Below are 57,161 nucleotides of genomic sequence, written 5' to 3'. Positions count from 1 at the left end.
CCCGCGCAATGCGAGATAGCTGATGACGGGAATGTTTTCCCACGCGCGCAGCACATGCTTGCAATGCGGGCATGCACTGCGCGGCACCGCGAGATTGAAGCGTTCGGGGTGCGAATCGGCGGCGGCGCGTTTGCCGGATTCGGGAGCTTCAGGAATCGTCGCGTCGACTTCGGCGCGCCATGCGCGCTCGAGCATGACCGGCAGGCGATGCACGACGACGGTGAGAAAACTGCCGATCACGAGACCGAACACGACAGCGAACCCGTACTGCATGGCGACGGGGAGCGCGGCGAACGCCGCCAGATAGCGGCTTGCGAAATGCGCGGCGGACGGATCGAACGAAGGCTGCATGATGGACGAACGGTTGCTTTGGCCCGCGATGCTACACCACGTTGCCGAGCTGAATGATAGGAAGATACATCGCGATGACGAGTCCACCCACGAGCGCGCCCAGCAGCGCGATGACGATCGGCTCGCACAGGCTCGCGAACGCGCCGATGCGCTCGTCCACCTGACGGTCCGCCAGCGTGGCGAGATCGAGGAGCATCGCGTCGAGCGAGCCCGATTCTTCGGCGACCGCGATCGGCTGCACGACATCTTGCGGAAAGCAGCCGGCGGCGCCCATGGCGACCGCGAGGCGCTCGCCATTGCGCAGGCGCGCGGCGATGTTGACCGTGGCGGCGTCGAATACGCGATTGCCCGTGGCGTGCGTGAGCGAGTCGAAAGCATCCGACAGCGGCGTGCCCGCCGAGAGCAGCGTCCCGAGCGCGCGGCTCCATCGGGCGACTGCAAGGGAGCGCAGCAACCTGCCTGCGAGCGGCAGGCGCAGCGCCGCGCGATCGACGGTTTCGCGCGCATCCGGCGAACGCTTCATCCAGCGCGACACCACAACCGCCGCGCATACGCACGCGAGGACGAACGGCACGCCAGCATGCGCGACGCCGTCCGACAGTGCGAGCACGAAACGCGTCGGCGCGGGCAGCGCGGCGCCGAAGCCGTCGAAGATCGTCTTGAATGTCGGCACGACGCCGACCAGCAAACCTGCGGTGATCGCGAGCGAAAGCAGCAGCACCATGACCGGATAGGTGAGGGCGGCGCGCAGTCTGGCGCGTTGCGATGCGGCGCGCTCGCGATCGTCGGCAAGCCGGGCGAGCACGGACGGCAGCGCGCCTGCCACTTCGCCAACCGACACCAACTGGCAGTACAGCGGGCCGAACGCCGCGGGATGCGCGGCGAGTGCAGCTGAGAACGGCACGCCACGCGTGATGTCGCGAGTCAATGCGCGCACGATGCGCGGCAGTCCGCCGCCCGTCGCACTGCCGGCCAGCAATTCGAGCGCCCCAGCGAGCGGCAGGCCTGCGCGCAGCAGGCCGGCGAGCTGCCGTGTGAAAACGGTCACCTCCGTCGTCTTCGCTTTGGGCGGCGGCGCGGCACCGAGCATGTCGAGTCCGGTGACGATCACGCCTTCCCGACGCAGCGAGCTGCGGGCCGAGAGCGCGTCGGCGGCAATGATCTTTCCCTGCTTTGGCCGGCCTTCGCTATCCATGCCACGCCAGGCGAAACGCAATTCGGGCGCGTGACTCATTATTCGGTCTCCGTCGCTTCGGCTGGTTCGGCGACGCTCGTCGCGCCTTCGCGGACGCGGGCGAAGGCTGCGTCGCGTAGCGAGGGCATGCCTTGCGCCTGCGCCGCGCGCGCGATTGCATGTGTTGCCGCGCGTGAGACGATCAGTTCCCGTAGTTCATCCGATACTGGCATCACCTGATGCACGCCCACCCGCCCGCGATAACCGATGCCATGACACGCCGGACAGCCGCGCGCTTCGAACGGATGAAATCCGTCCGTGAGGGGCAGCGCCGATGGCGTGCGGCAGGATTCGCACAGCTTGCGCACGAGCCGTTGCGCGGTGACGAGCCTGAGCGCGGACGCGAGGTTGTAGGGCGCCACGCCGATATCGATGAGCCGCGCGATCGCGGCCGGTGCATCGTTGGTATGCAGGGTCGAGAGCACGAGGTGTCCCGTCTGCGCGGCCTTCACCGCGACATCCGCGGTTTCTGCGTCGCGAATTTCGCCGACCATGATCACGTCCGGATCCTGACGCATGAACGCGCGCAGCGCCACGGCGAAGGTCAGCCCCGCCTATTCGCGCACGCTCACCTGATTGATGCCCGCGAGCTGGATCTCGACGGGATCTTCGACGGAGCACACGTTGCGCGCTTCGGCGTTGAGCATTTGAAGGAAGCAGTAGAGCGAGAGGGTCTTGCCGCTGCCGGTCGGGCCGGTCACGAGGATGAGACCGTGCGGAGCGCGAATCGCCGATTCGACCGTGCCGCTTTGCGCATCATCGAGGCCGAGCGCGGCGAGCGACAGATCGGGCGGCAGCGCGTCGAGGCGCCGCAGCACGAGCTTCTCGCCGAAGAGTGTCGGCAGCGAGTTGACGCGATAGTCGCCGATCCGCCCGCCCGGAAGAGTCAGACGCAGCCGACCGTCCTGCGGCATGCGCCGCTCGGCGATGTCCATGCGCGCCAGCACCTTGATGCGCGTGACAAACGCGTCGCGCAGGTGCGGCGGCGGACGCTTCAACACATGCAGCGCACCATCGACGCGCAGCCTGATGCGCCAGTCGTGCTCCGATGGCTCGACATGGATGTCGGATGCGCCGCGCTCGGCGGCCTCGCGCAGGGTCTCGGTGAGCAGCGAGACGGCGGGCGTTTCGTGATCGGATGCGCTATCGCGGGCCGCCTCGGACGTGCGGGCCTGGCGCGCGAACGTGTCGAAAGCGTCGCGGGAAGGGGAAGTCATGGGCGTCGGGACGTCGGAGTCGAGATGGTCCGATCATCCCGCCCGGCATCGCCCCCGCCCAGTCGTCCGAATGGCTAACGCAGCGCGCGTTTCTCGGGCCCGAGCGGACGGAAAATCTTGACGGTGCGGATCGCCTGATCGTCGCTGCGCATGACTTCGAAGGTCACACCCGCGATGCGCACCGACACGTCGCCGTCCGGGATGTCTTCGAGCGTTTCGAGGATTAGGCCGTTGAGCGTCTTCGGGCCGTCCGTCGGCAGCGTCAGATGCAGCCAGCGGTTCAGTTCGCGCAGCGGCATGCTGCCCGCGACGATGCATTCGCCATTCTCGTCCCAGCCGCCGCGCGAGCCGGTGCCGCGCGGGATCGTCGTCGTGAACTCGCCGATCAGCTCCTCGATGATGTCCTCGGGCGTTAAGAGCCCCTGCAATTCACCGTATTCGTCGACCACGATCGCGATACGGTGACCGCTTTCCTGGAAGAACTGCAGTTGCTGGAACACCGGAGTGCCCGCCGGCACGAAGTAAGGCTCGGTGAGCAGCTCGCGCAGCGTTTCGCGTTCGAGCTCCTGGTTATGCAGCGCGGAGAGCGTCTTGCGTACATGCAGGATGCCGAGCACCCGGTCGATATCGCCCTGGAAGACGACCAGCTTGTTGTGATAGCACGTCTCGAGCTGATGCAGGATCTGTTCGAAGGGCGCGTCGAAGTCGAGCGCTTCGATGCGCCGGCGCGGGATCATCACGTCGTCAACGGTGATGTTCTCCAGATCGAACAGATTGAGCAGGATGCTGCGGTGCTTGGTCGGCATGAAGCTGCCGGTTTCGAGCACGATGGTGCGCAGTTCTTCCGGCGAAATCCGCTGATCGCGCTTGTTTTTCGTGTTGATGTGGAGCGCGGCGAGAATCGCATTGGCGAACAGGTTGACGAACCAGATCAGCGGCCGCGCGATGCGCATGAGCGGCGCGAGCACGAGGCTTGCGGGAAGCGCGACTTTCTCGGGATACGTCGCGCCGACGATCTTCGGCGCGATTTCCGCGAACACGATGATCAGGAACGCGATGACGCCCGTCGTGATCGACAGGACGAGGTTGTTATGACCGAAGGTGCGCAGCGCGATCGATGTCGTGAGCACGGGGATGATCGTGTTGATCAGGTTGTTCCCGATCAGGATCACGGAGAGAAGCTGGTCAGTCTTGGCGAGCAGCCCTTGCGTCGTGCGGGCGCGTAGCGACCCCTGGCTCGCCAGATATTTCAGGCGATGGCGATTGAGCGCCATCATCGACGTTTCGGAAATCGAGAAGAAGCCGGAAAGGAAGAGAAGCAGAAAGATGGCGCAAATTTGCGCCCATAAGGGAAGGTTGTCCACGCGGTGATCGAGTAGGGGCGGAGATGGGAGGCAATATAGCAGACGGGGCAGGAAAGCCAGCCCTGGCCGTTTGGCAAGCGTACGCGGTTTTCTTTGCCGGAAATAAAAAACCCGCATGGCGAACCATGCGGGTTTTTGCAATTCTGGTCGGGGTGAGAGGATTCGAACCTCCGGCCTCTACGTCCCGAACGTAGCGCTCTACCAGGCTAAGCTACACCCCGAATTCGACCAACTTGGACTCTTACGCCGTCTCAGTCTCGTTTAAGACTGTCTCGACGTCGAGTAAGAACATAATTCTAGCAGGCTCTCTTTGTAGATGGAAGAGGGAAATGAAGAAATCGCTTTCGCCGCTGCTTCTGCTTCCTTGCGCGCGCATTCGAGCGTGTGATCGAGTGCGCCGGACGTGGTGATCGCGTCGAAGATCGTCTCGAAACGATCCGTGCCGCCTTGCTCGATCGCTTCGCGCGCGAGCGCCGCCTGCTCCGGCGTGCCGTGTTCCATGAGATAGATGAGCGGCAACGTAGGCTTGCCTTCGCGCAGGTCGTCGCCGGCGTTCTTGCCCATCGATTCCGGCGTGCCCGTGTAATCGAGCCAGTCGTCCATGATCTGGAACGCGGTGCCGATGCGCCGGCCGTACTCCGCCGCCGCCGCTTCGGTGCGCGCATCCGCGCCCGAGAGCACCGCGCCGAGTTGCGCGGCCGCTTCGAACAGCTTCGCCGTCTTGTAGCGAATCACTTGCATGTAGCGCGCTTCGTCCACGTCCGGGTCGTGCATGTTGAGCAGCTGCAGGACTTCTCCCTCGGAAATGATGTTGGTCGCGACGGAGAGAATTTCCATCACGCGCATCTTGCCGACGCTCACCATCATTTCGAACGAGCGCGAGTACAGGAAGTCACCGACCAGCACGCTCGCCGCGTTGCCGAACAGCGCATTGGCAGTCTTGCGGCCGCGCCGCAGATCGGATTCGTCGACGACGTCGTCGTGCAGCAGCGTTGCCGTATGGATGAACTCCACCACGGCGGCCAGTTCGTGGCGATGCCCGGTCGTGTCGCCCAGCGCGCCGGAGACGAGGAGCAACAGCGCCGGACGCAGCCGCTTGCCGCCCGCCCCGATGATGTACTCCGAGATCTGGTTGATCAGCATCACTTCTGATGCCAGGCGCTGCCGGATGACGCGATTGACGTGCTGCATGTCCTCGGCGATCGGGGCGAGCAGCGCGGCGGCGTTGGGGAAGGAAGTGGCGGTGGACGACATGATCGGCAGTAAAGGTAATCCGGCGGATTATAAGGCGAATCCGACAGACGACGGGACTTGGCTGCGTCGATTCGCGCGACGTCGGCGAAATTCAGACATGATTCGCTCCATTTTCGCCGAGGTTGGGGGCCGGATCGCGTGCCGTGCCGCGCGCGCGGGAGACGTCACGACACTTTGACGTCGAGCGTAACCCTATGTATAATCGCGTGTTTTCCCCGCGTGGTGCGTGGAAAAAGAATTTTGAGTGAGGTTCTCAATGTACGCGGTCATAAAAACCGGCGGCAAGCAGTACAAGGTTGCCGTTGGCGAAAAATTGAAAGTAGAACAGATACCGGCAGACATTGACGCTGAAATCACGCTCGACCAGGTTCTCGCAGTAGGCGAAGGCGAATCGATTAAGTTCGGTACGCCGCTGGTGGGTGGGGCTTCCGTCAAGGCTACCGTCGTGTCGCAAGGTCGTCACAAGAAAGTGACCATCTTCAAGATGCGTCGCCGGAAGCACTATCAAAAGCACGCTGGCCACCGCCAGAACTACACCGAACTGCGCATCGACGCGATCAACGCCTAAGGCGCGATCGTTCCGCACAGATATCGGTTAAGGAGCTAATGAAATGGCACACAAAAAAGCAGGCGGGTCTTCCCGCAACGGCCGCGACTCAGAGTCGAAACGCCTCGGCGTGAAGGTGTACGGCGGCCAGGCAATCAACGCGGGCGGCATCATCGTTCGCCAGCGCGGCACGCGCATGCATCCGGGTGAGAATGTCGGCATCGGCAAGGATCACACCCTGTTTGCGCTGGCTGACGGTCACGTCAAGTTCGTGACCAAGGGCGCCGCGAAGAAGCACACGGTCGTCGTCGTCCCGGCAGCGTAAATTTTACGCACGGGCTTCAGGACCGAAAAAAGGCCCCGCGAAGTTCGCGGGGCCTTTTTCATTTGATGCGTACAAACGGCGCATTGGATGAATTCAAGGATATCGGTGACCGGCAACGTCAGGTCACGGCAAAATAGCTGCAAGTACACGGGACGGAGCAACGCATGAAGTTCATTGACGAAGCGAGGATCGAAGTCATCGCCGGCGACGGAGGAGATGGCAGCGCGTCGATGCGCCGCGAAAAGTTCGTCCCGTTCGGCGGGCCGGACGGCGGCGACGGCGGCCGCGGCGGCAGCGTCTACGCAGTCGCCGATCGCAATATCAATACGCTGATCGACTATCGGTTTTCCAAGAAGCATCAGGCGCGCAACGGCGAAAACGGCCGCGGCTCGGATTGCTACGGCAAGGGCGGCGACGACATCACGCTGCGCATGCCGGTCGGCACCATCATTTCGGATCAGGAAACAGGCGAGATCATCGCCGATCTGACCGAGCATAACCAGCAAGTGTTGATCGCGCAGGGCGGTGCGGGCGGACTCGGCAACCTGCATTTCAAGTCGAGCACCAACCGCGCGCCGCGTCAGAAGACCGACGGCAAGCCGGGCGAGCGCCGCATGCTCAAGCTCGAGCTGAAGGTGCTGGCTGACGTGGGTCTGCTCGGCATGCCGAACGCGGGGAAATCGACGTTCATTTCGTCGGTGTCGAACGCGCGGCCGAAGATCGCGGATTATCCGTTCACGACGCTCGCGCCGAATCTCGGCGTGGTGCGCGTCGGGCCGAGCAAGAGCTTCGTGATCGCCGACATTCCCGGCCTGATCGAAGGCGCGGCGGAAGGCGCGGGGCTCGGGCATCGCTTCCTGCGTCACCTGCAGCGCACCGGCGTGCTGCTGCATCTCGTCGACATGGCCCCGTTCGATGAAAACGTGGATCCCGTCGCCGAAGCGAAGGCCATCGTCAACGAACTGCGCAAGTACGACGAGTCGCTCTACGAGAAACCGCGCTGGCTCGTGCTGAACAAGCTCGACATGGTGCCCGAGGACGAGCGCGAAGCGCGCATTGCCGATTTCGTCGGCCGCTTCGAGTGGGACGGCCCGGTTTTCGAAATTTCGGCGCTGACGGGCCAGGGCTGCGAGGCGCTCACCTACGCCATCTACGACTACATTTCGCAGCATTCGGACGCGTCGCGCGCGGCGGAAGCGGAAGATCTCGCCGCCGACGTGCGCTTTCGCGACGACGCAGCGAAGGATTAAACGCTACCACGAGGAGAAAGCGCACGATGCATTCGGTCATCGCCGCTGCGAAGCGAATCGTAGTGAAAGTTGGGTCCAGCCTCGTCACCAACGACGGGCGCGGGCTCGACCACGCGGCAATCTCGCGCTGGGCGTCGCAGATCGCGGCGCTGCGGGAGCAGGGCAAGGAAGTCGTGCTCGTGAGTTCGGGCGCGATTGCGGAAGGCATTCACCGGCTCGGCTGGACCAAGCGGCCGCGTGAAATCGACGAACTGCAGGCGGCCGCCGCCGTTGGACAGATGGGCCTCGCGCAGGTCTACGAAAGCAGTTTCGGCGCGCACGGCATCCGCACCGCGCAGATTCTGCTCACGCATGCCGATCTCGCCGACCGCGAACGCTATCTGAACGCGCGCTCGACGCTGCTCACGTTGCTGCGCCTCGGCGCGGTGCCGATCATCAACGAGAACGACACGGTCATCACCGACGAAATCAAGTTCGGCGACAACGACACGCTCGGCGCACTCGTCGCGAACCTGATCGAAGGCGATGCGCTCGTCATTCTCACCGATCAACGCGGTCTCTTCACCGCCGATCCGCGCAAGGACCCGAACGCGACGCTCGTCGAGCAAGCCGATGCCGGCACGCCCGAGCTCGAGCAGATGGCCGGCGGCGCGGGCTCGAGTCTCGGACGCGGCGGCATGCTGACCAAGATCCTCGCGGCGAAGCGCGCGGCGCACAGCGGCGCGAACACGGTGATCGCGAGCGGCCGCGAAGCCGATGTGCTGACGCGCCTCGCGTCGGGCGAGTTGATCGGCACGCAGCTCATCGCGCGCACGGCCCGCATCGCGGCGCGCAAGCAGTGGATGGCGGATCACTTGCAGGTGCGCGGCCACGTCGTGATCGACGGCGGCGCGGTGCAAAAGCTCACCGCTGACGGCAAGAGCCTTTTGCCGATCGGCGTGATCGACGTGAAAGGCGCGTTCGATCGCGGCGAGGTGATCGCCTGCGTCAACGATCAAGGGCAGGAGGTCGCACGCGGCATCACGAATTACAGCAGTTCGGAGGCGCGGCTGATTCATCGGCGGCCGAGCGGCGAAATCGAAACGGTGCTCGGTTACATGCTGGAGCCCGAGTTGATCCATCGCGACAACCTGGTGCTCGTGTGATACGAAAAAGCCCGCTGATCCAGCGGGCTTTTTGCACTTTGGCGCACCGTGAAATCAGCGCAGATTGATCGAGCTCTGCGTGCGCTTGTACTGCATGTTGTTGACGATCTGCTTCGCCGTACCGACCGGCAGCTTGCTCGCGCAGAAGTAGTCCTGATACAGCGCCGCCTGATACGCGTTCAGCTCGCCGTTCTCGATACGCTTGAAGTCGAACGCGGAACCCTGATCCCAGCCGTTCTGATCGTCGTTGATGCTCGCGTAGCGGCGCCATTCGTAGGTGTCGCAACGAATGCCTTCATAGTTGACGTTTCGCGCGCCCGCCGGGCTCGTCGCGACGATCACATAACGCACGACGCCATCCTGACCGACCGTAAGCGTCGTCTTGTCGACGGAAAACGTGAGCGGCGTGTTCTGCGATACGGTGAACGCGATCAGATTCGACGCCTGCGGCAGAGGCGGCATGGTGTCGATCTTCTCCTCGGCCCAGGTCGATTTGCGATCGAGCAGATAAGTGAAGACGCCGTCGTCCTGCGTGGACGGGCCTTTGTTGCTGGAGCAGCCGGCGAGCACGGCAAGCACTGCCGCGGATGCCGCGATTACCGCGAGTGAGGCATTCACTTTCAATTGAGTTTTCCCGGAAACATGCGCGCGGGACACGAAGCGCCCGCCCGGCGGAACAAAGCGAAATGGCACGGCGAGAAGTTCGCCGTGCCATCGATCGAAGTCGTGTCGAGTGTCAAAGTGTGCGAGGAACCGCTGCGATCAGTCGCACGCCCGGGTTCACGATGAGCGCTGCACGATCACATGCACTTCTTCGCTGACCGTGCATTCTGCCTGAACCGCCGCGCCGGAGGCAGTAACGGCAGGCGCTTCGATCGTCATTGTCTGGAGCACGCGTGGATAGCGCGGCCCATGATGCGCGGCTCGCTCGCCGCGTTCGCCGCGGGAGTTGGTTCGCCGCAGGAAGCGGGACAGCTCGGTGAGAGCCATTTGATAAACGTCGCGCTTGAACTCGATGACCGCATCCAGCGGTACCCAATACTCGTTCCAGCGCCAGGCATCGAACTCCGGATGGTCCGTCGCACGCAGGCAGATGTCGCAATCACGTCCCACCATGCGCAGCAGAAACCAGATCTGTTTCTGACCGCGATAATGTCCGCGCACCTCGCGCTTGATGAACTTGTCCGGCACCTCGTAACGCAGCCAGTCGCGCGTGCGACCAACAACTTTCACATGCTCCGGTAGCAGGCCGGTTTCTTCGTGTAACTCCCGATACATCGCTTGCACAGGGGTCTCACCGTATTTGATGCCCCCTTGCGGAAACTGCCAGGAATGTTCACGCAGCCGCTTGCCCCAAAACACTTCGTTGCGCGCGTTCAAGAGGATGATGCCGACGTTCGGGCGAAAGCCTTCACGATCCAGCATACAGCCACCTTCAAATCCTTTAAAATTGCTTTGATTATAAACAGTTAACGGACCCCGCGCACCGGCACGAACCCGAATTCGGGGCACGTTTCCCGAGCAGGGTGCAAGGCGCTTTGCCAGGCCACGCGGAAGACGGCAAAATCTTCTTCCTTGCAATGCCGTCGACCGTTTCCGTCGTTCACCCTCGTTTCGCTTGCTCCGGCGCCGCAACGGCTCCGAAGCGCGCGCCGCTTTTGGAAAATTTGAATGAAAGCATCCCGTTTCTTCATCGGCACCCTGAAAGAAGCTCCCGCCGACGCCGAGATCGTCAGCCACAAGCTCATGATGCGCGCCGGCATGATCCGTCGTGTCGCGGGCGGCATCTACGATTACATGCCGATCGGCCTGCGCTCGGTGCGCAAGGTCGAAGCCATCGTGCGTGAAGAGATGAACCGCGCGGGCGCGCTGGAGTTGCTGATGCCCGCCGTGCAGCCCGCCGAACTGTGGCAGGAGTCGGGCCGCTGGGAGCAATACGGTCCCGAACTGCTGCGCTTCAAGGATCGCCACGAGCGGGACTTCGTAATGGGACCGACGCACGAGGAAGTCGTCACGGACATCGCGCGCCGCGAGATCAAGAGCTATCGCCAGTTGCCGGTGAACTTCTACCAGGTTCAAACGAAATTCCGCGACGAGATCCGCCCGCGCTTCGGCGTGATGCGCGGCCGCGAATTCATCATGAAGGACGCCTATTCCTTCGATAAGGATCTCGACGGTCTCGCCGAGTCGTATCGCAAGATGTACGAAGCCTATGTGCGCATCTTCACGCGCATCGGGCTGGAGTTCCGGGCGGTCGCGGCGGACAACGGCTCGATCGGCGGCAGCGGCTCGCATGAATTCCATGTGATCGCGGACACGGGCGAGGACGACATCGCCTATTGCCCGAGCTCGGACTTCGCAGCGAACGTCGAAGCCGCGGATGCCTTGCCGCTCATCGCGCAACGCGCCGCACCCACGGAAGAACTGAAGAAGACGCCGACGCCGGGCGCAGCGAAGTGCGAAGCGGTCGCGCAGCTTTTGAACATTCCGCTCGAACGCACGATCAAGTCGATCGTTCTCGCGACGGACAACGAAGGCGCCGAGCCCACGATCTGGCTGCTGATGCTGCGCGGCGATCATTCGCTCAACGACATCAAGACTGGCAAGCTGCCTGGCCTGAAGGGTTATCGCTTCGCCACGGAAGCCGAGATCATCGAATGGTTCGGCACGCCGCCGGGCTATCTCGGCCCGATCGGCACGAAGAAGCCGGTGCGCGTGATCGCGGATCGCACGGTCGCGAACATGAGCGACTTCGTTGTCGGCACGAACGAGGTCGATTACCACACGACCGGCGTGAACTGGGGCCGCGATCTGCCCGAGCCGGAAGTGGCGGACATCCGCAATGTCGTCGCGGGCGATCCCTCGCCGGATGGCAAAGGTACGCTCGAAATCTGCCGTGGCATCGAAGTGGGCCACGTGTTCCAGCTCGGCACGAAGTACTCCGATTCGATGGGCGCGACCTTCCTCGACGAAAACGGCAAACCCGCGCCGATGCAGATGGGCTGCTACGGCATCGGCGTGACGCGCGTGCTGGGCGCCGCGATCGAGCAGAACTTCGACGACAAGGGCATCATCTGGCCGGAAGCCATCGCACCGTTCGAAGTCGTGATCTGCCCGATGGGCTACGACCGCAGCGACGCCGTGCGCGAGCAGGCTGACAAGCTCTACGCGACGCTGCAGCAAGCGGGCATCGACGTGATCCTGGACGATCGCGGGGAGCGTCCGGGCGTGATGTTCGCGGACTGGGAACTGATCGGCGTGCCGCATCGCATCGTGATCGGCGATCGCGGGCTGAAGGAAGGCAAGCTCGAGTATCAGGGCCGTCGCGATACAGAGGCCACGCTGCTGCCGGTCGATGAAGCGGCGGACGTCGTCACGGCAAAGGTGCGAGCCGCGCTCGGGAAGTAATGCAGTACAACTTCCTGTCGGCGACGATCCTGCTGCTGCTGATCACCGATCCGCTCGGCAACATTCCGATCTTCATCAACGCGCTGCGCGGTGTCGCCAAGGAGCGGCGCCGCGTCGTGATCCTGCGGGAAGTCGCGATCGCGTTCGTCATCCTGCTGATTTTCATGCTGGCTGGCGATCGGTTTCTGCGCGCGATGAACCTCACGGATCTGTCGTTGCGCATCGGCGGCGGGATCGTGCTGTTTCTCATCGCGCTGCGGATGATCTTCCCGCATCCGGACGGCCCCATGGGCGGCGATTCGCGCGGCGGCGAGCCGCTGATCGTGCCCCTCGCCATTCCCGCGCTGGCGGGCCCTTCCGCGCTCGCGACGGTGATGCTGCTGACTTCGCAGGCGCCCGGCAAGATGCTCGAATGGATCGGCGCGCTGTCGGTGACGATGATCGTCTGCGCGATCGTGCTGGTCCTCGCGGAAAAGATCCAGCAGTGGCTCGGTGAGCGGGCGGTCACGGCGTTCGAGCGTTTGATGGGGCTCGTGCTCGTGGCGATTTCCGTCGAGATGATGCTTACGGGTATACGCACTTTCGTGCATCAGCTATAAAAAAAGCGGCCTCGGCCGCTTTTTTTACGTCGTTTCGAAGAGCGGTTACGCGCCTTCGGTCAGTGCCCGAATCGTCGGCAAATTCCGCCAGTAGCCCTTCGCATCCATCCCGCATCCGAAGACGTAACGATCCGGCACCTCGAATCCACAAAAATCCGGACGCAGCGGCTTCGCCTTCGGAATGATCTTCTCGCACAACACGGCGGACAGGAACGTCTTCGCGCCCATTGCCATGATGCGGTCGCGGATCGCGGCCATCGTTTCGCCTTCGTCGAGGATGTCATCGAGCACGAGCACGACGCGATCCTTCACCGATTCCGCCGGCGCCACGCGCCATTGCATTTCGCTGCCGCCCTTGATGGCGTTGCGATAGCGCGTCAGGTGGATGTAATCGAATTCGAGCGGGAAGTCGAGATGCGGCAGCAGCATGCCGGTGAACACGGCCGCGCCCCCCATGACCGAGAGCACGAGCGGGAAGTCGTCTTGCGTCGCCGTCTTGATGGCCGCAGCCATCTTGCCGATCGATGCGTTGACTTCGTCAGCCGTCACGATCTCTTCGGAGTGGCTGAAAATATGGAGGGCTTCTTCGCGATTCATAGGGAAAGCGGGGGAGAGGCTGACTTCTTAGTGTGGAAAAAAACGGCGGCGTGCGCCATATGATAAACCCGCGCTCTGCGCCACGTCGGGCGAAAGAGCGCGGGCTCGGTGAGGGCGTTTCAGCGCATGCCGGGCAGCATGCCTTTCATGCCGCGCATCATCTTCTGCAGATTGCCGCCTTTCAGCTTCTTCATCATGCCGCGCATCTGTTCGTACTGATTGAGCATGCGGTTCACTTCCTGAACGTGCACGCCCGCGCCGGCGGCGATGCGGCGCTTGCGCGCGGCCTTGATGAGCTCGGGCTTCGCGCGCTCCTGCAGCGTCATCGAATTGATGATGCCTTCCATGCGGCGCATCTGCTTTTCCGCGTTGTTCATGTCCGCGCCTTGCGCGGCCTGCTGGAACTGCGCGGGTAATTTGTCCATGAGCGACGAGAGGCCACCCATCTTCTTCATCTGCGACAGTTGTGCCTTGAAGTCGTTCAGGTCGAAGTCGCCGCCTTTCTTGACCTTGTCGGCGAGCTTCTGCGCCGCTTGCTGATCGACGCCGCGTTGCGCTTCCTCGACGAGCGCGAGAATGTCGCCCATGCCGAGAATCCGGTTCGCCATGCGATCCGGATGGAAGACTTCGAGCCCGTCGAGTTTTTCCGCGACGCCGACGAACTTGATCGGCTTGCCGGTGACGTGCCGCACGGAGAGCGCCGCGCCGCCGCGCGAATCGCCGTCGAGCTTCGTGAGCACGACGCCGGTGAGCGGCAGCGCGTCGTTGAACGCCTTCGCGGTGTTGACCGCGTCCTGACCGAGCATGGCATCGACGACGAAGAGCGTTTCGGCGGGCTTGAGCAGCGCGTGCAGCTCGCTGATCTCGTTCATCATCGCTTCGTCGATACCGAGGCGACCGGCCGTATCGACGATCACGACGTCGTGATAGTGGCGCTTCGCCCAATCGATCGCCGCGCGCGCGATGTCGGCAGGCTTCTGATTCGCTTCCGACGGGAAAAAGTCCGCGCCGACCTGCTCGGTCACGGTCTGCAACTGGCGGATCGCGGCGGGGCGATACACGTCGACGGACACGGTGAGCACCTTCTTCTTGCTCTTCTCGCGCAGAAGCTTGGCGAGTTTGCCCGTCGTAGTCGTCTTGCCCGCGCCCTGCAAGCCTGCCATCAGGATGACGGCGGGCGGCGCGACGGCGAGATTCAGCTCGGCGGCCTTGCCTTCGTAATCGCCGCCGATCACCGCCGTCAGTTCCTTCTGAACGACGCCGACAAGCGCCTGACCCGGCGAGAGACTCGACACGACTTCTTCGCCGAGCGCCTTTTCCTTCACCTTCGCGATGAACTCGCGCACGACCGGCAGCGCCACGTCCGCTTCGAGCAGCGCGAGCCGCACCTCGCGCAGCATCTCCTGCGTGTTGGCCTCGGTGAGCCGGGCCTCGCCGCGTAGCGTCTTGACGACGCGCGCCATCCGTTGAGTGAGGTTATCGAGCATGGGGAAAAGGTAGAGAATGCGGCCCTTTTTCAGCGCGGGACGACTCGGCGCCCTGCGTTGCCGCAAGGGGGAAAACGTCGCGATTCAAGGGCCTAGTGTAAACTTCGAACATGGATATTGTACTGTATGCCCTCACTGCGCTTCTCTACGGCGGACTTGCCGTAGCGGGCTGGCGCGCGCATCGCCACACGGCCGTCGAGCCGGCGCTGGCCGGCGTGCCTGCGGGCATGGCGCCAACGGCGGCGCCGAAGATGTCGGCGGGCATGGGCGGATTGGGGCGCGCTCTATTATTAATAGCGTTGCTGGTCCACGGCCTCTTGCTGCACACGACCATCTTCCCCCAGAACGCAATGGTCTTCGGCTTCGCGTTCGCGCTCTCCGCGATGTTCTGGCTCGGTGCCGGCATCTACTGGATCGAAAGTTTCTTCTTTCCGCTCGACGGCCTGCGCCTGCTCGTGCTACCGCTTGCGTGCGTCGCGTCGCTGCTGCCGCTCATCTTCGGCGGCGTGCGCGTGCTGCCGTACTCCGCGGCGCCGATGTTCAAGCTGCACTTCCTGATCGCGAACATCGCATACGGACTCTTCGCGATCGCCGCGCTGCACGCCGTCCTCATGCTGATGCTCGAACGCCGTCTGCAGCGCATGCGCGGCATGGCGACGCGTCATACGGGCAACGGCTGGCTCGCGAGCTGGCTCGACACGCTGCCGCCGCTTCTGACGCTCGAAAAGCTGCTGTTCCGTCTGATCGCGGCGGGCTTCGTGCTGCTCACGCTCACGCTCGTGTCGGGTATCGCGTTCAACGAGCAACTGGTCGATCGCGCGCTGCGCTTCGATCACAAAACCGTGTTCGCCTTCGTCTCCTGGCTGATGTTCGGCGCATTGCTCACCGCGCGCCGCGTCTCGGGCTGGCGCGGACGCGCCGCATTGCGCTGGGTGCTGGCCTCGTTCGCCGCGCTGTTGCTCGCGTATGTGGGCAGCCGCTTCGTGTTCGAAGTGCTGCTGCATCGCGCGGTCGTCTGAACGCGTGAAGGCCCGAACGGGCGCACTCCTTACCGGCATTGAATCGATGCGAAATTTCCTCTTTCTGATCCTCCTCTTCTTTGTGAGCCAGTGGCTCCTGAAGAAGCTGCGCCGCGCGAACGAGCGCGCGCAGCAGGGCGAGGCCCAGGCAGGCGGTGCGGCCGCCGGCGGCGCCAACGGTGCGCATCGTGCGCGCAATGGCAGTGGCAACGGCGCCGCGGGTAGCACGCCGCAACTCGCCGATCCGCTGATCCGTTGCGCGCAATGCGGCGTGCACACGCCGCGCAGCGAGTCGATCGTCGCCGCGGGCGAGCGCTTTTGTTGCGCCGATCACGCACGCCATTACGCGAGCCGCCCGACCGGCCGCGACGCGCGATGACCATGCATGTCGCCAGGCAAGGCGATCCGCACATCGACGCGCAGGGCTGGCTGAGCACCGCGACGCGCCTGCCGTCGCCAAACTTCGAGGCGCGTCCCGGCGACGCCGTGCCGACGCTCATCGTCGTGCACAACATCAGCCTGCCGCCGGACGATTTCACGACGAACTCGATCGCCGACTTTTTCCTCAACAAGCTCGATCACGATGCGCATCCGTACTTCGATCATCTGCGCGGCATGCGCGTGTCGGCGCACTTCGTGATTCGTCGCGACGGCGCGATCGAACAGTTCGTTTCCTGCGATGAACGCGCGTGGCACGCGGGCGTTTCGTCGTTCTGTGGACGCGAGCGCTGCAATGATTTTTCGATCGGCGTCGAACTCGAAGGCAGCGATCGCGTGCCGTTCGAAGACGCGCAGTACCGCGCGCTCGTCGCGCTCGTGCGCGTCGTCGTGAAGCGCTATCCGATCGACGCGGTGGCCGGGCATTCCGACATCGCGCCCGGCCGCAAGACGGATCCCGGCCCGCACTTCGACTGGCCGCGCCTGCGTCACGACAGCGCGCTGCCGCCTTCATTCTTTCCGTTTCAGTCCAACATCTGAGTGCTGCGTAAGGTCTGTCTCGTTGCGGCGCAGCAGGGTCGCGCGCGAGGCCTTGCCGTGCTTTGCGATAGCAAAAGTCAACCCCGCAACGGCGGACTCAGGGCAAATAAAACTTTTTGAGACTCGGCGGATGTCCACTATACTTGGTGCCGAAAGACGTACTTTGCACTAGATCTTGTGTTGTTGAGGCGGCGCCCGCTCCGATGAGCCGGCGCCGCCAGCTTTCCGGCGTAGAGAAGTTGGGCTGGCCCGGGGCGATGCGCGAGACCGCTTCTTCTTGCGAGGAGAGAGGCGTCGGGCGCATCGGGCGCCAGCGAGCAGCACCGTGAAGAAGGCATGCAAGCAAGCGCGAATTGCGTCGACCGACACCGCGCGCCAACGCGGGCACCGCATAGACGCCAAGAACAATGCGGGCCGTGAGCGCCGCGATTCGTGTTTCCAGCCTGCTGTATTCACAGCCTGGCTTTACCGTCAAAACACCGCGCGACTTTCATGACGATCTCATGACGCGCGCGGCATAAGTGATAAATCCGCGGATCATCCGCACCATTCGAACACCAGGAGTTTTGCACATGCAAACCACCGACAACGCCACGACTTCATTCGAAGGCGCATCCGCACAGCCGATGGCAGGTGCGCAGGCCACGGGCGCAGCACAAGCGCTCGCGCCGAACACGACGTTCGCCGACTACAAGGTCATCCGTCGCAACGGAAGCGTGGTGTCGTTCGAGCCGACGAAAATCGCGATCGCCGTGACGAAGGCGTTCATCGCCGTGAACGGCGGCCAAGGCGCGGCTTCGGCGCGCGTGCGCGAACTCGTCGAGCAACTGACGCAAGCCGTCGTGCGCGCCCTCGTGCGCAGCCGTCCGCATGGCGGCACGTTCCATATCGAAGACATTCAGGATCAGGTCGAGCTCGCGCTGATGCGCGGCGGCGAGCACAACGTTGCGCGCGCGTACGTGCTGTATCGCGAGAAGCGCACCCAGCAGCGCTCGCAAGAGCGCGCGCAGACGCAGGACACGCAGTCGCCCGAAGGCGCGATCAACGTGACGGACAACGGCGTCACGCGCCCGCTCGATCTCGACGCGCTGAAGGCGCTGATCGTGTCGGCGTGCGCGAACCTCGGAGACGCGGTGTCCGCCGAGCCGATCGTCGCTGAAACGGTGAAGAACCTGTACGACGGCGTGCCGATGAGCCAGGTCTACGACTCGGCCATCCTCGCCGCGCGCACGATGATCGAAAAGGACCCGGCGTACAGCCAGGTCACCGCACGCATCCTGCTGCACACGATCCGCCGCGAAATTCTCGTAGACGAAGTGACGCAAGCCGAAATGGGCGAGCGTTACGCCGAATACTTCCCGCTGTTCATCAAGCGCGGCGTCGAAGCCGGCCTGCTCGACGACAAGCTCCAGCAATTCGATCTGAAACGCCTCGGCGCCGCACTCGACGCGAACCGCGATCTGCAATTCGGCTATCTCGGCCTGCAGACGCTCTATGACCGCTACTTCCTGCACGTCGAAGGCACGCGCATCGAACTGCCGCAGGCATTCTTCATGCGTGTCGCGATGGGCCTGTCGCTGAACGAAATCGACCGCGAAGCGCGTGCGATCGAGTTTTACAACGTGCTCTCGTCGTTCGATTTCATGTCGTCGACGCCGACGCTCTTCAACTCGGGCACGCATCGCTCGCAATTGTCGTCGTGCTATCTGACGACCGTCGCCGACGATCTGGACGGCATCTACGAAGCGTTGAAGGAAAACGCGCTGCTCTCGAAGTTCGCGGGCGGTCTCGGCAACGACTGGACGCGCGTGCGCGCGCTCGGCTCGCATATCAAGGGCACGAACGGCAAGTCGCAAGGCGTCGTGCCGTTCCTGAAGGTGGTGAACGACACGGCCGTCGCGGTGAATCAGGGCGGCAAGCGCAAGGGCGCGGTGTGCGCGTATCTGGAGTCGTGGCACCTCGACATCGAAGAATTCCTGGAGCTGCGCAAGAACACGGGCGATGACCGTCGCCGCACGCACGACATGAACACGGCGAACTGGATTCCCGATCTGTTCATGAAGCGCGTCGTCGAAGGCGGCGATTGGACGCTGTTCTCGCCGTCGACCTGCCCGGACCTGCACGACCTGTTCGGCGCGGACTTCGAGAAGGCCTACGTCGCTTACGAAGAGAAAGCCGCGCGCGGCGAGATCAAGCTGTTCAAGAAGCTGCCGGCGGCGCAACTGTGGCGCAAGATGCTCGGCATGCTGTTCGAGACGGGCCATCCGTGGATCACGTTCAAGGATCCGTGCAACGTGCGCTCGCCGCAACAGCACGTCGGCGTCGTGCATTCGTCGAACCTGTGCACGGAAATCACGCTGAACACGAGCGAAACGGAAATCGCCGTCTGCAACTTGGGCTCCGTGAACCTCGTCGCGCACATGGTTAAGCAGGCCGACGGCAGCTACGCGCTGGATCACGCGAAGTTGAAGCGCACCATCAGCGTCGCGATGCGCATGCTCGACAACGTCATCGACATCAACTACTACGCGGTGCCGAAGGCGCGCAACTCGAACCTGAAGCATCGTCCGGTCGGCATGGGCATCATGGGCTTCCAGGACTGCCTGCATCTGCTGCGCACGCCGTATGCGTCGGGCGAAGCGGTCGAGTTCGCGGATCGTTCGATGGAAGCCGTGTGCTACTACGCGTACTACGCATCGACGGAACTCGCGGAAGAGCGCGGCCGTTACGCGACGTATCGCGGCTCGCTGTGGGATCGCGGCATTCTTCCGCAGGATTCGCTGAAGCTGCTGGAGCAAGCGCGCGGCGGCTACGTCGAAGTCGATACGTCGGAAACGATGGACTGGGCGCAACTGCGCTCGCGCATCTCGACGCACGGCATGCGCAACTCGAACTGCGTGGCGATTGCGCCGACGGCAACGATCTCGAACATCATCGGCGTGTCGGCGTGCATCGAGCCGACGTTCCAGAACCTGTACGTGAAGTCGAATCTGTCGGGCGAATTCACGGTTGTGAACGACTACCTCGTGCGTGACCTGAAGGCGCGCGGCCTGTGGGACGAAGTGATGGTGTCGGACCTGAAGTATTTCGACGGCACGCTCTCGCGCATCGACCGCATTCCGGCGGATCTCCGCGCGATCTACGCGACCGCGTTCGAAGTCGATCCGAAGTGGCTGGTCGAGGCGGCATCGCGCCGTCAGAAGTGGATCGATCAGGCGCAGTCGCTGAACATCTACATGGCGGGCGCGTCGGGCAAGAAGCTCGACGAGGTCTACAAGCTCGCGTGGATTCGCGGCCTCAAGACCACGTACTACCTCCGCACGATGGCCGCGACGCACGTCGAGAAGTCGACGGTCGCGCACGGCGCGCTGAACGCGGTGCCGTCGGGCGATGGTGGCTCGGGCGCATCAGGTGCGCAAGGCGGGTTCGGTGGCGTGTCGGGTGGTGCGTCGTCGGGCGTGGGCGGTTTCAATGCCGCGGCAGCGAGCGCGCCGGCAGTGGAAGCCGCGCCGGAAGCCGACGGCCCCGTCTGCATGATGCGTCCCGGCGATCCGGGCTTCGACGAGTGCGAGGCTTGCCAGTAAGCGTCGATTGAGCCGGTCGGGCGGGCCGGCATCGGAGCGGTGTAATGCTCCGGTGCTGGTCCGTTTTTTTTTTTGCTTTCGGCGGGTCCGTTTTCTTGTTGGTCTATTGAGGCGGTTGCTGAACAAACAGCGCGGTGACGGAAGAACCAACGCCGTACAAAGAACTCACCCCCGCGTGCCACGCGAAATCTCCGACCCGGCATCGTGCGCGAGCCGCGCGGTGATCGGCATCGAAAGAAAAGAGAACAGTCCAACGACGACGAACGCGGGCCAGAAGTCGGACCATTGCACGCTCGAATGACCGTTCAGATACTGCGATAGCTCGAGCGTAATGCCCGCAACCGTTACACCGAGACCGAGCGACACCTGCTGCACGAAGCTCGCGAGGCTGGTCGCGCGGCCGACGTCGCGCGTTTCGATCTCCGCGTACGCGAGCGAGTTGAGACTCGTGAACTGCAAGGCGGGGAAGAAGCCGCCGAGCAGCACGACTGCCCAGATCACCCAGGTCGGCGTGCCGGGGAAGAACGAGCCGCACGCCGCGATGGCGATGCCCGACAGCGCCGCGTTATAGAAGAGCGTCTGACGGAAGCCGAAGCGATGCAGCACGCGCGACGCAAGCGAGCGCATGAACATGCCACCGAACGCGGACGCGCAGGTGATCGCGCCGGACTTGAACGCAGTCATGCCGAGCCCTTCCTGCAGCGCGAGCGGCAGAAGAAACGGCACGGCGCCGAGCCCGATGCGAAACATCGAACCGCCGAGGACGCTTGCCTGAAACGTCGGCACGCGGAAGAAGCGCAGATCGAGCAGCGGCTTCTCCGAGCGGCGCGCGTGGATGCAGTACAGCACGACCATCAGCGCGCCCGCTGCGCACATCGCAAAAGCGGTGCGTTGCTGGATCAGTTCGCCGCCGACGAGGGAGAGGCCGAGCAGCAGCAACACGCCAGCGCTCGCGGAGAGGAAGAAGCCGAACCAGTCGAGCCGTCCCGGATGATCTTCGTGCGAATTGGCGATGTAGCGGTTGGTCAGATAGATGCCGGCGATGCCGATCGGAATGTTGATGAAGAAGATCAGACGCCAGTGCAGGTAGGTCGTGATGAAGCCGCCGAGCAACGGACCGACTGCGGGTCCGAGCATTGCGGGCACGGAGAGGTAGTTCATCGCGCGAATGAACTCCGAGCGGCGCACCGAGCGAAAGATGATGATGCGGCCGACGGGCACCATCATCGCGCCGCCGACGCCCTGGATGAAGCGCGCGACGGTGAAGGGGCCGAGCGAAGTGGAGGCCGCGCACAGCAGCGAGCCGGCGACGAACACGCCGATGGCCGCGCGGAACACGGCGCGTGCGCCGAAGCGGTCAGCCACCCAGCCGCAGATCGGTATGAAGACGCCGAGCCCGAGCACGTAGCTCGTGACGGCGACCTTCAACGTGACTGGATCGCGTCCGAAGGCGCGCGCCATTTCGGGAATCGCGGTGACGATGACGTTGGCGTCGACGCTTTCCATGAACATCGCGCACGCGACGATGAGAGGGGCAATGAAAGCTTTGACGGCAAGCGGCATGGCGAATCGCGATCAACTCTCGGCGGCAAGAGCGGCGATTATGGCACCGATATGGAGCAGTCGCTGAGCGATCGAAGCGCGTTGCGTGGTGCGATGAACATTGAAACGAGGAGTGAAGAAACGATGGACCCGCAGGACCTGCAACGTCTCGTGACGCAGACGATGCCCTATGGCAAGTACAAGGATCGGCTCATCGCGGATCTGCCAGGACACTACCTCGCGTGGTTCGCGCGTGAGGGTTTTCCAGAGGGCAAGCTCGGCAAGCTGCTCGCGTTGATGCATGAGATCGACCACAACAACCTGCGCTCGCTGCTCGATCCGTTGAGAGGGCGATGAGTGTTTTTGCTGAGACGGGTTGTCGCGTAAACACGCTATAGGTTGTATTAGCTTGTTTTGCAAGCACAATATATTGTGGAAATACGAGACGTCAAATGCTAAACTTCGGCAACGAATTCGAAGCATGCGGCAGGCAATGACGAGCGGTTCAGCACACCTGCGCGAGTGTCTTCGAGTGGCGTGCGGCGTGTGTTCAATGACGAGCATCGAAGCTCATCGAAGAGGTGAGTGAAGGTAGCAAACCGCTCGCTTCTCGACACATGTTTTGCATCGCATCGAGTGTCGTCGAGAGACATCGATCGATGATCGAAGCGCGTCACGCTTCCATGCGTTCGAGACCGCACTTACGACATTGAGTCGATGCATGAAGCGAAACGCGATGTGCTTCGCTTCATGCATCGCGCCTCGGCCGCAAAGCACCGTGGGGCAAGGCTTTCAAGGCATCGATGAAACCGCTCGCAAGCACGCTGCGATGCCTCCGAAGTCACTCGATCAGGACCGCTTCACACACGATTCAAGAGATGTCGCATCGAGCTTCACAGCTACGGCCGCGAGCCAAGTGTTGTATGCAGGTAGCAACGTCGAATCTAAATCGCATGAAAACGAGAATTTTCATGAGCAAACTCTTTTATCGCTCATGAAAAGATGGTACAAACCGATCTAAATTGATGGTGAGAATTTATGCTCAACTGGGATGACGAGACCACTGCCGTAGCTCCCTCGAGCGCTTCGCAACAGAACACGTTGCGCAACGCTCAAGGTACGGCGCAATTCGCGCAAGCTCATCAAGCTACCCATCAGACTGCTCAGGCGAACACGACGAACATCTTCTCCGATGGCTTCGTTCCGCCCGCAGCCGCTACACCGTCCGCCGGCGCAATCGCCGCGCAGAGCGAAGCGCGCGTCAATGTCGCCGACAAGCGCATCATCAACGGCAAGACCGACGTCAATCAGCTCGTGCCGTTCAAGTACAAGTGGGCGTGGGAGAAGTACCTCGCCGGCTGTGCGAACCACTGGATGCCGCAGGAAGTGAACATGTCGCGCGACATCGCCCTGTGGAAAGACCCGAACGGTCTCTCGGACGACGAGCGCCGCATCGTCAAGCGCAACCTCGGCTTCTTCGTCACGGCGGACTCGCTCGCCGCGAACAACATCGTGCTCGGCACGTATCGTCACATCACCGCCCCGGAGTGCCGCCAGTTTCTGCTGCGCCAGGCGTTCGAAGAGGCGATCCACACGCACGCGTACCAGTACATCGTCGAATCGCTGGGTCTTGATGAAAGCGAGATCTTCAACGCGTACCACGAAGTCAAGTCGATTCGCGACAAGGACGAGTTCCTCATTCCGTTCATCCAGACGTTGACCGACCCGGCCTTCACCACGGGCACGCTGGAAGCGGACCAGAAATTGCTGAAGTCGTTGATCGTGTTTGCCTGCATCATGGAAGGCCTGTTCTTCTATGTCGGCTTCACGCAGATTCTGGCGCTGGGTCGCCAGAACAAGATGACGGGCGCGGCGGAGCAGTATCAGTACATCCTCCGCGATGAATCGATGCACTGCAACTTCGGCATCGACCTCATCAACCAGATCAAGCTGGAAGAGCCGCAACTGTGGACCGCCGACTTCAAGGCCGAGATCCGCGAGCTCTTCAAGGAAGCGGTGGAGCTCGAATATCGCTACGCTGAAGACACCATGCCGCGCGGGGTGCTCGGCCTGAACGCGTCGATGTTCAAGAGCTACTTGCGCTTCATCTGCAACCGGCGTTGCCAGCAGATCGGGCTTGACCCGCTCTTCCCGAACGAGGAAAACCCGTTCCCGTGGATGAGCGAAATGATCGACTTGAAGAAGGAACGCAACTTCTTCGAGACACGCGTGATTGAGTATCAAACCGGCGGCGCGCTGACCTGGGAATAATAAAAATCCAGGACGTGTTGCAGACGAAATCGATGGGACGGTCAGGCAGCAGCGTGTCGCTCACGCGCGCCTGATCGACAAGGTTTAGGAGAACGGTCGCCTGATGCAAAGTGCGCCTACTGACTTGGCGAGCCGACTATCGGCACGAATGGAAGACAGGCGTTTTGCGATCCCTTCAATGGGATGGGCAAACTTCCCCCCGGAAAATGCCAGCGGCATGCTCGCTGGCTCGATCAAGCGATGGCCGGCGCCGCGAAGATGCGGTGCTGACTTAATTTGGCGCGCGGTGCCTCGGGGCACGGCGCGCCTTGCCGTATTCATTAGCGTAAGCAGGTGGGATCAGCGTACGCCGATGAATAATCCGCTTCGTAGCGTGCGCTGTGAGAGGCGACGCGTGGGAAGCGGGTTTTGACGAAGGGTGTTGTTTGAACTGACTCTCATCTTAAAACCTGAAGGAGAAAAACCATGGCAGTTGCCAAGAAAAAACCCGCCGCCAAGAAGGCTGCAGCAAAGAAAGTCACCGCCAAGAAGGCCGCTCCGGCGAAGAAGGTTGCCGCCAAGAAGGTCGCTGTGAAGAAAGTTGCAGCGAAGAAAGTAGCGGCGAAGAAGGTCGCGGCGAAGAAGGTTGCAGCAAAGAAAGTGGCAACCAAGAAAGTCGCAACGAAGAAAGTAGCGGCGAAGAAGGTTGCAGCGAAGAAGGTCGCGGCGAAGAAGGTCGCGGCGAAGAAGGCGCCCGCGAAGAAAGCCGCTGCGAAAAAAATCGCGACCAAGAAGGTAGCCGCGAAGAAGGTTGCAGCCAAGAAGGCGCCTGCGAAGAAGGCCGCAGCGAAGAAGGCACCTGCGAAGAAGGCCGCAGCGAAGAAGGCTGCTGCGAAAAAGGCTCCTGCGAAAAAGGCTGCTGCGAAGACCGCAGCCGCTGCGCCTGCGCCCGCTCCTGCTGCGAAGAAGGCCCCCGCGAAAAAAGCTCCGGCCAAGAAGGCCGCTGCTGCGAAGAAGACCACGGCTGCTGCTCCCGCAACGACGGCAACGACCGTATCGGCGCCTGCTCCGGCTCCGGCCGCTGCGGTCAAGACGGCGTTGAACCCGGCAGCGGCATGGCCGTTCCCGACGGGAAGCCGTCCGTAAGCTCTCGCAGTACGCGACACCCAGGCACAGTGCGCTGTGCCCCTAGTCCGGGTAAGCCTACCCGGCCTGAACCCGTCGCCGGGAATCGGCGGCGGGTTTTTCGTTTCGGCGAAAGAAGTTCATCGCGCTTGCCGCTCGGTTCGAGCGCACAAAGAAAAAGCGCATGCATCTTTCGATACATGCGCTCGTGCCGGACGAATTGCTCGCCTTGCGGCGTCTATTCCTCCGCCGAATACGTCAGTGCGTGACGCGCGTGACTCCGCCGCTCGACAGCAGACGCACCCGCTCGCCCGCCTGGAAGACTTCGCCGTTCGCCGTCTGCGTGATCGCGCGCAGGTCGCCGTTGTCGAGGCGCACGGTGATCTCCAGACCGTTCTTCATTGCAACGCTATTCTCGACCGCGTTACCCGCGACGGCGCCAGCCAGGCCGCCGATAATGCCCGCGATGATCGATCCATTGCCGCCACCGATCGCGCTTGCCGCCGCGACGCCGCCGAGCGCGCCGCCGCCGATCGTGCCGAGGCCGGTCGGCTGCCCGTTGTTCGAACTGATCTTCACGCCGCGCACGCTTTCGATGGTTGCCATGCGTACTGTTTCCTCGCGCTGCGCCTGCGACGCGGTGTAAACGTCGGAAGAACTGCTGTTGTAGGCGCAGCCCGTCAGTGCGACCGAGCCGACGAGCGCCATTGCCAGCGCGATACGACTTACCGTTTTCATTCCTTCACTCCAATCACTCAGAACAGGCTGCTTCCAAAGGCCTGTTTGAAACGCTCTTCGATTTCGGCACGCGTCGGCGCGTAGGTTTGCGGCCCCTGATGTTCGATTTTCAGCGAACCCATCAGACTCGCAAGACGACCCGTTTTCTCCCAGCCAAGTTTGTTCTCGATACCGTACAGGAGGCCGCCGCGGAATGCGTCTCCGCAACCGGTTGGATCGACCACCTGATGCGCCTTCACGGAGGGAACGTCGAGCACGCCATCGTCATGGTAGATCTGAGCGCCGTGTTCGCCACGTGTGACCACGAGGGCGTCGACGCGGCGCTTGATGTCTTCGATCGACCAGCCGGTCTTGTTGCTCAGTAACTTGGCTTCGTAATCGTTGACCGCCACGTAGGTGGCGAGTTCAATCATGCGACAAAGTTCAACACCTTCGAGAATAGGCAATCCCTGGCCCGGATCGAACACGAACGGCACCCCGGCCCGCGCCAATCCTTCGGCGTGTTCGCGCATGCCTCGCGCGCCGTCGGGCGCGACGATGCCGAGCGAGATGCCTTGCGCTTCATCGGCGCGGTTCAGGTGCGACTCCATCATCGCGCCGGGGTGGAAGGCGGTGATCTGATTGTTCGCGAGATCGGTGGTGATGAAGCACTGCGCCGAATGCTGATCGGGCAGCACGCGCACATATTCCGTCGACAAGCCGAGCGAGTCGAGCCGGTCGACGTAGAGCTGCGAGTCCGCCGCGCCGAGCGTCGCCATGATCTTCGGATCGCCGCCCAGCAGCTTCAGCGCATAGGCGATGTTGCCCGCGCAGCCGCCGAAGTTGCGCCGCATCGTCGGCACCAGGAAGCTGATGTTCAGCATGTGAACCTGGTCCGGCAGGATATGGTCGCCGAAGCGGCCCTGGAAGGTCATGATGTTGTCGTAGGCGAGCGAGCCGCAGATGAGCGTAGCCAAGGCGAACGTCCTTTTTATGAATAGGGGCCGAGGAGAAAGATGCGCATACGACGCGCGGCGAGCGTTTCACCGCGCCTCGTATGCGCGGACCGCTTTCGTCGAAAAGCGGTCCGCCAGAAAAATTACTTCAGTGCGGCAAGCGCTGCGTCGTAGTTCGGCTCCTGCTTGATTTCAGGCACGAGCTCCGAGTGCAGCACCTTGTTGTTCTCGTCCAGAACGACCACCGCGCGGGCCGTCAGGCCCTTGAGCGGGCCGCTCGTTACATCGACACCGTAGGCTTGCGCGAACTCGTGGCCACGGAACGTCGAAGCCGTCACGACATTGGCGATGCCTTCGGTCGTGCAGAAACGCTTCGCCGCGAACGGCAGGTCGCCCGAAACGACGACGACCACCGTGTTGTTCAGGCCTGCGGCCGCTTCGTTGAACTTGCGTGTCGAGGTGGCACAGGTCGGCGTGTCGAGACTCGGCACGATGTTCAGCACCTTGCGCTTGCCCGCGAAGTTCGCGAGCTTGACGTCGCCGAGATCCGCGCCGACGAGCGTGAATTCGGACGCCTGCTGGCCCGCGCTCGGAAACGTGCCGCTGACGTCGATGGGATTGCCGCCGAGGGTAACTTGACTCATGTTGCGCTCCAGAGAATTGTCAGATGCTGACAGGAAAATCGCGCGTACCGGGCCGTGAGGGCAGGGACGCGCGTCGTGTGCACTGGGTCGGGCCGCCTTGCGCGTGACGAACGGCGCAAGGCCGCGATCACGGATAGAAGACCTGAACCCGGTAGTTCGCGGCGACCGCGTCGCCCGTATCCAGCCGGACGACGACGGGCTGCGCGCTTTGCGGCGGAAGGCCGATGGCGAATATCGTACCCGGTCGCGCGTAATCCTGCGGCCAGAGCACGCGACGGATCGCGACGTTGTTCTTGTCGTCGAGGAGTGTCAGTTCGAGCGCCGGATACGCCAGTGCGACATCCAGCCGATTGCGCAGCGACAGCTTCAGTTCGAGCTTGTGCGGGCCGTCGACCTGACGAAGGCCCGAGCTCTCGATCTGCAATCCGTCGATGTTGCGCGGCGGCGAGATCGTGCAGCCGAGCTGATCGCACACGTCCGAATAAATTACGTGGGAGCCGGGCACGAGGACCATCACGGATTCGCGTTGCCACCACGCGAGCTGCACGAGCAGCAGCAGCGCCAGCAGCACGGCGACGATGATGCCCACGATGCGCATGCCTTTCCTCGGGGCGACGCGCGCCGGCGCCCGCGACTCTCGCGATTCGCGGATAACGGGAAACGCTTCGTTCGCGCTGAGACGGCGCGCGGGGGCCGGCGGCTTCTTGCCGCCGAAGCCGGGCTCCGCATCGTCGCGCCATGCCGGTGCGACGGGTGGCTCCGGCACAGGTTGCACGGGCTGCACGTCCGGCTCATGAACCGGTCCGATGAACGGCTCCGCGCGATCGTCGACCGGATCGAACGGCGCAACGGGCGGCTCGCCGAGCGGCGCATCGGCGCCGGCTTGGGCGGAGTTCGCGGCATCGGCATGCGGCGCGCCCACGCGGATGAACTGCTTCGGGCGCCCCGCTTCCCCGGGCAGCGCCGACGGCTCGTTCGCGGCATCGGCTGGCGCCGGCTCGGTGCGCGGCGGCGGAGGGCGATTCTGTCCCGCGGCCCCCGCGAACGCGGGAGCATCGCCGTAGACCGTGCGTTCGCTATCCGCGCCGGATCTGGAACCTGCCGGCAGAGACGGCGCATCGGCGTGGTTTGCCGGCCCAGTTGCTCCGAGTTCGAGGTTGCGCGGTGCGAATGGCCGCGGCTTCAGGGGGGCGTCGGGCAGGGCGGTAACCTGCACCGGCACATCGGGAGCAGGGCCGCCGCCGGAACTGGTCGTCGGGCCGACGGCGACATCGTCGTCGATGATCGCGGCATGCTGGGCGACAGCTGCCGCAGCCGGCTCATCGGGAAGCTCAAAGCGATGATGCGCGGCATCGAAAACTTCCTGGCAGTGTCCGCAGCGCACGCGGCCGTCGTGCGGCGCGAGCAGGTGCGGGTCCAGCTTGAACACGGTTTCGCAGTGAGGGCAGCGGGTTGCCAGCGCCATATAGAAAGTGCCGTTGGCCTGACGGCCTGATCGTGGAGGATGGCGCTATTCTAAAGGCTTTCGCGCCGCGTTCCCGCGAGGCATACCCAGCCTTCGTGCTCACGCCAGACGCCAATGTCGATCCATTTGGCATAGACCGCCGCCACTTCGTCGGCCTGTCGCGCGAGCACGCCCGACAGCGCGATTCTGCCGCCCGGCTTCACTTTCGCGGCGAGCATCGACGCCATCAGTTTGAGCGGATTCGAGAGGATGTTCGCGACGACGATATCGAAATCGCCGGCGGGGCACGCGTCGGGCAAACCGTAGGTCACGTCCGCGCGATTGCGCTCGCTGTTCTGACGCGCCGACTCGACCGCCTGAGGATCGATGTCGATGCCGACGACCGGGTCGGCACCACACTTCTTCGCGAGGATCGCGAGGATGCCGGAGCCGCAGCCGTAATCGAGCAGCGATTGCCCCGGCTGCACGGACTGCTCCAGCCATTCCATGCACAGCCGCGTGGTCGGATGGCTGCCGGTGCCGAACGCGAGGCCCGGATCGAGTTCGAGCACGAGCGCGTTCGGATCGGGCGCGTCGTGCCACGAGGGCACGACCCAGATGCGTTCGCCGATGGAAATCGGATCGAATTGCGCCTGCGTGAGACGCACCCAATCCTGCTCCTCGACGTCGCGCACAGTGAAAGACGGCGCCGCCGCGAGGCCGATCTCGTTCGCCGCCGCGGCGAGCAGCACGTCGGGATCGGCGTCCTCGGCGAGCAGCGCGACGACGCGCGAGCGGTTCCACGCACTCTTCTCGGGCACGAGTCCCGGCTCGCCGAAGAGCGGCTGCTCGTCGGGCGTGTCGGCGTCGGCATCCTCGACGGACACCGACAGCGCGCCGACTTCAAGCAGCGCGTCGGACAGCGCTTCCGCGTGCTCGCGATCCAGCTCGGCGATCAATTCCCGGTAACTCATGCTCGTGTCTCTCAGGACTCTTCGGCGACTGCCGCCTGACGCGCGGCCAGCTTGTTCTCGAGATAGTGGATGCTCGTGCCGCCTTCGACGAACTTGGCGTCGATCATCAGCTCGCGATGCAGCGGGATGTTGGTCGAGATGCCCTCCACGACCATTTCCGACAGCGCGATGCGCATGCGGTTGATCGCCTGCTCGCGCGTCGCGCCGTACGCGATCAGCTTGCCGATCATCGAATCGTAGTTCGGCGGAACGAAGTAGTTGGCGTACGCGTGCGAATCGACGCGGATGCCCGGGCCGCCCGGCGTATGCCACGACGTGATGCGTCCCGGCGACGGCGTGAACTTGAACGGATCTTCCGCGTTGATGCGGCATTCGATCGCGTGGCCGCGGAACTGAATGTCCTTCTGGCGGATCGACAGCTTTTCGCCCGCGGCGATGCGGATCTGTTCCTGCACGATATCGACGCCCGTGATGAGTTCCGTCACCGGGTGCTCGACCTGAACGCGCGTGTTCATCTCGATGAAGTAGAACTCGTTGTTCTCGTAAAGGAACTCGAAGGTGCCAGCGCCGAGATAGCCCATCTTCTTGCAGGCGTCGGAGCAGCGGTCGCCGATGCGCTCGATCAGACGCCGCGCGATGCCCGGCGCCGGCGCCTCCTCGATCACCTTCTGGTGACGGCGCTGCATCGAGCAATCACGCTCGCCGAGCCAGATCGAGTTACGGAAGGAATCCGACAGCACCTGAATCTCGATGTGCCGCGGGTTCTCGAGGAACTTCTCCATGTAGACCTGCGGGTTGCCGAAGGCGCGGCCCGCTTCCTCGCGCGTCATGTTGACCGCGTTGACGAGCGCCGCTTCCGTGTGCACCACGCGCATCCCGCGCCCGCCGCCGCCGCCCGCCGCCTTGATGATGACAGGGTAGCCGATCGTGCGCGCAATCTTCACGATCTCGCGCGGATCGTCCGGCAACGCGCCTTCGGAACCCGGCACGCACGGCACGCCGGTCTTGATCATCGTTTGCTTCGCGGTGACCTTGTCACCCATCAGGCGAATGGTCTCGGGACGCGGACCGATGAATGTGAAGCCCGATTGCTCGACGCGCTCGGCGAAATCGGCGTTTTCGGAGAGAAAGCCATAGCCGGGGTGGATGGCTTCGGCGTCGGTGACTTCAGCCGCGCTGATGAGCGCCGGCATATTCAGATAGGAGAGATTGGAAGGCGCTGGCCCGATGCACACGGCTTCGTCGGCCAGCTTGACGTACTTCGCTTCCTTGTCGGCCTCCGAGTAGACGACGACTGTCTTGACGCCCAGCTCGCGGCACGCGCGCTGGATGCGAAGCGCGATTTCGCCGCGGTTCGCAATGAGAATTTTTTCAAACATAGTGGGTCGGCTCATCAACGGGCTCGCGCGAGCGGCCCTCGGGGATCCAATCGGCGAAGCGCTTCTCGACGGATCGATGTCGCTTAAGCGCCGGCGCGGTAAGCCGGGGGGCCGATGCAATTCGCATCCGCCGCCTGGCCCGATGCGCCTTTAGTCGCCGATCACGAAGAGCGGCTGGCCGTATTCGACCGCCTGTCCGTTTTCGACGAGGATTTCCTTCACGACGCCGGCCTTATCCGATTCGATTTCGTTCAAGAGCTTCATCGCTTCGATGATGCAGAGCGTCTGGCCTTCCTTCACCGTATCGCCGACCTGAATGAACGGGTCCGCGCCCGGCGACGGCGCGCGGTAGAACGAGCCGACCATCGGCGAGGTCACGATATGACCTTGCGGCGCGGCTGCGGCTGGCGCTGCTGCTGCCGGCGCGCCTGCTTCGCCCGCGCCGGCGAATTGCGGCGCGGCCGGCGCCTGCACCTGCGGCGCGTACTGTTGCGGCGCCTGCATGTAAACGGGCGCGGCGTTCTTGACGATGCGAACCTTGCCTTCGCCTTCCGTCACTTCCAGTTCCGAGATGCCGGATTCCGAGACGAGGTCGATCAGCGTTTTCAGTTTACGAAGGTCCATCGAAAAATCCCCTTTCAATACTTGGAGACCGGGGTTGCCCGGTGCTTGACTTGATTTGTGGGTGTTCTGACTGCTCAGCCGCGCGTTGGCGCGGCCGGCAGGCCGACGCGCACGCGCACGTTGCGCACGCCGGCGGCGGAATCGGTCGGCACACCGACGGCGTGCGTGTCGAACGCGCCGGCGTGGTCGCTTTGAAGCGCGCGCCCGAACCGGCTGCGCATGAGGACTGCGGATGCGCCGCCGAAGCCGTCATCGTTTTCACAGATGTCGGACACGGCAGCGAGGTGGCCACGTGGCACCGGCAGAGTTGTCATAGTCGCTTCGAGTTGTGCGGAATTCGGCGCACTTTAGCGCCGTTTAGAGAATTTTGTCTAGTTTTACCGTGCAGACCACTTCGAAACTACGGGACAAATTACCGCTCCGCGCTGCGCGATATGCCGAATTTCATGCAATATCGCCGTACTGTACCTTAACTCGCAGCTTACTTAGCGCAAGCCGCTGCTTACGAACGGGGAATTTTTACAGGCTGTCGAGCGTGTGCTTCAATTCTGCAACGTCGACTTCGCCCAATTTTGTCGAGCGGACCTGTCCCTTGGCGTCGATCACGACGGTGAACGGCAAGCCACCCGCGCTGTTGCCGAAGCTACGCGCAAGATCCGCGCCGCCGAAGCCGGTGACATACACAGGGTAGCCAACGGGAACCTTCTGAAGGAAATCGTTGACATTCTTTTCGCTATCGACGCCAAGTCCGATGAACGTGACGCCTTTCTCCGCATAGTCGCGCTGCAGGGCGGACAGTGTCGGCATTTCCTTCACGCAGGGTCCGCACCAGGACGCCCAGAAATTGACGACGACCGGCTTGCCCTTGAACGAGGCGAGCGGCGCGGCGGTGCCCGACGCACCCGGCGGCGTCGCCTTCCATAGCTGGTCGACGGCGTTGCCGTTCGGCTGGGGCGCGGCGACGGTATCGCCGCCGGTGAACATGTGACCGGCGTAAAAGCCGCCGACGGTCGCGGCGACCGCGACCACGAGGGCCGCCAGAATGCGTGTGCTTTTCATGAGTGTCCAGAAGAAAGATCAGCCGCCGATTTCCAGCGGCGGGACATCGGGGTGATCGAGCAGTGTGCGCACGGCGGCCGAGTTCGCGCGGGCGAGGCGACCGCGACCATCCGCGCGCACGGCGCCGCGGAGATCATCGGCGCCGTAAAGCGCGATGTGAACGCCGATCGGCTCCTCATTGCGCACCCGATGCAGAAAACTCAGCGTCTCGACATAGCCGCGCCCGGCGAAGTGCCGCGTCTCCGAGACGTCGTATTGCACGTTCGCATTCAGCAGATAGATCGCGACTTCTTTCGGATTGTCGCAAAAGCATTGCAGATGGACATCCGAATGCTCGCCCGCCGTGCCGTTGAGCACCGCGCCCGTCAGATACGGATCGAAGGGCTTCAGGCGTTCCATCCATTCGAGCGCGACTTCGCGCATGCGCCGCAGCACGAGCGGTTGACTGTCGCTTTGGAAAATCGCCTGATATTCGCGGATTTCCTCTTCGATCTGATCGTTATCGGGCAGAAATTCCCCGCCGATCTTCGCCTCGCCGACGACCTGCCGCGCGGCCTTGCGCTTGGCGGTGGAGTAGTCGAGGCCGTCTTCGGCGATCATTCTCGCGGCGGCAATCGCGATTTCCTCGCGTACCCGCTGCGGATCGAAATGTGATTTGCGAATCATGCCGGAATGATACTAGATAAGCTAAAACAGCCCTTTTGCGCCCACCGTGCGAGACACGTGCGCCAGCGAAAGAGCGCCTGGCGTGCTCGGTTACAATATGCGCCTTCAGGCGCCTTTCTGCACGGGTTTGCCCCCCGGATTCACACGTACGGCGCCGTTCCTGTTTTTTTGCATCTCAATCGCCCGCGCGGCGCGACACGGTTTATGCACATCCACATCCTCGGCATCTGCGGTACCTTCATGGGCGGACTCGCGGTTCTGGCGCGCGAGGCGGGCCACAAGGTCACCGGCTGCGACGCGGGCGTCTACCCGCCGATGAGCACGCAGCTCGAAGCGCAGGGCATCGAGTTGATCGAAGGTTACGGCGTCGAGCAACTCGCGCTCGAACCGGATCTGTTCGTCATCGGTAACGTAGTGACGCGCGGCAATCCGCTGATGGAGGCCATTCTCGATCGCGGCCTGCCGTACACGTCCGGCCCGCAGTGGCTCGGCGAGCACGTGCTGAACGGCAAATGGGTGCTCGCCGTCGCGGGCACGCACGGCAAAACCACGACGAGCTCCATGCTCGCGTGGCTGCTCGAAGACGCGGGCATGAACCCCGGCTTTCTGATCGGCGGCGTGCCGCTCAACTTTGGCATCTCGGCGCGTCTGACCGATTCGAGCTTCTTCGTCATCGAAGCCGACGAATACGACACCGCGTTTTTCGACAAGCGCTCGAAGTTCGTCCACTATCGCCCGCGCACGGCGGTGCTCAACAACCTCGAATTCGATCACGCCGATATCTTTCCCGATCTCGCCGCCATCGAAACGCAATTCCATCATCTCGTTCGCACGGTGCCCGGCGTCGGCCGCATCGTCACGAACGGGCGTGAGGCCGCGCTCGAGCGCGTGGTCACGCGCGGCTGCTGGTCCGGCGTGGAGCGCTTCGGCGTCGAAGGCGGCTGGCAGGCGCTGCCCGCCGAAAAGGGCGCACCCGTCGACGAGCGGTTCGCCGTGTACTGGGAGGGCGAGCGTCAGGGCATCGTCGACTGGCAGGTGCAGGGCGAGCACAACCGCATGAACGCGCTCGCGGCGATCGCGGCAGCGCGCTCGGTCGGCGTGCCGGCGGCGCACTCGGTGAAGTCGCTTGCGAGCTTCCGCAACGTCAAGCGGCGCATGGAAGTGAAGGGCAGCGTGGACGGCGTCACCGTCTACGACGACTTCGCGCATCATCCGACCGCGATCGAAACCACGGTCGCGGGATTGAGGACACGAATCGGCGATGCGCGCATCCTCGCCGTGCTGGAGCCGCGCTCCAACACAATGAAGCTCGGCACCATGAAAGCGCAATTGCCCGCGAGCCTCGCGAGCGCCGATCTGGTGTTCGGCTACGGCGCGCGCGAAGGCCGCGACAAGCTCGGCTGGGATCTCGCCGAGGCGCTGTCTCCGCTCGGCGACAAGGCGCGGGCGTTCAACGAGATCGAACCCTTGGTGAAGGCGGTGACGGCCGCCGCGCGCCCCGGCGACCACGTGCTCGTGATGAGCAACGGCGGCTTCGGCGGCGTCCATCAGAAACTGCTCGACGCGCTCTCGGCGCGCGGCGCGGGAGGACACGCGTGATTCTCTATCTGCACGGCTTTCGCTCGTCTCCCCAATCGTTCAAGGCGCGCGTGATGCAGGCGCGTCTCGCGGAACTCGGGCGGCTCGGCGAATGGCGGTGCCCGACGCTGCCGGTGTCGCCGTTCGACGCCGTCACGCTGGCGGAATCGCTCGCCGTGGGCGAGAAGATGGCCGACGTGACCGTCGTCGGCAGTTCGCTCGGCGGCTATTACGCGACGTATCTTGCGCAAAAGCACGGCTGGCGTGCCGTGCTGCTCAATCCCGCCGTGATGCCCGATCGCGATCTGAGCCGCTATCTCGGCGAACAGCCGTTGTGGCACGGCGACGGCAGCATCACCGTATTGCCGCGCCATCTCGACGAATTGCGCGCGCTCGCGATCGATTCGATCACGCGGCCCGAGCGCTACTATCTGATCGCGGCGACGGGCGACGAAGTGCTCGACTACCGCACGATGCTCGACCACTATCCCGGCGTGCGAACCACGCTGATTCAGGGCGGCGATCACGCGATCAGCGACTTTCCGGCCTATCTCGCCGATGTCATCGCGTTTTGCGATCAGGCGCCGCCACCGCTCGTCGCGCCGGCGGCGGCGTGACAGCGGCGTCACAATAATTCACCTACCGGCGCAAACGACGCGGCCCGGTCCACCGTTTTACGAGAGTATTGAGTGAACGTTTTCTTCGAGGAATCGGGTAGTTTCAAGGCCGGATCGGTGTTGTCCAAACAGGGAGACGCGTTCCAGGTCGAGCTGCCGGGCGGGCGGCGCGCCAAGGTGCGCGCGAAAGACGTGCTGATCGAGTTCGACAAACCCGCGGCCGGCGACCTGATGCAGGAAGCCGACGCCATCGCGCAGGAGATCGATCTCGACTTCCTTTGGGAATGTGCGCCCGACGAAGAATTTCCGTTCGCCGCACTCGGCGCGGATTACTTCGGCGACAAATTCGGTCCCACGGAACGCGCGGCGCTCGTCCTGCGCATGCACGGCGCGCCGGTCTATTTCCGGCGCAAGGGGCGCGGCCAGTATCAGCGCGCGCCGCAGGAACAACTGCAGATGGCGCTCGCGTCGCTCGAGCGCAAGCGTCAGCAGTCGCTCGTGCAGCAAGGTTACGAAGACGACCTGAAGGCGGGCAAGCTGCCCGACGCACTGAAAGACAAGGCGCTCGGCCTGCTCACCAAGCCCGACAAGAATTCCATCGAGTACAAGGCGCTCGAAGCGGCGGCGGCTGCGCGCGGCATTTCTCAGGCGCGGCTGATGCTCGAATGCGGCGGCATCGCGTCGCCGCGCGCGTTGCATGAAGCGCGCTTTCTATCGGAATACTTCCCGCATGGCACAGGCTTTCCGTCGGTGCAGCCGGGCCCGTTGCCCGAGGACTTGCCCGAAGCGGATGTCGAGGCCTTCTCCATCGACGACGTCACCACGACCGAAATCGACGACGCCTTCTCCGTCCAGCATCTCTCCGATGGACGCGTACGCGTGGGCATTCACATCGCGGCGCCAGCGCTCGGCATCACGCGCGGCGACACGATCGATGCGATCGCGCGCGGACGTCTGTCCACGGTCTACATGCCTGGCGACAAGATCACGATGCTGCCGGACAACGTCGTCGACGTGTTCACGCTCGGCGAAGGCGGGCTGCGCCCGGCGCTGTCGCTGTACATCATCGTGAACCGCGAGACGCAGGACATCGTCGCGACGGAAACCCGCGCCGAGCGCGTGTTCGTGAAGAGCAACCTGCGCCACAACCATCTCGACGCGTTCGTCACCGAGGAAAGCCTCGCCGCAGGCACGGGCGATTACGCGCACAAAGACGACATCGCCGTGTTGTGGCCGCTCGCGCAGGCGCTCTTCGAAAAGCGTCAGCAGGCGCGCGCGAGCTACGGTCTCAAGCGCGAAGTGCAGCGCAACAACGACTTCAACTTTTATGTCGATGGCGAGCACATCACGATCACACCTCGCCGTCGTGGTTCGCCGCTCGATCTGATCGTCGCGGAACTCGCGATTCTCGCGAATTCGTCGTGGGGCGCATTCCTCGACGATCACGGCGTGCCGGGCATCTACCGCTCGCAGCGCGGTTTCGGCGGTCCCGGCCCGAAGCGCACGCGCATGCAGACGACGCCCGCGCCGCACGAAGGGCTGGGCGTCGCGCAATATGCGTGGAGCACGTCGCCGCTGCGCCGCTACGTCGATCTCGTCAATCAATGGCAACTGCTCGCGTGCGTGCAGCACGGCGTGACGGCCAAGCTCGCCGCGCCGTTCAAGCCGAAGGACGCGGATCTCTTCGCCGTCGTGCAGGGATTCGACGACACGTACACCGCGTACGCCGATCATCAGCGCCGCATGGAGTACTTCTGGTGCCTGCGCTGGCTGAAGCAGGAGAACAGGAAACAGGTTCCGGCGTCGGTCATCAAGGACGACCTCGTCCGGCTCGAAGAAATTCCGCTGATCCTGCACGTGCCGGGCCTCGGCGTGCATGCGCGCGGCACGCGCGTGATGCTGGAAGTCGTGTCGATCGATGAACTGACCGTCGAAGCGTCCTGCCGTCTGCTGCACGTCATCGATGCGCCGTCCGCGAGCGCGCCGGTCGAGGAAGACGAAGCCGACGAGGACATCATCGAGACCGAAGATCTCTCGGCGGAAAGCGAGGCGGAAGCGCAGGCGGAAGCCTCGGCGGAGCAGCCACAACCGGAAGCGCCGGACAACGCGCAGGAGCCGACGCCATGAAAGACCGATACGCGGTGATCGGCAATCCGATCGAGCACAGCAAATCGCCGTGGATTCACGCGAAGTTCGCCGAGCAGACCGACGAGCCCATCGAGTACGGGCGCATTCTCGGGCCGCTCAATGGCTTCGAGCATGAAGTGAAGAAGTTCGTCGCGTCGGGCGGGCGCGGCATGAACGTCACGGTGCCGTTCAAGCTCGAAGCGCACGCGCTCGCGGATGCGCTGTCCCCGCGCGCGGCGGCGGCGGGCGCGGTGAACACGCTGTCCTTCGGGTCAGATGGCGTGCGGGGCGACAACACCGACGGCATCGGCCTCGTGCGCGACATCGAGGTGAATCTCGGCGTAAGTCTCAGAGGCGCGCGCATTTTGCTGCTCGGCGCGGGCGGCGCGGCTCGCGGCGTCGTGCTGCCGATCTTCGATCGCGCGCCGGCGGCGCTCACCATCGTCAATCGCACGGCGGCGAAGGCGCATCGGCTCGTCGACCAGTTCGCGCCGAACGCCGCCGAATGCGGCGTGCGCTTCTCGGGCGGCGGCGCAGACAGCGCGGAAGCGGGCCGCTACGACGTCATCGTCAACGCGACGGCGGGCAGCCTCGACGCCGCGTTGCCCGATTGCGACGACAGCGCATTCGGCGCGGGCACGCTTGCCTACGACATGATGTACGGCGCGCAACCGACCGTTTTCATGCGGCACGCGTCGAAGCTCGGCGCGCGCGCATCGGATGGGCTCGGCATGCTCGTCGAGCAGGCGGCTGAATCGTTCTTCATCTGGCGTGGCGTGCGCCCGGACGGCGGCGCCGTGCTGCGCGAATTGCGCCAGACACTGGCCGCTAAAGCCTGATGACCACCGCGCCGATCGGGACGCGCGCGCCACGTGCGCACAAAGCGGTGCGGCTCGGCCCGGCACGATGGATCATGTACGGCGTGTCGGTACTCGGCATCGCATTCATCGCGACGCAGCTCTACTTTTTCGCGCAGATCGGCATCTGGACGGTCGTGAATCCGGGCCCAACGGCCTTCATGCGTGCCGATGCGTGGACGCTCGCGAAGACGCATCCCGGCGTGTCGCTGCAGCACGCATGGGTGCCGTACGACCAGATTTCGCGCAACCTGAAGCGCGCGATCATCGCGTCGGAAGACGCCAACTTCGTCAACAACAACGGCTACGAAACCGACGCCATTCTTCAGGCCTGGGAGAAGAACAAGGCGCGCGGGAAGATCGTCGCGGGCGGTTCGACCATTTCGCAGCAGCTCGCGCGCAATCTCTTTCTGTCGCGCGAGAAGAGCTACGTTCGCAAGGCGCAGGAGTTCGTGATCACGTGGATGCTCGAGTTCTGGATGGACAAGGAACGCATCTTCGAGATCTATCTGAATTCGGTCGAGTGGGGCAACGGTGTCTACGGTGCGCAAGCGGCAGCGCAGTATTACTACAAGACATCGGCGGCGAATCTGACCGCCTGGCAAAGCGCGCGGCTCGCCGTGATGCTGCCGCGGCCCAAGTATTTCGACGATCATCGCAACGCGCCGTATCTGTCGCAGCGTTCACGCGTCATCGCGCGGCGGATGGGTGCGGCGGAGCTGCCGCAGTGAAATTTAGTTTACGAAACTAAACAATGCAAAGCCCTGATTTATCAGGGCTTTTTTGTTTTCGGGTCGCTGTCGGCTGTCAGTTATGGTCCCATTATGTGAACATGACGGTCACATATTGAATAGTACGAAGGGCCAGAACTACAATCCGACCACAGCCCGAACGGCATATGCGTGCGACGACCGAAAAAACGTAGCGGCGCGCACGACCAGAACAACGGAGACACGTCATGCACCCGATCGCTCGCCAGCGCTCGCTGGCCTCTTCACACGATTCACACGCTTCGCACCATTCGCACGCTCGTGCGGCAACGCTCGCCGCGGCGCCTGCGAGCGACGCACGACACGCATCGTGATCGACGAGAGACCTGCGCCATGACCAAATTCCAGAACCCGGAAACCGACGCCGCCCAAGCGCAATCCGCGCACGCGAGCGGCCCGAGCGTGAAGCGCAACGGCGCGAGCGGGGCGAAGCACATGCCCGATCCCGACGCGATCGCGTTGCCGAGCGCGCTCGTGGACGTCACGCCGCAGCAGGCCGGCACCCAGACGCTTCTGCGCGGCCTCGCGATTCTCGAAGCCGCCGCGAATGGCGCGCGCGATCTGCGCGCGTTCGGCGCGGCGCTCGGCACGACGCGCAGCACGACCCATCGGCTCGTCAGCTCGCTCGTGCAGGCGCGCTATCTGCGCCAGGTGCAGGGCGGTTATCTGCTCGGGCCGAAGCTCATCGAACTGGGCACGATCGCGCTCGAACAGATGCCGCTCACGGCGGTCGCGCGGCCGCATCTGCAGGCGCTCGCGGAACACACGCACGACACGATTCACCTCGGCGTGCGCGATGGCGACGACGTCCTCTACATCGACAAGATTCCGGGCACGCGCGGCCTGGAGATGCGCTCGCGCGTCGGGCATCGCATGCCGCTCGCGTCGACGGGCATCGGCAAGGCAATGATGCTCGACCTCGAAGCGAACGCGTGGAAGAAGCTGCTCGAAGCGTCGCATCGCGTGCTCGCGAAAACGAGTTTCAAGCCCGACAACCGGCCCGATTTCGACACCTTCCAGCAGCGCATGACGCGCTATTCGCAAGGCGGCTTCACGTTCGATCTGGAAGAGAACGAGGCTTCGATACGCTGCGTTGCCGCGCCGGTGCGCGATGCGTCCGGCGCGATCGTCGCGGCGTTGTCGGTGGCGAGCACGATTCCCTATATGCCGCATGAGCGCATGGAAGAACTGATTCCGGTCGTGCAGCGCGAAGCGCGCGCGATTTCCGAGGAACTCGGCTGGCGTGCCCCGCAGGCAGCGCGCAGGATCAAGCGATGAACGCACCCGTTCGCACGCCCACGCTCATCGCGCTCGACTGGGGCACGACGTCGCTGCGCGCCTATCTGCTAGGCGCCGACGGCACCGCGCTTGACACGCGCGCGTCGTCGGCCGGCATCATGAATCTGCCCGCGGGCGGCTTCGATCAGGCGTTCGAGGAAACCTGCGGCGCGTGGCTCGATGCGCATGGGCCGCTCGATGCGCCGTTGCCCGTCATTGCGGCGGGCATGGTCGGCAGCGCGCAGGGCTGGGTGGAAGCGCCGTACGTCGAAACGCCCGCCGGGGCCGATGCGCTCGTCGCGGGCATCGTCACGGTGAAGACGGCGCGCGGCGTCGTGGTGCATGTCGTGCCCGGCGTGCTGGAGCGCGGCGTGTTGCCCAACGTGATGCGCGGCGAGGAAACGCAGATTTTCGGCGCGCTGGCGAGCGAGCCGTCGCTCGGAACATCGGGCGGCGCGCTGATCGGACTGCCGGGCACGCATGCGAAATGGGCGTTCGTGAGCGATGAGCGCATCGAGCGCTTCTACACGTTCATGACGGGCGAGACCTTCAGCGTGCTGCGTGATCACACGATTCTCGGCCGCACGATGCATCCGAGCGCGACGCACGACGAACAGGCGTTCGTGCGCGGCGTCGATACGGCGCGCGATGCCGGCGATGCAGGCATGCTCGCGACGATCTTCACCACGCGCACGCTTGGCCTCACCGGTCAGCTGACGGGCGAGCAGCAGCCGGATTATCTGTCGGGGCTGTTGATCGGCCACGAACTGCGCGGCCTGAGCGAAGTGCTCACGCGCGAAGGTTCCTCGCTCGCGGGAAAAACGTTGCGCCTGATCGGCAGCGACGCGCTCTGCGACCGCTATCGCGTCGCGCTTTCGCGCTTCGGTTGCCATGACGCGCCAATCGTCGCGCAGGCCACCGAGCACGGTCTTTATCGAATTGCAGTGCTTGCCGGCCTCGTCGCCGCGCCTGTGCGCACGGCCTGAAAAGGAGTCAACACGATGCAGCCATCCATCAATTTGCCCGCGCCCTATGGCATGCACGCCGGTCTCGCGAAGGCGTTCGCCTCGTGCCCGCTGATCGCGATCCTGCGCGGCGTGACGCCGGCCGATGCCGCCGAACACGCCCGCGCGCTGTACGAAGCCGGCTTTCGCATCGTCGAAGTGCCGCTCAATTCGCCCCAGCCGTTCGACAGCATCGCGGCGATCCGCCAGGCGCTGCGCGCCGATGCGATCGTCGGTGCGGGAACGGTGCTGCATCCGAGTTATGTCGACAGCGTGAAGGCCGCGGGCGGCGAACTCGTCGTGATGCCGCACAGCGACGCCGATGTCGTTCGCGCCGCGAAGGCGCAAGGTCTCGCGTGCGCGCCGGGCGTCGCGACGCCGAACGAGGCGTTTCTCGCGCTGAAGAACGGCGCCGACGTGCTGAAGATGTTCCCCGCCGAGCAGCTCGGCCCGGCCGTCGCGAAGGCATGGCGCGCGGTGATCGCGCAGGAAGTGCCGCTCGTGCCGGTCGGCGGCATAACGCCCGACAACATGGGCCCGTTCCTGAGCGCGGGCGCGAACGGCTTCGGCCTAGGCTCTGCGCTGTACAAGCCGGGCCAGAGCACGGAGGCGACGGCATCGCACGCAAAGGCATTCATCGACGGACTCGCGAAAGCGCGGGGCGACATCAAATGAACCGGCTCGCCGGCAAAGTGACGATGGTCACGGGCGCGGGACGCGGCATCGGTGCGGCGATCGCGCTGGCGTTCGCGCGCGAGGGCGCGTCGGTGGCGCTGGCGGAACTGGATATCGACACGGCGCGCGCGACGGCCGAGCGCATTGCGTCGGAAGTGAGCGGCGCGCGCGTGCTCGCGGTGCAGACGGACGTGACGCAGAGCGCGCGGGTGAAAGAGGCCGTCGCGCACATCGAGGCTTCCCTGGGTCCGCTCGACGTGCTCGTGAACAACGCCGGCATCAACGTGTTTTGCGATCCGCTCACGATGACCGACGACGACTGGCGCCGCTGCTTCGCCGTCGATCTCGACGGCGTGTGGAACGGGTGCCGGGCCGTGTTGCCGGGCATGGTCGGGCGCGGGCGGGGCAGCATCGTGAATATCGCGTCGACGCACGCTTTCAAGATCATTCCCGGCTGCTTTCCGTATCCGGTGGCAAAGCACGGCGTGATCGGACTGACGCGCGCGCTCGGCATCGAATACGCGCCGAACAACGTGCGCGTGAATGCGATCGCGCCGGGATACATCGAAACGCAATTGACGCTGGATTGGTGGGATTCGCAAGCCGATCCGAAGGCCGCGCGCCAGGCGACGCTCGATCTTCAGCCGATGAAGCGCATCGGCCAGCCGCACGAAGTCGCGATGACGGCGGTGTTTCTCGCATCGGACGAGGCGCCGTTCATCAACGCGAGCTGCATCACCGTGGATGGCGGCCGTTCCGCGCTGTACCACGACTGAACAACGAACCACCGAAGAATGACGCACTGGCCGCGGTGCGGCATCACGACAGAAAACAACGCGGCCACACACCTTCGTTAGCGCCCGTGCGCGGGCATTGTTCGACATCGGAAGAAGTCGGGAGACAAAAAATGAAACGCAGACTGTTCCTCACGCTGATCGCCGCCGCCACGGCAACGAGCGCGTCCATGATCGCGGCGCCCGTCGCCCAGGCCGCCGACGACGTCAAGATCGGCTTCCTCGTGAAGCAGCCGGAAGAACCGTGGTTCCAGGACGAGTGGAAATTCGCGGAAATCGCCGCGAAGGAGAAGGGCTTCACGCTCGTGAAGATCGGCGCGCCGTCGGGTGAAAAGGTGATGAGCGCGATCGACAACCTCGCGGCGCAGAAGGCGCAGGGCTTCATCATCTGCACGCCGGACGTGAAGCTCGGGCCGGGCATCGTCGCGAAGGCGAAGGCAGACAAGCTCAAGATGATGACGGTCGATGACCGCCTCGTCGACGGCTCGGGCAAGCCGATCGAATCCGTGCCGCACATGGGCATTTCGGCCTACAACATCGGCAAGCAGGTGGGCGACGGCATCGCCGCGGAAATCAAGAAGCGCGGCTGGGACATGAAGGACGTCGGCGCGATCGACGTGACCTACGAGCAGTTGCCGACCGCGCATGACCGCACGAGCGGCGCAACCGACGCGCTCGTCGCCGCCGGCTTCCCGAAGGCGAACATCGTCGCCGCGCCGCAAGCGAAGACCGACACCGAGAACGCGTTCAATGCCGCGAACATCGCGCTCACGAAGAACCCGCAGTTCAAGCACTGGGTCGCCTACGGCCTGAACGACGAAGCCGTGCTCGGCGCCGTGCGCGCCGCGGAAGGCCGCGGCTTCAAGGCGGACAACATGATCGGCATCGGCATCGGCGGTTCGGACTCGGCGTTGAACGAGTTCAAGAAGCCGAATCCGACGGGCTTCTACGGCACCGTCATCATCAGCCCGAAGCGCCACGGCGAAGAAACGTCCGAGCTGATGTACGCGTGGATCAAGGACGGCAAGGCGCCGCCGCCGCTCACGCTCACGACCGGCATGCTGGCGACGCGTGAAAACGTGGCGTCGGTGCGTCAGCAGATGGGCCTGGCATCGAACTAAGTCATTGGATGAGGGCGGGCCGCGTGCTTTTGCGCGGCCCGCTCGAAGCATAAGGAGGCGATGTGTCAGCGACGCTGCGTTTTGACAATATCGGCAAGGTGTTTCCAGGCGTGCGCGCGCTCGATGGCGTGTCGTTCGACGTCAACGCCGGCGAAGTTCACGGCTTGATGGGCGAGAACGGCGCGGGCAAGTCGACCTTGCTCAAGATTCTCGGCGGCGAGTATCAGCCCGATTCGGGGCGCGTGCTCATCGACGACAAGGAAGTGCATTTCGCGAGCGCGGCGGCTTCGATCGCGTCGGGCATCGCGGTGATTCATCAGGAATTGCAGTACGTGCCGGACCTGACCGTGGCCGAGAACCTGCTGCTCGGCGCGCTGCCGAACCGGCTTGGCTGGGTCGACAAGCGTGCGGCGAAAGCGCACGTGCGCGAGCGGCTCACGGCGATGGGCGTCGATCTCGACCCGAACGCGAAGCTGCGCAAGCTCTCGATCGCGCAGCGGCAGATGGTCGAAATCTGCAAGGCGCTGTTGCGCAACGCGCGCGTGATCGCGCTGGACGAACCGACGAGTTCGCTGTCGCATCGCGAGACGGAAGTGCTCTTCAAGCTCGTGCGCGATCTCAAGGCCGACTATCGCGCGTTGATTTACATCTCGCATCGCATGGACGAGATCTACGAGCTGTGCGATGCGTGCACGATTTTCCGCGACGGCCGCAAGATCGCGTCGCATCTGTCGCTGGCGGAAGTGCCGCGCGAGACGCTCGTGCAGGAAATGGTCGGCCGCGAAATCAGCGATATCTATAACTATCGCGCGCGGCCGCTGGGCGAGGTGCGCTTCTCAGTGAAGGACGTGCAGGGCGACGCGTTGAGCGCGCCCGCGAACTTCGAGGTGAAGCGCGGTGAGATCGTCGGTTTCTTCGGCCTGGTCGGTGCGGGCCGCAGCGAACTGATGCATCTCGTCTACGGCGCGGACAAGAAGAAAGGCGGCACGATCACGCTCGACGGCGAGGCAATCCGCGTGCGAAGCACCGGCGAGGCGATCCGCCACGGCATCGTGCTGTGTCCGGAAGATCGGAAGGAAGAAGGCATCGTCGCGATGGCGACGGTCGCGGAGAACATCAACATCTCGTGCCGCCGTCACTATCTGCGTGGCGGGCTGTTTCTCGATCGCAAGAAGGAAGCGCAGACGGCCGAGCGCTTCATTCAGCTTCTGAAGATCAAGACGCCGAGCCGCAAGCAGCGCATCCGCTTCCTGTCGGGCGGCAATCAGCAGAAGGCGATTCTTTCGCGCTGGCTCGCGGAGCCGGATCTGAAGGTCGTGATTCTCGACGAACCGACGCGCGGCATCGACGTCGGCGCGAAGCATGAAATCTATAACGTGATCTATCAGCTCGCCGAGCGCGGCTGCGCGATCGTGATGATTTCGTCGGAGTTGCCGGAAGTGCTCGGCGTGTCCGACCGGATCGTCGTGATGCGGCAGGGGCGGATCGCGGGCGAATTGCCGCGCGGTGAGGCAAGCGAACAGGCGGTGCTGGGTCTCGCGCTGCCGCAGTCGGACACCGTCGCGCAGGCTGCGTAAGGACAAGAGGAGCGAATCATGGAAGCAAGAGAAAACATCGTGGGGCAGGCGACGGAAACCGTCGCGAATGCGCTGATCCCGCAAAAGAACGACAAACAGAAGTGGTGGCAGCAGATCACCGAGTACAGCCTGATCGTGATCTTCATCGTCATGTTCCTGACGATGTCGCTGACCGTCGATCACTTCTTCTCGATCGAGAACATGCTCGGTCTGGCGTTGTCGATCTCGCAGATCGGCATGGTCGCGTGCACGATGATGTTCTGTCTCGCGTCGCGCGACTTCGACTTGTCGGTCGGTTCGACGATCGCGTTTGCCGGCGTGCTTTGCGCGATGGTGCTCAACGCGACCGACAACACCGCGATCGCGATCGTCGCGGCGGTGGCGGCGGGCGCGGTGATCGGCTTCGTGAACGGCGCGGTGATCGCCTATCTGCGCATCAATGCGCTGATCACCACGCTCGCAACGATGGAAATCGTGCGCGGGCTCGGGTTCATCGTGTCGCATGGGCAGGCGGTCGGCGTATCGTCGGACACGTTTATCGCGCTCGGCAGCTTGTCGATGATCGGGATTTCCCTGCCTATCTGGGTGACGCTTGCGTGTTTCATCGTTTTTGGCGTATTGCTCAATCAGACTGTGTATGGACGTAATACATTGGCGATTGGCGGCAATCCGGAAGCGTCGCGGCTTGCGGGTATCAATGTCGAGCGCACGCGCGTGTGGATCTTTTTGATTCAGGGCGCGGTGACGGCGCTGGCGGGCGTCATTCTCGCTTCGCGCATCACGTCGGGGCAGCCGAATGCGGCACAGGGGTTCGAGCTGAACGTGATTTCGGCTTGCGTGCTGGGAGGAGTTTCACTGCTCGGCGGGCGGGCGACGATTTCTGGCGTCGTAATCGGGGTGCTCATCATGGGCACTGTTGAAAACGTCATGAATCTCCTGAATATCGATGCGTTTTATCAGTACCTCGTGCGAGGGGCGATTTTGCTTGCTGCCGTGTTGCTCGATCAGTTGAAGAATCGCGGCTCGCGGGATTGATGTTGGATAACGTTGGGCTTTCGCGGATCCCGTATTCGCGTTGGTTTATCAGCACTGCCCCGCACAAGGGCCGTGCAAACAGACCGACACGAAAACAGGATTCCACCGAAGCAGGCGCAAAAAAAGCAAAGGGACAACCAACATGGCACCGATCAACAAGTCACTAGCAAGATACCCAAGCCTGGAAGGCAAAACGGTCCTGATCACCGGCGGAGCGACCGGCATCGGCGAGGGTTTCGTCGAACACTTCTTCGATCAGGGCGCGAAGGTCGCCTTCTTCGACATCGACACCGACGCGGGCGAAGCGCTCGCCGACCGCCTGGGCGCAGCCCTGACAGCAACGCAGACCCGCCCGATGTTCCTGCGCGTCGACCTGACCGACATCGACGCATTGCGAAAAGGCATCGACGACGTCCGCGCCGCATTCGGCCCGATCAGCGTGCTCGTCAACAATGCCGCCAACGACAAGCGCCACGCAATCGAGGACGTCACGCCGGAGTCATACGATGCGGGCATCGCGGTCAACATCCGCCATCAGTTCTTCGCGGCTCAGGCCGTGATCGACGACATGAAGCGCCTGGGCGGCGGCTCGATCATCAATCTCGGCTCGATCAGCTGGATGCTCAAGCAAGGCAACTTCCCGGTCTACACGACGTCGAAGTCGGCGGTGCAGGGCATGACGCGCGGCCTCGCGCGCGATCTCGGCAAGTTCGGCATTCGGGTGAATACGCTCGTGCCGGGCTGGGTGATGACCGAGAAGCAAAAGCGCCTGTGGCTCGATGAGGCCGGCAAGGAAGCGATCAAGCAGGGCCAGTGCATCGGCGGGGAATTGCTGCCCGCGCATCTCGCGCGCGCGGCGCTCTTTCTCGCTTCGGACGACAGCAGCATGATTACGGCGCAAGACATCATCGTCGACGGAGGATGGGCCTGATGAACTCGATGCGCGCGCAGCTTCTGGTCGACAGCCAATGCTCGCTCGGCGAGGGCGCCACGTGGTGCGCCAAAAGCGGCTGCTTCTGGTGGACCGATATCGAAGGCAAGACGCTGTGGCGCCACGATCCGCGCGACGGCGCGAGCCAATCGTTCGCGATGCCCGAGCGGCTCGCCTGCTTCACGCCCTGCGCCGATGCGCGTTTCCTGCTGCTGGGCCTCGCGTCGCGGCTCGCCTTCTATGAGATCGCGACGGGTCACATCGACACGATCATGGACGTCGAAGCCGATCTGCCGACGCGTCTCAACGATGGCCGCTGCGACCGCGAAGGGCGCTTCGTGTTCGGCACGAAGCACGACGTGGAAGATGCGCAGGCGATCGGCGGCTTTTATCGGCTGAACCCGGATCTATCTCTGGAGCGCCTCCCGCTCGGCAATTGCGCGATTTCGAACAGCATCGGCTTTTCCCCCGACGGCGCGACGATGTACTACTGTGACTCGCCGACGCGCGAGATCCGCGTCTGCGACTATCCGACGTTCGCCAACGACCGCGTGTTCGTCGCGCTGACGGATGCGACCGGCGTGCCCGACGGCTCGATCGTCGATGCCGAAGGCGCCTTGTGGAATGCGCAGTGGGGCGGCGGGCGCGTCGTTCGCTATGGACGCGACGGCCGCGAGACGGCGCGCATCGACGTGCCGACCGCGCAGCCGAGTTGCGCCGCGTTCGGCGGCGCGGACTTCGGCACGCTGTATGTCACGAGCGCGCGCATCGGCCTCTCTGAAGAGGCGCTGAAAAGCGATGCGCACGCAGGCGGCGTGTTCGTCGCGACGCCCGGCGCGCGCGGCATGGCCGAAGCGGTATTCGCGGGCAAGGCGTAACCGAAAATAGCGAGGCGGCGCGCGATCGACGCACCGCCCGACACACCCCGGCGACGCCGGGTTTTTCGCCTCTCGATGGAGCACGAGTCATGGCTGGTGCGCGCACAGAGCAAAGACCGAATTCTGCATCGACGTCCAAGGCACAGGCGAACGCCCGGCGTTCGAGGCTCGCCGCTGCAACCGAACCACCGGTCCGGCCCGGCCCGGGCACCGCGATGGTCGCGATGGGCGGCCGCGATGCCGATGGCTGTATCACACTCGCCAACGCGCATCTGCGGCTTGAACTCGCGCCGTCGCTCGGCGGCGGGATCACGCGCTTCGACTGGCGGCACCAGGGCACCTTGGTGCCGATCTTCCGGCCGTGCGTCGATCCCGGGCCGGACACGGATCCGAATCAGCTCGCGTGCTATCCGCTTCTGCCGTATTCGAACCGTATCGGCAACGGGCACTTTCAGTTTTCAGGACGCTCGATCGACGTGCCGTGCAACCGCGCCGGCGAACCGCTGCCGCTGCATGGCGATGGCTGGCTCGGCGCGTGGGAAGTCGCTGAGGAAGCGTCCACGCGCGTGCGTCTGACGTTGGATCGCAGCGACGGCAAGCCTTATGCCTTTCGCGCCGCGCAGACTTACGCGCTCGACGACGCCACGCTCGCCGTGTCGCTCGATGTGGAAAATACCGGCGATGAAGCGCTGCCGTTCGGCCTCGGGCTGCATCCGTTCCTGATGCGCGAGGCGGACACGGAGTTGTCCGCGGCGGCGGGCGGCGTGTGGCTTTGCGGCGACGACTGGCTGCCGGTGCGGCACGTGCCGACGCCGCCCGCGTGGCAATTCGGCGTCGCGTATCCGATGCCGTCGGAGATGGTGAACAACGCGTTCACCGGCTGGAGCGGTCGCACGAGGGTGCTATGGCCGAAGCGCCGCCTGTCGCTCACGATCGCCGCCGACACCGATTACTACGTGCTGTATGCGCCGCCCGGCGAGAGCTTTTTCTGCTTCGAGCCCGTCGATCATCCGATCAACGCGGTGAATCTGCCCGGCGGCGGGGAAGCCCACGGGATGACCGTGCTCGAACCGGGCGAGCGGCTTTCGCGTGAGTTTCGCTTTACCGTCGAGCGCACCGGGGAGGCGGCGCGGCGGGGAAGGCCGCGCACGCGAGCCGGAGCGAAGGCGCGGGCGCGGGACGCTGCGCGCTGATGCCAGCCAATGGACGCGATGCCTCGCACGTTAAAATGCGTGGCATCGACGTTCAACGAAATCCCGCCATGTCATTCATCCAAGCTCTCAACGCCGCGTGGTCGCGGACGCAATCGCTTCTGTGCGTCGGCCTCGACCCGGAACCCGCCAAATTCCCCGGCGCCCTGAACGGCCGCGCCGATGCGATCTTCGAGTTCTGCAAAACCATCGTCGATGCGACCGCGCCGTATGCGTCGTCGTTCAAGCCGCAGATCGCGTATTTCGCGGCGCATCGCGCGGAAGATCAACTCGAAGCGCTGATCGCGCATATCCACGAGAAACACGCCGGCATTCCGGTGATTCTGGATGCGAAGCGCGGCGATATCGGCAGTACGGCCGAGCAGTACGCGAAGGAAGCGTTCGAGCGCTATAACGCGGATGCCGTGACGGTGAATCCGTACATGGGCTTCGACTCGATCGAGCCGTATCTCGCGCATGAAGGCCGGGGCGTGATCGTGCTGTGCCGCACGTCGAATGCGGGCGGTTCGGATCTGCAATTCCTGACGACCGACGGCAAGCCGCTGTATCAGGTCGTCGCGACGCTCGCAGCGGAAAAGTGGAACGCGAGCGGCCAGCTCGGGCTGGTCGTCGGCGCGACGTTTCCGAAGGAAATCGAAACGGTGCGCGGGATCGTCGGCGATATGCCGTTGCTGATTCCGGGAATCGGCGCGCAAGGCGGCGATGTCGAAGCGACCGTGCGCGCGGGCCGCACCGCGAACGGCACGGGCATGCTGATCAACTCGTCGCGCGCGATCATCTACGCGGGCAAGGGCGATGATTACGCGCAAGCCGCGGCCGACGCGGCAAAGAAGACGCGGGATACGATCAACGCATACCGCTAAACGCGCGTCAGGCATCGGGAATCGGCGCGAGCAGCGCGTCGATATCCTCGACGGAGAACTTCTCCACGGCGCGCGCGTCATCGGACAGAATGCCCGCTGCGAGTGCTGCCTTGTGCTCCTGCATCGACACTATCTTTTCTTCGATGCTGCCGGTCGCGACGAGCTTGTACACGAACACCGGCTTGTCCTGCCCGATGCGATGCGCGCGATCCGTCGCCTGATTCTCGGCGGCGGGATTCCACCACGGGTCGTAGTGGATGACGGTATCGGCGGCGGTGAGGTTCAGGCCGACGCCGCCTGCCTTCAGGCTGATCAGGAAAACGGGCACCTCGCCCGCCTGAAAGCGCCGCACGGGCGTCGTGCGATCCGCAGTCTCGCCGGTCAGCGTGACGTACGTCAGACCGGCTTCATCGAGCGCGCCGGCAATGACCGCAAGCATGCCCGTGAACTGCGAGAACACGAGCACGCGCCGGCCTTCTTCGATGAGATTCGGCAGCATCTCGAGCAACAGCGCGAGCTTGGCCGATTCCGGGGTCTTCCTCGCGCCCGGCAGCTTGACCAGCGACGGATCGCAGCACACTTGTCGCAGCTTCAGCAGCGCGTCGAGCATCAGGATATGGCTGCGTGCGAAACCTTGCTTCTCGATGGCGTCCCGCACTTTCTTCTGCATCGCGGTGCGCACGGTCTCGTAGAGATCGCGCTGCGCGCCCTCCAGTTCGACGCTGCGCACGATCGTCGTCTTCAGCGGCAGTTCGGTCGCGACATCATCCTTGCGGCGGCGAAGCATGAAGGGGCGGATCCGTCGCGCGAGAAGGCTGCGGCGCGTCTGGTCGTTGTGCTTCTCGATCGGCTTGCGCCAGCGAGCGGCGAAGTCTTTTTGCGTGCCGAGAAAGCCGGGCAGCAGGAAATCGAATTGCGACCACAGTTCGCCCAGATGGTTTTCGAGCGGCGTGCCGGTGAGGCACAGGCGGTGCCGCGCGCGCAACGTGCGGATGACGCCCGCCGCCTTGCTCGATGCGTTCTTCACGTACTGCGCCTCGTCGAGTATCAACAGATGATAGTCGTGCGCTGACAGAGCTTCGTGGTCGCGCCAGACGAGCGGATAAGTCGTGATGATGAGCTCGTGCTCCGCGATCCGCGCGAAGCGTTCGTGACGCAGCGGCCCGTGAAGATCCAGCACTTTGAGGCCGGGCGCAAAGCGCCGCGCTTCTTCCTGCCAGTTGTTGACGAGCGTGGTCGGGACGACGATCAGCGCCGGCTGCGTGAGGCGGCCGGCTTCCTTTTCGACGAGGATGTGCGCGAGCGTCTGCACGGTCTTGCCGAGGCCCATGTCGTCGGCGAGCACGCCCGCGAGCTCCTGCTCGCGGAGGAACTGCATCCAGTCGACACCCTCGCGCTGATAATCGCGCAGCGTCGCTTTCAGGCCGCTCGGCGCGTCGATCCGGCGCGGCCCCGCGGCTTTGCGCAGCCGTTGCGCGAGTTCGACCATCGACGCGTCGCCGCCAAATTGCCAACGCAGCGTTTCATCGGCTCCGGTGAGGCGGCCGGCTTCGAGCGCCGAAAGCCGCAACGGCGAATCCGCGCGAAGGTCGGCGCGGTCGAACAGATCGATCAGCGCGCGCACGAGCGGCTTGATGCGGGCGGCGCACACTTTGAAGCGCCTGCCCGCCTGCGTGCGGAATTCGACCGCGTGCGCGTCGTCGATCAGATCGATCGCGCCGTTGAGCCAGCGGCGGTCGCGGGCGAACAGCTCCGCGAGGAGCGGTTCGAGGCGCACGCGCTCAGCCTCGACCATGATGCCCAGTTCGAGATCGAACCAGCCGTGCTCAGCGGCGCGCGCGGCCGCCTCTATTTCGTCGATCTCGACGACGTCGAAACGCGAATTGGGCACGATGACGACGCGCCAGCCGGCATTGCGCAGCGCGGGCAACTCGTCGGCGACGAACGCGGGCCATGCTTCGCGCGCGGGCATGATGAAGCCGCCGGCATACGGCGATTCGTCGCGACTGCCCTGCGCATCGGAGATTGGCTTGAGTCCCGCTTTGCCCAGGCGCTGGATGCCCGCGTTCTCGAGGTCGTCCCGGCGCGCGATGCGAGCGAGTTCGCCGTTCGCGAGCCTTATGAGTGTCTCGGGGTTGTTCGCCGCGATCACGAAGCCGTCGTAGTCGAATTCGAGCAGGGCGATGTCGAGTTCTGTCGCGGGCATGTTCAGCTTGCGAGGCGCATCGAGCAGAAGCGTGTCGAGCGTGAGCACGGGGACGGGCGGGGCGTCGATTGTCCGCATGTCCGTGTCGCCTCGCATGGGCGGCGCCGGGAGCGCGGGCGCAAATTCGGCGAGCGCCGCGCGCACGACGGCCGCATCCTCGAGTGTGAGCACCGGCATCTCCAGATAGTCGGCGAGGAACTCATCGGGAATCGATGTATCGACGGTTCCGGTTTCGTTCGTGAAGGCGTCGAAATACCAGGGCGGTTCGGTCGGAAGCACGATGCCGCCTTCCGGATCGGTTTCGAGCGACGCGAAAATCATGTCGTCATGGTGCGGAATCCATTCGATGTTGCCGCGGCGACGCGCGCCCTCGCTCAATGGCTTTTCGAGCCGCAGATCGCGGCCATGCGGTTCGAAATAGAGACGGTCGGTCGCGAGCATCATGCTCCAGATCGCCGCGCCCCGCTTGCCGCTCAACGCGTAGCTGTTGCCTGAATAGCCGCGCTCGGACCGGAGCGCGCGAATGATGGCCTCGTCTTCCGGGGTCACGAATTTCGGCGGACTGCTCCAGGCCGTGTAGTTTGGGTACCAGCTTTCGGTCGCGCGAATCGTGCCATCGGCGCCGAGTCGCGCCTTGTACGTCACCAGTTCGAAAGCGGATTGGCCTAGCGCGGACGGCGCGAGCACGTACAGAATCCGGAACACCGCGCCGGTCGCGGGCCTGGCCGCTTTCGCGCGCGCGTGCCGCGTCGCCTCGACCTTTGCGCGAAAGTCAGACAGCCATTGCTCGACCTCCACGCTCACGCCGGTTCGGGCAGCGCCTTCCTTTCTTTCCAGATAGGCGAGCAGCGTCGCGGCGACGTGCTTGCATTCAAAGCCGACCGGACACGAGCAATAGCCGAACGGCCGCTTGTTCCTGAACGAGATCTCGACCGTGTACGGCGCCGGTTGCGTACCCGCCACCCGCGCGCGCAGGGTGTTGTCCGTCCAGACGATACCGCTGACGGCACGGACGTAGCCGCGCGCCTTGTCGATTGTTACGGGGCCTACCCAGCGGGCGACCTGTTCTTTGGTGTATATCGGCGAGTCCGCCGACTGGCCGGTCTGTTTTCGCATGCGATGGTCTCACCTCTCACCGCTCGCGCTGCTCCAGAAACTCCAGCAGTTTGCGCAGCGCGTGCGCGGCGGCCTGCGTGCGCACCTGCTCGCGGTCGCCCTTGAACAGTTGCGTCTCGACCCCGGTATGAAGCCGGTTGCTCCACGCGAACGACACCGTGCCCACCGGCTTCGCTTCGCTTCCTCCCGCGGGCCCGGCGACACCGGTGATCGCGATCGACACCTGCGCGCGACTGTTGCGCAGCGCGCCTTCGGCCATTGCTTTCGCGACGGGCTCGCTCACCGCGCCATGCTGCTCGATCAATGTAGCCGGAACGCCGATCATCTCGATCTTCGCGAGATTCGAATATGTGACGAACCCGCGCTCGAACCACGCGCTGCTGCCGGAAATATCGGTGATGGCGCTCGCGACCATGCCGCCCGTGCATGACTCGGCGATCGCGAGCATCAGCCGTTCGTCGCGCAGCTTGTTGCCGACGCGAATCGCAAGTTGGTGAACGACGGTGTCGGTTGGCATGGTGATGTTCTCGAAGAGTTGGAAATCAGACGGTCATGCGCCAGAGCGCGATCACGAGCAGCGTGAAGAATGCCGCGACGAGGTCATCGAACATGATGCCGAAGCCGCCTTTCAAATGGCGGTCGAAATAGCGGATGGGCGGCGGCTTCACCATGTCGAAGAAACGGAACACGATGAACGCCCACAACTGGCCGGTAAAAGTCGCGGGGGTGACGAGCAGCAGCACGAGCCAGAACGCGACGATCTCATCCCACACGACCGGCGACGGGTCCGCGATGCCCATCTTCTTCGCGGTGAAGCCGGTGAACCAGCATCCGGCGACGAAGGCGGCGACGATCAGCGCGCCCCATTCGGCGACCGTCAGATGCCGATTGAACGCGACGAACGACGCCCACGCGAACAGCGTGCCGACCGTGCCCGGCGCGATGGGAGAAAGCCCGCTGCCGAAGCCTAGCGAAAGAATATGAAGCGGATGGGTGAGCATGAAGCGCGCGCTCGCCTTGCGCGGCGCGGCGCGCGGCGGATTGCGCGAATCGTTCGGTTCGCCCGCGAGAGTCGGGTCAGTCTGCATGAAAATGATCGAAGCCTTGCAACGTCAGAGAGAGCGGGGCGCCCGAGGCATCGCGCCAGGCAATTCCCGGCGCACCGGATGATTCGATTGTACCGATCCGAGTCAGCGGCACTTTTACGGTCGTCGCGATATTCGCGAGCGTGTCGCGCGCATCGACGGGCGCGGTGAAGCACAGTTCGTAGTCGTCGCCACCCGCGAGCGTGCATGCGCGGCGCGCGACGTCGGGCAGCGCGCGCACTGCTTCCGAGCACGGCACGGCATCGGCATCGATGACGGCGCGCATGCCCGAGCGCTTCAGAATATGCATGAGATCGCCAGCGAGGCCATCGGAAATATCGAGCGCTGCGTGCGCCACGCCGCGCAAGGCGAGGCCTAGCGCGACGCGCGGCTCGGGCCGCGTAAGCGCGCGCTGCCAGCCTGCGGCGATGGCGTCATCGGGCGCGCGCCATTCGCCGCGAATCGCGCCGAGTCCTGCGCGCGCATCGCCCAATGTTCCCGACACCCAGATGTCGTCGCCGGTCCGCGCGGCGTCACGGCGCAATGCCGCGCCATGCGGCACGTCGCCGAACACGGTGATGCAGAGGTTGAGCGGACCGCTCGTCGTATCGCCGCCGATCAGCGCGCAGTCGTGACGCTGCGCGAGCGCGAAGAGGCCGTCGCTGAACGCTTCGAGCCACGCTTCATCGGCGCGCGGCAACGCGAGCGCGAGCGTAAATGCATGCGGCTTCGCGCCCATCGCGGCGAGGTCCGACAGGTTCACGGCAAGCGCCTTGTGGCCGAGCGCGTGCGGATCGACATCGGGAAAGAAGTGGCGGCCTTCGACCAGCATGTCCGTCGATATGGCGAGCTGATGGCCGGCGGGCGGCGCGATGAGCGCGCAGTCGTCCCCGATGCCGAGCGGCGTCGCAGCCTCGTCTTCGTGACGTGGCGAGGGCGCCGTCGCGCGGCGTGCGAAGAATCGGTCGATCAGAGAAAACTCGGAGAGCATCGTCGGCGAGAAGTGTCTTTTTGTGCGCTGCAAGAGGAAAGCGCGGGACCCGCGATGGCGCGCGAATGTGTCCGTCCCGCATCTCGAAAAAATCGAACGGTGTGCCGCGAGCCTTGCTCCGCGAGGCGATCAGACCTTTTCCGGTCATGGCACTTGTAGCCGAAATGCATGGAGCGCGGTCCGAAACCGCCCCTGATTGGCGCTACAATGCGTTCGAACTTCTATTCTAATTCCCGCACTGCTAGCCCGCCTTATGACGACCGACGCCAATACCAAGTTGCGCGAAGCTGCACTCGACTATCACGAATTTCCGGTCCCCGGAAAGATCGCGATCGCGCCGACCAAACAGATGATCAACCAGCGCGATCTCGCGCTGGCCTATTCGCCGGGCGTCGCGTTCGCGTGTGAAGCGATCGTAGAAGACCCGCTGAACGCCGCGCGTTTCACCGCGCGCAGCAACCTCGTGGGCGTCGTATCGAACGGCACGGCCGTGCTCGGTCTCGGCAACATCGGGCCGCTCGCGTCGAAGCCGGTCATGGAAGGTAAAGCCGTGCTCTTCAAGAAGTTCGCCGGTATCGACGTGTTCGATATCGAGCTGAACGAGAGCGATCCGCACAAGCTCGTCGATGTGATCGCCGCGCTCGAACCGACCTTCGGCGGCATCAATCTGGAAGACATCAAGGCGCCGGACTGCTTCATCGTCGAGCG

General features: G+C 64.0%; 52 protein-coding genes, 1 tRNA gene and 3 pseudogenes (1 of these 56 running past the window's edge). 31 read left to right on the top strand and 25 right to left on the bottom strand.

The features are described from left to right. From NCT32_RS11865 to NCT32_RS11840, 6 genes and pseudogenes are all read right to left on the bottom strand, one after another. Positions 1–351 carry the 5' portion of an A24 family peptidase gene (locus tag NCT32_RS11865; RefSeq protein WP_250477100.1) on the bottom strand. The gene continues 573 nt to the left of window position 1, outside the view, so the window shows 351 of its 924 coding nt (coding positions 1–351); the start codon lies at positions 349–351; its stop codon lies off the left edge, out of view. Between the two features lie 31 nt (positions 352–382). Further along, positions 383–1,585: a type II secretion system F family protein gene (locus NCT32_RS11860; RefSeq protein ID WP_250490344.1), complete on the bottom strand. Its 1,203-nt coding sequence runs from the start codon at positions 1,583–1,585 to the stop codon at positions 383–385. Continuing rightward, a pseudogene (locus tag NCT32_RS11855) lies at positions 1,585–2,802 on the bottom strand (GspE/PulE family protein). Before NCT32_RS11855 ends, NCT32_RS11860 begins: the two are co-directional and overlap by 1 nt. 74 nt (positions 2,803–2,876) lie before the next feature. After that, the gene (locus tag NCT32_RS11850; protein ID WP_250490343.1) at positions 2,877–4,166 is read right to left on the bottom strand and encodes an HlyC/CorC family transporter; all 1,290 of its coding nucleotides are present in this window, start codon (positions 4,164–4,166) and stop codon (positions 2,877–2,879) included. Between the two features lie 144 nt (positions 4,167–4,310). Further along, a tRNA-Pro gene (locus NCT32_RS11845) sits at positions 4,311–4,387 on the bottom strand. A 40-nt stretch (positions 4,388–4,427) separates the two neighbouring features. Next, positions 4,428–5,420 (bottom strand): polyprenyl synthetase family protein, encoded by a 993-nt coding sequence (locus NCT32_RS11840; protein WP_250477098.1) that lies wholly within the window; start codon positions 5,418–5,420, stop codon positions 4,428–4,430. 256 nt (positions 5,421–5,676) lie between these two features. Here NCT32_RS11840 and rplU point away from each other — a divergent pair, with 256 nt between their 5' ends. The 4 genes from rplU (at position 5,677) to proB (ending at position 8,687) form a co-directional block, all read left to right on the top strand. Continuing rightward, positions 5,677–5,988, top strand: coding sequence for a 50S ribosomal protein L21 (gene rplU, locus NCT32_RS11835; RefSeq protein WP_035511298.1), 312 nt, complete (start codon positions 5,677–5,679; stop codon positions 5,986–5,988). A gap of 43 nt (positions 5,989–6,031) precedes the next feature. Continuing rightward, positions 6,032–6,292, top strand: coding sequence for a 50S ribosomal protein L27 (rpmA, locus tag NCT32_RS11830; RefSeq protein ID WP_008342952.1), 261 nt, complete (start codon positions 6,032–6,034; stop codon positions 6,290–6,292). Positions 6,293–6,456: 164 nt separating this feature from the next. After that, positions 6,457–7,542, top strand: coding sequence for an Obg family GTPase CgtA (cgtA, locus tag NCT32_RS11825; protein ID WP_061121500.1), 1,086 nt, complete (start codon positions 6,457–6,459; stop codon positions 7,540–7,542). Positions 7,543–7,568: 26 nt separating this feature from the next. Beyond that, the gene (gene proB / locus NCT32_RS11820; RefSeq protein WP_250490342.1) at positions 7,569–8,687 is read left to right on the top strand and encodes a glutamate 5-kinase; all 1,119 of its coding nucleotides are present in this window, start codon (positions 7,569–7,571) and stop codon (positions 8,685–8,687) included. Positions 8,688–8,741: 54 nt separating this feature from the next. Here proB and NCT32_RS11815 read toward each other — a convergent pair whose 3' ends face one another. Beyond that, the gene (locus tag NCT32_RS11815) at positions 8,742–9,305 is read right to left on the bottom strand and encodes a CNP1-like family protein (RefSeq protein WP_061121419.1); all 564 of its coding nucleotides are present in this window, start codon (positions 9,303–9,305) and stop codon (positions 8,742–8,744) included. A gap of 162 nt (positions 9,306–9,467) precedes the next feature. Then, positions 9,468–10,112, bottom strand: coding sequence for an RNA pyrophosphohydrolase (locus tag NCT32_RS11810; protein WP_061121378.1), 645 nt, complete (start codon positions 10,110–10,112; stop codon positions 9,468–9,470). A gap of 246 nt (positions 10,113–10,358) precedes the next feature. Between NCT32_RS11810 and NCT32_RS11805 the strand changes: the two genes are divergently transcribed. Together NCT32_RS11805 and NCT32_RS11800 are read left to right on the top strand one after the other, a co-directional pair. Next, positions 10,359–12,095 (top strand): proline--tRNA ligase, encoded by a 1,737-nt coding sequence (locus NCT32_RS11805; RefSeq protein ID WP_250490341.1) that lies wholly within the window; start codon positions 10,359–10,361, stop codon positions 12,093–12,095. Beyond that, positions 12,095–12,694, top strand: coding sequence for a MarC family protein (locus NCT32_RS11800; protein WP_061121380.1), 600 nt, complete (start codon positions 12,095–12,097; stop codon positions 12,692–12,694). The genes NCT32_RS11805 and NCT32_RS11800 overlap by 1 nt, the downstream gene beginning before the upstream one ends. A gap of 45 nt (positions 12,695–12,739) precedes the next feature. Here NCT32_RS11800 and NCT32_RS11795 read toward each other — a convergent pair whose 3' ends face one another. Further along, entirely contained in the window at positions 12,740–13,291 is a 552-nt protein-coding gene (locus tag NCT32_RS11795; RefSeq protein WP_061121381.1) for a hypoxanthine-guanine phosphoribosyltransferase, read from the bottom strand. 119 nt (positions 13,292–13,410) lie between these two features. Next, positions 13,411–14,778, bottom strand: a complete 1,368-nt coding sequence (gene ffh, locus NCT32_RS11790) for a signal recognition particle protein (protein WP_250477096.1) — start codon at positions 14,776–14,778, stop codon at positions 13,411–13,413. A 110-nt stretch (positions 14,779–14,888) separates the two neighbouring features. Here ffh and NCT32_RS11785 point away from each other — a divergent pair, with 110 nt between their 5' ends. The 4 genes from NCT32_RS11785 (at position 14,889) to NCT32_RS11770 (ending at position 20,359) form a co-directional block, all read left to right on the top strand. Then, the gene (locus NCT32_RS11785) at positions 14,889–15,797 is read left to right on the top strand and encodes an inner membrane protein YpjD (RefSeq protein WP_061121383.1); all 909 of its coding nucleotides are present in this window, start codon (positions 14,889–14,891) and stop codon (positions 15,795–15,797) included. Positions 15,798–15,843: 46 nt separating this feature from the next. After that, the gene (locus NCT32_RS11780; protein ID WP_061121420.1) at positions 15,844–16,176 is read left to right on the top strand and encodes a PP0621 family protein; all 333 of its coding nucleotides are present in this window, start codon (positions 15,844–15,846) and stop codon (positions 16,174–16,176) included. Next, the gene (gene ampD / locus NCT32_RS11775; RefSeq protein WP_061121384.1) at positions 16,173–16,775 is read left to right on the top strand and encodes a 1,6-anhydro-N-acetylmuramyl-L-alanine amidase AmpD; all 603 of its coding nucleotides are present in this window, start codon (positions 16,173–16,175) and stop codon (positions 16,773–16,775) included. The genes NCT32_RS11780 and ampD overlap by 4 nt, the downstream gene beginning before the upstream one ends. Positions 16,776–17,347: 572 nt before the next feature. Beyond that, positions 17,348–20,359 (top strand): ribonucleoside-diphosphate reductase subunit alpha, encoded by a 3,012-nt coding sequence (locus NCT32_RS11770; protein ID WP_061121385.1) that lies wholly within the window; start codon positions 17,348–17,350, stop codon positions 20,357–20,359. Between the two features lie 165 nt (positions 20,360–20,524). Here the strand turns inward: NCT32_RS11770 and NCT32_RS11765 are convergent, their stop codons facing one another. Continuing rightward, positions 20,525–21,922, bottom strand: a complete 1,398-nt coding sequence (locus tag NCT32_RS11765; protein ID WP_250490340.1) for an MFS transporter — start codon at positions 21,920–21,922, stop codon at positions 20,525–20,527. A 123-nt stretch (positions 21,923–22,045) separates the two neighbouring features. On the opposite strand from NCT32_RS11765, the gene NCT32_RS11760 reads away from it, so the two are divergent. The 4 genes and pseudogenes from NCT32_RS11760 to NCT32_RS11745 all read left to right on the top strand — a co-directional run bounded on the left by NCT32_RS11760 (position 22,046) and on the right by NCT32_RS11745 (position 25,297). Further along, complete coding sequence (locus NCT32_RS11760; RefSeq protein WP_035507762.1) at positions 22,046–22,258, top strand: DUF3820 family protein; 213 nt, start codon at positions 22,046–22,048, stop codon at positions 22,256–22,258. A gap of 681 nt (positions 22,259–22,939) precedes the next feature. After that, positions 22,940–24,172, top strand: a complete 1,233-nt coding sequence (locus NCT32_RS11755) for a ribonucleotide-diphosphate reductase subunit beta (RefSeq protein ID WP_061121388.1) — start codon at positions 22,940–22,942, stop codon at positions 24,170–24,172. Positions 24,173–24,275: 103 nt separating this feature from the next. Continuing rightward, positions 24,276–24,606: pseudogene (locus NCT32_RS11750) on the top strand (hypothetical protein). 31 nt (positions 24,607–24,637) lie between these two features. Further along, positions 24,638–25,297, top strand: a complete 660-nt coding sequence (locus NCT32_RS11745; protein WP_250490339.1) for a histone H1-like DNA-binding protein — start codon at positions 24,638–24,640, stop codon at positions 25,295–25,297. A gap of 237 nt (positions 25,298–25,534) precedes the next feature. Here the strand turns inward: NCT32_RS11745 and NCT32_RS11740 are convergent, their stop codons facing one another. From NCT32_RS11740 to NCT32_RS11695, 10 genes are all read right to left on the bottom strand, one after another. Continuing rightward, a complete protein-coding gene (locus tag NCT32_RS11740) occupies positions 25,535–26,014 on the bottom strand; it encodes a glycine zipper 2TM domain-containing protein (protein ID WP_061121390.1) in 480 nt (159 codons plus the stop codon). Between the two features lie 17 nt (positions 26,015–26,031). Next, complete coding sequence (locus tag NCT32_RS11735; protein ID WP_250490338.1) at positions 26,032–26,970, bottom strand: carbohydrate kinase family protein; 939 nt, start codon at positions 26,968–26,970, stop codon at positions 26,032–26,034. Between the two features lie 122 nt (positions 26,971–27,092). Further along, positions 27,093–27,593, bottom strand: a complete 501-nt coding sequence (tpx, locus tag NCT32_RS11730; RefSeq protein ID WP_250490337.1) for a thiol peroxidase — start codon at positions 27,591–27,593, stop codon at positions 27,093–27,095. Between the two features lie 127 nt (positions 27,594–27,720). Further along, entirely contained in the window at positions 27,721–29,058 is a 1,338-nt protein-coding gene (locus NCT32_RS11725; protein ID WP_250490336.1) for a DUF3426 domain-containing protein, read from the bottom strand. A 50-nt stretch (positions 29,059–29,108) separates the two neighbouring features. Then, entirely contained in the window at positions 29,109–30,011 is a 903-nt protein-coding gene (prmA, locus tag NCT32_RS11720) for a 50S ribosomal protein L11 methyltransferase (protein WP_250490335.1), read from the bottom strand. An 11-nt stretch (positions 30,012–30,022) separates the two neighbouring features. Next, positions 30,023–31,390, bottom strand: coding sequence for an acetyl-CoA carboxylase biotin carboxylase subunit (gene accC / locus NCT32_RS11715; RefSeq protein ID WP_061121395.1), 1,368 nt, complete (start codon positions 31,388–31,390; stop codon positions 30,023–30,025). A gap of 150 nt (positions 31,391–31,540) precedes the next feature. Further along, positions 31,541–32,014, bottom strand: a complete 474-nt coding sequence (accB, locus tag NCT32_RS11710) for an acetyl-CoA carboxylase biotin carboxyl carrier protein (RefSeq protein WP_250477090.1) — start codon at positions 32,012–32,014, stop codon at positions 31,541–31,543. Between the two features lie 74 nt (positions 32,015–32,088). Next, a complete protein-coding gene (locus NCT32_RS11705; protein ID WP_061121397.1) occupies positions 32,089–32,328 on the bottom strand; it encodes a hypothetical protein in 240 nt (79 codons plus the stop codon). Between the two features lie 205 nt (positions 32,329–32,533). After that, positions 32,534–33,073, bottom strand: a complete 540-nt coding sequence (locus tag NCT32_RS11700) for a TlpA disulfide reductase family protein (protein WP_250490334.1) — start codon at positions 33,071–33,073, stop codon at positions 32,534–32,536. An 18-nt stretch (positions 33,074–33,091) separates the two neighbouring features. Beyond that, a complete protein-coding gene (locus NCT32_RS11695) occupies positions 33,092–33,739 on the bottom strand; it encodes a UDP-N-acetylmuramate--alanine ligase (protein WP_250490333.1) in 648 nt (215 codons plus the stop codon). Positions 33,740–33,943: 204 nt separating this feature from the next. Here NCT32_RS11695 and mpl point away from each other — a divergent pair, with 204 nt between their 5' ends. The 16 genes from mpl (at position 33,944) to pyrF (ending at position 51,055) form a co-directional block, all read left to right on the top strand. After that, positions 33,944–35,338, top strand: coding sequence for a UDP-N-acetylmuramate:L-alanyl-gamma-D-glutamyl-meso-diaminopimelate ligase (mpl, locus tag NCT32_RS11690; protein WP_250490332.1), 1,395 nt, complete (start codon positions 33,944–33,946; stop codon positions 35,336–35,338). Further along, positions 35,335–35,934, top strand: a complete 600-nt coding sequence (locus NCT32_RS11685; protein WP_250490331.1) for a YqiA/YcfP family alpha/beta fold hydrolase — start codon at positions 35,335–35,337, stop codon at positions 35,932–35,934. Before mpl ends, NCT32_RS11685 begins: the two co-directional genes overlap by 4 nt. Positions 35,935–36,006: 72 nt before the next feature. Further along, positions 36,007–38,061 (top strand): ribonuclease catalytic domain-containing protein, encoded by a 2,055-nt coding sequence (locus tag NCT32_RS11680; protein WP_250490330.1) that lies wholly within the window; start codon positions 36,007–36,009, stop codon positions 38,059–38,061. Further along, positions 38,058–38,900 (top strand): shikimate dehydrogenase, encoded by an 843-nt coding sequence (aroE, locus tag NCT32_RS11675; protein WP_250490329.1) that lies wholly within the window; start codon positions 38,058–38,060, stop codon positions 38,898–38,900. The genes NCT32_RS11680 and aroE overlap by 4 nt, the downstream gene beginning before the upstream one ends. After that, complete coding sequence (gene mtgA, locus NCT32_RS11670; RefSeq protein WP_250490328.1) at positions 38,900–39,649, top strand: monofunctional biosynthetic peptidoglycan transglycosylase; 750 nt, start codon at positions 38,900–38,902, stop codon at positions 39,647–39,649. The genes aroE and mtgA overlap by 1 nt, the downstream gene beginning before the upstream one ends. A 372-nt stretch (positions 39,650–40,021) precedes the next feature. Continuing rightward, positions 40,022–40,966: an IclR family transcriptional regulator gene (locus tag NCT32_RS11665; protein ID WP_061121405.1), complete on the top strand. Its 945-nt coding sequence runs from the start codon at positions 40,022–40,024 to the stop codon at positions 40,964–40,966. Beyond that, complete coding sequence (locus NCT32_RS11660; protein WP_250490327.1) at positions 40,963–41,952, top strand: 2-dehydro-3-deoxygalactonokinase; 990 nt, start codon at positions 40,963–40,965, stop codon at positions 41,950–41,952. The genes NCT32_RS11665 and NCT32_RS11660 overlap by 4 nt, the downstream gene beginning before the upstream one ends. 15 nt (positions 41,953–41,967) lie before the next feature. Next, positions 41,968–42,645: a 2-dehydro-3-deoxy-6-phosphogalactonate aldolase gene (locus tag NCT32_RS11655; RefSeq protein WP_250490326.1), complete on the top strand. Its 678-nt coding sequence runs from the start codon at positions 41,968–41,970 to the stop codon at positions 42,643–42,645. Continuing rightward, positions 42,642–43,421, top strand: a complete 780-nt coding sequence (locus tag NCT32_RS11650; protein ID WP_250490325.1) for an SDR family oxidoreductase — start codon at positions 42,642–42,644, stop codon at positions 43,419–43,421. Before NCT32_RS11655 ends, NCT32_RS11650 begins: the two co-directional genes overlap by 4 nt. Positions 43,422–43,552: 131 nt before the next feature. Then, entirely contained in the window at positions 43,553–44,560 is a 1,008-nt protein-coding gene (locus NCT32_RS11645; RefSeq protein ID WP_061121409.1) for an arabinose ABC transporter substrate-binding protein, read from the top strand. Positions 44,561–44,622: 62 nt separating this feature from the next. Further along, the gene (araG, locus tag NCT32_RS11640; protein WP_250490324.1) at positions 44,623–46,137 is read left to right on the top strand and encodes an L-arabinose ABC transporter ATP-binding protein AraG; all 1,515 of its coding nucleotides are present in this window, start codon (positions 44,623–44,625) and stop codon (positions 46,135–46,137) included. Positions 46,138–46,155: 18 nt separating this feature from the next. Continuing rightward, entirely contained in the window at positions 46,156–47,172 is a 1,017-nt protein-coding gene (araH, locus tag NCT32_RS11635) for an L-arabinose ABC transporter permease AraH (RefSeq protein ID WP_250477084.1), read from the top strand. A 142-nt stretch (positions 47,173–47,314) separates the two neighbouring features. Then, the gene (locus NCT32_RS11630) at positions 47,315–48,103 is read left to right on the top strand and encodes an SDR family NAD(P)-dependent oxidoreductase (protein WP_250490323.1); all 789 of its coding nucleotides are present in this window, start codon (positions 47,315–47,317) and stop codon (positions 48,101–48,103) included. Further along, positions 48,094–48,981, top strand: coding sequence for an SMP-30/gluconolactonase/LRE family protein (locus NCT32_RS11625; protein ID WP_250490322.1), 888 nt, complete (start codon positions 48,094–48,096; stop codon positions 48,979–48,981). The genes NCT32_RS11630 and NCT32_RS11625 overlap by 10 nt, the downstream gene beginning before the upstream one ends. A gap of 89 nt (positions 48,982–49,070) precedes the next feature. After that, complete coding sequence (locus NCT32_RS11620) at positions 49,071–50,174, top strand: aldose 1-epimerase (RefSeq protein WP_061121414.1); 1,104 nt, start codon at positions 49,071–49,073, stop codon at positions 50,172–50,174. Positions 50,175–50,242: 68 nt separating this feature from the next. Then, complete coding sequence (pyrF, locus tag NCT32_RS11615; protein WP_250490321.1) at positions 50,243–51,055, top strand: orotidine-5'-phosphate decarboxylase; 813 nt, start codon at positions 50,243–50,245, stop codon at positions 51,053–51,055. A gap of 7 nt (positions 51,056–51,062) precedes the next feature. On the opposite strand, the gene NCT32_RS11610 is transcribed toward pyrF, so the two are convergent. The 4 genes from NCT32_RS11610 to thiL are packed head-to-tail and all read right to left on the bottom strand — an operon-like array spanning position 51,063 to position 56,453. Further along, positions 51,063–54,377: a DEAD/DEAH box helicase gene (locus NCT32_RS11610; protein ID WP_250490320.1), complete on the bottom strand. Its 3,315-nt coding sequence runs from the start codon at positions 54,375–54,377 to the stop codon at positions 51,063–51,065. Between the two features lie 16 nt (positions 54,378–54,393). Beyond that, complete coding sequence (locus NCT32_RS11605; RefSeq protein ID WP_250490319.1) at positions 54,394–54,894, bottom strand: CinA family protein; 501 nt, start codon at positions 54,892–54,894, stop codon at positions 54,394–54,396. 25 nt (positions 54,895–54,919) lie between these two features. Next, the gene (locus NCT32_RS11600) at positions 54,920–55,465 is read right to left on the bottom strand and encodes a phosphatidylglycerophosphatase A (RefSeq protein ID WP_250490318.1); all 546 of its coding nucleotides are present in this window, start codon (positions 55,463–55,465) and stop codon (positions 54,920–54,922) included. Beyond that, positions 55,455–56,453, bottom strand: coding sequence for a thiamine-phosphate kinase (gene thiL, locus NCT32_RS11595; RefSeq protein ID WP_061121418.1), 999 nt, complete (start codon positions 56,451–56,453; stop codon positions 55,455–55,457). The genes NCT32_RS11600 and thiL overlap by 11 nt, the downstream gene beginning before the upstream one ends. Before the next feature lie 253 nt (positions 56,454–56,706). Here thiL and NCT32_RS11590 point away from each other — a divergent pair. Next, positions 56,707–57,161: pseudogene (locus NCT32_RS11590) on the top strand (NADP-dependent malic enzyme); the annotation flags it as partial.

It is taken from the genome of Caballeronia sp. INML2 (assembly GCF_023631365.1).
Classification (GTDB): Bacteria; Pseudomonadota; Gammaproteobacteria; order Burkholderiales; family Burkholderiaceae; genus Caballeronia; species Caballeronia turbans.
This window is presented reverse-complemented; position numbering and strand designations above follow the sequence as displayed.

Bases quoted from the DNA above. Each gene is read 5' to 3' on its own strand.
- NCT32_RS11800 (WP_061121380.1), top strand. From the start codon at position 12,095: ATGCAGTACAACTTCCTGTCGGCGACGATCCTGCTGCTGCTGATCACC.
- NCT32_RS11780 (WP_061121420.1), top strand. From the start codon at position 15,844: ATGCGAAATTTCCTCTTTCTGATCCTCCTCTTCTTTGTGAGCCAGTGG.
- prmA (WP_250490335.1), bottom strand. From the start codon at position 30,011: ATGAGTTACCGGGAATTGATCGCCGAGCTGGATCGCGAGCACGCGGAA.
- NCT32_RS11655 (WP_250490326.1), top strand. From the start codon at position 41,968: ATGCAGCCATCCATCAATTTGCCCGCGCCCTATGGCATGCACGCCGGT.
- NCT32_RS11795 (WP_061121381.1), bottom strand. From the start codon at position 13,291: ATGAATCGCGAAGAAGCCCTCCATATTTTCAGCCACTCCGAAGAGATC.
- ffh (WP_250477096.1), bottom strand. From the start codon at position 14,778: ATGCTCGATAACCTCACTCAACGGATGGCGCGCGTCGTCAAGACGCTA.
- NCT32_RS11755 (WP_061121388.1), top strand. From the start codon at position 22,940: ATGCTCAACTGGGATGACGAGACCACTGCCGTAGCTCCCTCGAGCGCT.
- NCT32_RS11605 (WP_250490319.1), bottom strand. From the start codon at position 54,894: ATGCCAACCGACACCGTCGTTCACCAACTTGCGATTCGCGTCGGCAAC.
- NCT32_RS11810 (WP_061121378.1), bottom strand. From the start codon at position 10,112: ATGCTGGATCGTGAAGGCTTTCGCCCGAACGTCGGCATCATCCTCTTG.
- NCT32_RS11630 (WP_250490323.1), top strand. From the start codon at position 47,315: ATGGCACCGATCAACAAGTCACTAGCAAGATACCCAAGCCTGGAAGGC.
- rplU (WP_035511298.1), top strand. From the start codon at position 5,677: ATGTACGCGGTCATAAAAACCGGCGGCAAGCAGTACAAGGTTGCCGTT.
- NCT32_RS11765 (WP_250490340.1), bottom strand. From the start codon at position 21,922: ATGCCGCTTGCCGTCAAAGCTTTCATTGCCCCTCTCATCGTCGCGTGC.
- NCT32_RS11650 (WP_250490325.1), top strand. From the start codon at position 42,642: ATGAACCGGCTCGCCGGCAAAGTGACGATGGTCACGGGCGCGGGACGC.
- NCT32_RS11860 (WP_250490344.1), bottom strand. From the start codon at position 1,585: ATGAGTCACGCGCCCGAATTGCGTTTCGCCTGGCGTGGCATGGATAGC.
- NCT32_RS11760 (WP_035507762.1), top strand. From the start codon at position 22,046: ATGGACCCGCAGGACCTGCAACGTCTCGTGACGCAGACGATGCCCTAT.
- pyrF (WP_250490321.1), top strand. From the start codon at position 50,243: ATGTCATTCATCCAAGCTCTCAACGCCGCGTGGTCGCGGACGCAATCG.
- NCT32_RS11660 (WP_250490327.1), top strand. From the start codon at position 40,963: ATGAACGCACCCGTTCGCACGCCCACGCTCATCGCGCTCGACTGGGGC.
- NCT32_RS11700 (WP_250490334.1), bottom strand. From the start codon at position 33,073: ATGAAAAGCACACGCATTCTGGCGGCCCTCGTGGTCGCGGTCGCCGCG.
- araH (WP_250477084.1), top strand. From the start codon at position 46,156: ATGGAAGCAAGAGAAAACATCGTGGGGCAGGCGACGGAAACCGTCGCG.
- NCT32_RS11840 (WP_250477098.1), bottom strand. From the start codon at position 5,420: ATGTCGTCCACCGCCACTTCCTTCCCCAACGCCGCCGCGCTGCTCGCC.
- NCT32_RS11695 (WP_250490333.1), bottom strand. From the start codon at position 33,739: ATGATTCGCAAATCACATTTCGATCCGCAGCGGGTACGCGAGGAAATC.
- NCT32_RS11625 (WP_250490322.1), top strand. From the start codon at position 48,094: ATGGGCCTGATGAACTCGATGCGCGCGCAGCTTCTGGTCGACAGCCAA.
- NCT32_RS11805 (WP_250490341.1), top strand. From the start codon at position 10,359: ATGAAAGCATCCCGTTTCTTCATCGGCACCCTGAAAGAAGCTCCCGCC.
- NCT32_RS11610 (WP_250490320.1), bottom strand. From the start codon at position 54,377: ATGCGAAAACAGACCGGCCAGTCGGCGGACTCGCCGATATACACCAAA.
- NCT32_RS11740 (WP_061121390.1), bottom strand. From the start codon at position 26,014: ATGAAAACGGTAAGTCGTATCGCGCTGGCAATGGCGCTCGTCGGCTCG.
- mpl (WP_250490332.1), top strand. From the start codon at position 33,944: ATGCACATCCACATCCTCGGCATCTGCGGTACCTTCATGGGCGGACTC.
- mtgA (WP_250490328.1), top strand. From the start codon at position 38,900: ATGACCACCGCGCCGATCGGGACGCGCGCGCCACGTGCGCACAAAGCG.
- NCT32_RS11600 (WP_250490318.1), bottom strand. From the start codon at position 55,465: ATGCAGACTGACCCGACTCTCGCGGGCGAACCGAACGATTCGCGCAAT.
- proB (WP_250490342.1), top strand. From the start codon at position 7,569: ATGCATTCGGTCATCGCCGCTGCGAAGCGAATCGTAGTGAAAGTTGGG.
- accC (WP_061121395.1), bottom strand. From the start codon at position 31,390: ATGTTTGAAAAAATTCTCATTGCGAACCGCGGCGAAATCGCGCTTCGC.
- NCT32_RS11620 (WP_061121414.1), top strand. From the start codon at position 49,071: ATGGCTGGTGCGCGCACAGAGCAAAGACCGAATTCTGCATCGACGTCC.
- tpx (WP_250490337.1), bottom strand. From the start codon at position 27,593: ATGAGTCAAGTTACCCTCGGCGGCAATCCCATCGACGTCAGCGGCACG.
- NCT32_RS11785 (WP_061121383.1), top strand. From the start codon at position 14,889: ATGGATATTGTACTGTATGCCCTCACTGCGCTTCTCTACGGCGGACTT.
- aroE (WP_250490329.1), top strand. From the start codon at position 38,058: ATGAAAGACCGATACGCGGTGATCGGCAATCCGATCGAGCACAGCAAA.
- NCT32_RS11745 (WP_250490339.1), top strand. From the start codon at position 24,638: ATGGCAGTTGCCAAGAAAAAACCCGCCGCCAAGAAGGCTGCAGCAAAG.
- NCT32_RS11665 (WP_061121405.1), top strand. From the start codon at position 40,022: ATGACCAAATTCCAGAACCCGGAAACCGACGCCGCCCAAGCGCAATCC.
- NCT32_RS11645 (WP_061121409.1), top strand. From the start codon at position 43,553: ATGAAACGCAGACTGTTCCTCACGCTGATCGCCGCCGCCACGGCAACG.
- NCT32_RS11770 (WP_061121385.1), top strand. From the start codon at position 17,348: ATGCAAACCACCGACAACGCCACGACTTCATTCGAAGGCGCATCCGCA.
- accB (WP_250477090.1), bottom strand. From the start codon at position 32,014: ATGGACCTTCGTAAACTGAAAACGCTGATCGACCTCGTCTCGGAATCC.
- thiL (WP_061121418.1), bottom strand. From the start codon at position 56,453: ATGCTCTCCGAGTTTTCTCTGATCGACCGATTCTTCGCACGCCGCGCG.
- NCT32_RS11725 (WP_250490336.1), bottom strand. From the start codon at position 29,058: ATGGCGCTGGCAACCCGCTGCCCTCACTGCGAAACCGTGTTCAAGCTG.
- ampD (WP_061121384.1), top strand. From the start codon at position 16,173: ATGACCATGCATGTCGCCAGGCAAGGCGATCCGCACATCGACGCGCAG.
- NCT32_RS11705 (WP_061121397.1), bottom strand. From the start codon at position 32,328: ATGACAACTCTGCCGGTGCCACGTGGCCACCTCGCTGCCGTGTCCGAC.
- rpmA (WP_008342952.1), top strand. From the start codon at position 6,032: ATGGCACACAAAAAAGCAGGCGGGTCTTCCCGCAACGGCCGCGACTCA.
- cgtA (WP_061121500.1), top strand. From the start codon at position 6,457: ATGAAGTTCATTGACGAAGCGAGGATCGAAGTCATCGCCGGCGACGGA.